Raw genomic sequence first — 57,671 nt, 5'->3', positions numbered from 1 at the left:
GCGGCGGTACAGTTCTTCGTGGGCCAGGACACTGGCGTGGGCGACGCCGTCGAACACCAGGTGTTCGTAGACCTCATCGCTGACCAAGTAGATGTCACGGTCGCGAATCAGCGTCGCCAATTGATCGAGTTCGGCGCGGCTGATCAGGGCGCCGCTGGGGTTGTGCGGCGAGTTGAGGATGATCATGCGCGTGCGCGGGCTCAGGGCTTCGCCGAGCTTCTCGAAGTCGATGGCGAAGTCATCCAGGCCCAATGGCACGTGTATGCAGCGCCCACCGGCCAATAGAACGGAAGGCTCGTAGCTGTCATAGCTAGGGTCGAAAACGATCACTTCGTCACCGCTGTGGACCACCGCTGCGATGGCACAGAAAATCGCCTGGGTCGCGCCAGGGGTCACGGTGACCTCTTGATCGGCATCGACGTTGGCGCCGTAGCTGCGGGCGATCTTCGCCGCGATCTGCTGGCGCAGCGCCGGCAGGCCGGTCATAGGTGAGTACTGGTTATGGCCTTGAGCAATATGCCGGCCAACCGCATCGCGCAGGGCCTGCGGGCCATCGAAATCGGGAAAGCCCTGGGACAGGTTCAGCGCGCCCGTCTGCGCGGCGAGCTGGGACATCTGGGTGAAAATCGTGATGCCGACGTTCGGCAACTTGCTGGTGATCATGGAGGGGTCCCTGCTCTGCACCCGGCTCTGGTGCGGCGCGGGAGAGCTCGAGGATAGCCCAATCGCCGGGCATGAAAAAGGGTGCCACAAAGGGCACCCTTTTCTTGTCGCCGAATCGCAGGAAAACTCTGTGGCGAGGGAGCTTGCTCCCGCTGGGCTGCCCGTAGGAGCTGCCGAAGGCTGCGATCTTTTGATCTTTCGCTTGGGACTCAAGTGTCTGGGGAAAGATCGCAGCCTCGTTGCACTCGACAGCTCCTACATAGCTCCTACAGGGCGCAACCCAGCGGGAGCAAGCTCCCTCGCCACAAAAGCTCCTCTGGACAGCAGGTCCGATCAACGCTTGTCGCGGCGCTTCTTGTCGGCCTTCTTGTGGTGCGACATCAAGCGGCGCTTCTTGTTGACCTGGCGGTCGGTGAGCGTGTTCTTGTTGCCTTCGTACGGGTTTTCGCCGCCCTTGAACTCGATGCGGATCGGCGTGCCGACCAGCTTCAGGACGCGACGGTAGGTGTTTTCCAGGTAACGGACGTACGACTTGGGCACCTTCTCGATCTGGTTACCGTGGATCACGATAATCGGCGGGTTGGCACCACCCAAGTGGGCATAGCGCAGCTTGATCCGACGGTTGTTGACCATCGGTGGCGCGTGCTCGCCTACCGCATCTTCGAGGATCTGGGTCAGGCGGTTGGTCGGCCAGCGGGTGACCGCCGACTTGAACGAGTTCTGCACCGAAGCGTAGAGGTTGCCCACGCCCGTGCCGTGCAGGGCCGAGATGAAGTGGATGTCGGCGAAGTCGACGAAGAACAGCCGGCGCTGCAATTCGACCTTGACGAAATCCCGCTCGCTCGGCGTCATGCCGTCCCACTTGTTGATCGCGATGACCAGCGCACGCCCGGCTTCCAGGGCGAAGCCCAGCAGGTTCAGGTCGTGATCGACCACGCCTTCGCGGGCGTCCATCACGAAGATCACCACGTTGGCGTCTTTGATCGCCTGCAAGGTCTTGACCACGGAGAACTTTTCAACTTCTTCGTGGATCTTGCCGCGCTTGCGCACACCGGCGGTGTCGATCAGCGTGTACTTCTCTTCGTTACGCTCGAAGGGAATGTAGATGCTGTCACGGGTGGTGCCAGGCTGGTCGTAGACGATGACCCGGTCTTCACCGAGCATGCGGTTGACCAGCGTCGACTTGCCCACGTTGGGACGGCCGATGATCGCGATCTTGATCCCGTCTTTTTCGCTCGGGCCCGGAATGCGCTTGGCTTCCTCGCCCTCGGCAACGATCTCTTCCTCGCCCTCTTCCGGCTCTTCCGCGTCGTCCTTGGGGAAACTCTCCAGGGCGATTTCCAGCATCTGGGTGATGCCACGACCGTGGGCGCCGGCGATCGGGATCGCCTGGCCCATGCCCAACGGTGCGAACTCGGCGCGGGCCATGTCCGGGTCGATGTTGTCGACCTTGTTGGCGACCACGTAGGAACGCTTGTTACGCTTGCGCAAATGCTCGGCGATCATCTGGTCGGCGGCGGTAAAACCAGCCTTGGCGTCTACCAGGAACAGCACCACATCGGCTTCTTCAATGGCGAGCAGCGACTGCTCGGCCATTTTTTCGTCCATGCCGTGTTCATCACCGGAGATGCCGCCGGTGTCGACCAGAATATAGGTACGCCCTTGCCACTTGGCCTCACCGTATTGGCGATCACGGGTCAGACCGGACAAGTCGCCGACAATGGCGTCGCGAGTCCTGGTCAGGCGGTTGAACAAGGTGGACTTGCCGACGTTCGGTCGGCCCACCAGGGCGATTACGGGAACCATGCGGCTCTCCACTTCGTTATTTCAGAAAATACAAAAGCCGCTGCGAGGCAGCGGCTGGTGCTCGGAGGCAGTCCTGTGGGAGCGGGCTTGCTCGCGAAAGCGGTGTGTCAGTTAACAAATTTTCTTCTGATACACCGTATTCGCGAGCAAGCCCGCTCCCACAAAGGACGGGCCGCTTGAGATCTAGCCCCAAGCATAGTCTTACTTGATGGTCAGGGCTTCCAGTTTGCCGCTGTTGCCATACACATAAATCATGTTGCCCACCACCAGCGGACGGGCACGCAGGCCGTCGCTGTCGATGCGCTCACGGCCGACGAAACGACCGTCCACCTGGCTGAGCAGGTGCAGGTAACCCTCCAGGTCACCCACTGCGACGTAGCTGGAGAACACTTCCGGGGCCGACAGTTGACGACGGGCCAGGGAGTCGTTGCTCCACAAGGCGGTGGTGGAACGCTCGTCAACGCCTTCGACGGTGCCCGAGGACAGGCTCACGTAGACGCTGCCAAAGCCCTGGGCGACACCGGCGTAGCTGGACGCATCGCGCTGCCACAACGGACGACCGCTTTCCAGGTCCAGTGCCGCAACACGGCCCTGGTAGCTGGCGACGTACAACGTACCGCCGGACAGCAGCAAGCCGCCGTCGATGTCGACCACACGCTCCAGTTCCGAACGACCTTGCGGGATCGCTACGCGCTGCTCCCAGACCGGCACGCCGTTGGAAACATCCAGGGCCACCACTTTACCGGTCGACAAGCCAGCCACCGCCAGGCGGTTGGTGACGATCGGCGCGCTGGTGCCGCGCAGGGTCAGTACCGCCGGGGTGCTGTCATACAACCAGCGCTGGTTGCCGGTAGCCGCATCCAGGCCGATCAGGCGGTCGTCCTGGGTCTGGATCACCACCACGTCACCGTTGGTCGCTGGCGGTGCGAGCACTTCGCTGGTCACGCGGGCGCGCCATTTCTCTTCACCGCTGCTCGCGTCCAGGGCGACGATCTCGCCCTTGAGCGTGCCGATCATGACCAGGCCGTAACCCACGCCAACGGCGCCGGAAACGGGCAGTTCAAGATCTTTCTCCCATTTGACGTCGCCATTGCTGCGGTCCATGGCCATGACCACGCCCGTGACGTCGCCGGCATAGATGGTGTCGCCATCGATGGCCGGCACCAGCATGTTGTAGGTTTCACCCTGGCCATCGCCGATGGAGCGGCTCCACTGCTTCTGCAGCACGACTTCTTCTTTGAAGTCGGTCAGTTCGGCTGGCGGCAGTTCTTTCTTGCTGTTGCTGCTGCAACCCGCGGCCAGAATGGCCAGGGCCAGCAATGCTGCATGTTTCCACTGGATCACGTCACGCATCCCCTTTGGCCAGGTCGTCCAGCTTGATTTGCAGGCCACCGACTGCGGCTTCATCCGACAGCGCAGCCTTGGCTTTTTGGTAGGCCGCATGGGCCTCATCGGCACGGCCCAGCTGTACCAGCAGGTCGCCCTTGAGTTCTTCGCGGGTCGCCAGGAACGCCTTGTCGGCATCGCCGTCGAGCAGCTTCAAGGCGTCTTCGGCCTTGTTCTGTGCCGCCAGCACCTGCGCCAGGCGCTGACGCGCCACTTCGCCCAGGGTCGGGTTGGCCGGTTTGTCGACGATACCTTTGAGCTCGGTGGCCGCGTCGTCCAACTTGCCGCTGTCCACCGCTACCTTGGCCACGAACAGGCGACCGTACTGCGCGTAGGCAGTGCCGCCGAATTCCTTGTCCAGCTTGCCGGCCAGGTCCGCCACACGGGCCGCGTCAGGCTTGCCGTCCGGGGTCAGGGTGGTTTCCAGCAATTGCTGGTAGAGCACCGAGGCGCCTTGCGACTGGTTGCTCTGGTATTTCTGGTAGGCCTGCCAGCCGAACACGATGACCAGCGCCAACAGGCCGCCAGTGACCAGCGGCTTGCCGTTGCGCGTCCACCAGTCCTTCAAATCCGCCAGCTGTTCATCTTCGGTACTCGACACCCCAATACTCCTTAATCGCTAAATCGGCTGTTTGACAGCTTCAACCCTGCACGACGCAGGTGGCCAGGTGTGCAGCAAGCGCATCCCAGGCAATGCTTTGTTGTTCGCCCTGGCCACGCAGGGGTTTGAAACCTACCACTTGTTGGGCCAGTTCGTCGTCACCGAGGATCAGTGCATACAGCGCACCGCTCTTGTCGGCCTTCTTGAATTGGCTCTTGAAGCTGCCGGCGCCGGCGTTGATCTGCAAGCGCAGGTTGGGCAACTGGTCGCGGATCCGCTCGCTCAACGACAAGGCGGCCAGTTCGGCGGCCTCGCCAAAGGCGCACAGGTAGACGTCGACCTGACGGGACAGTTCTTCGGGCACCTTGTCCAAGGCTTCCAGCATCAGCACCAGGCGCTCGATGCCCATGGCAAAGCCCACGCCCGGGGTCGGCTTGCCGCCCATCTGCTCCACCAGCCCGTCGTAGCGGCCGCCGGCACATACGGTGCCTTGGGCGCCGAGTTTGTCGGTGACCCACTCGAAGACCGTCTTGCTGTAGTAATCCAGGCCGCGAACCAACTTGGGGTTGATCACGTAGGGAATGCCCACGGCGTCCAGGCGCGCCTTCAGCCCTTCGAAGTGCGCACGGGATTCGTCGTCGAGGTAGTCGGCCATTTTCGGCGCGTCGACCAGGACCGCCTGGGTGTCGGCATTCTTGGTGTCGAGCACACGCAGTGGATTGGTCTTCAGACGGCGCTGGCTGTCTTCGTCGAGCTTGTCCAGGTGCGCGGAAAGAAACTCCACCAACGCTTCACGGTAGCGGCCACGGGACTCACTGGTGCCCAGGCTGTTGAGCTCGAGCTTGACCGCATCACGCAGCCCCAGCTCGCCCCACAGGCGCCAGGTCATGACGATCAGCTCGGCATCGATGTCCGGACCTTCGAGGTTGAACACTTCCAGGCCAATCTGGTGGAACTGGCGATAACGGCCTTTCTGCGGACGCTCGTGACGGAACATCGGGCCGACGTACCAGAGCTTCTGCACCTGGCCGCCGCCGGTGATGCCATGTTCGAGCACCGCACGCACGCACGCCGCCGTGCCTTCGGGGCGCAGGGTCAGGGAATCGCCGTTGCGGTCGTCGAAGGTGTACATCTCTTTTTCGACGATGTCGGTCACTTCACCGATGGAGCGCTTGAACAGCTCGGTGAACTCGACGATTGGCATGCGGATCTGCCGGTAACCGTAGTTATCCAGCAGGCGTGCCACGGTGCCCTCGAAATAGCGCCACAGGGGCGTCTGCTCGGGCAGGATGTCGTTCATGCCACGAATGGCTTGCAGAGACTTGCTCACAGGTAATCCTTAAATTCGTTCGACTCAACCACGCGCAATCACTGCAGCGTCGGCTTCGACCTTTTCGGCCGCTTTCTGGCGAATCAGCCGTTCCAGCTCATCCACCAGATTGTCATTCGTCAGTTTCTGCGACGGCTTGCCGTCGATGTAAATCAGGTTCGGTGTACCGCCAGTCAGGCCGATATGGGCCTCCTTGGCTTCGCCCGGCCCGTTGACCACGCAACCGATCACCGCGACATCCAGCGGCACCAGCAGGTCTTCGAGGCGCCCTTCCAGTTCGTTCATGGTCTTGACCACATCGAAGTTCTGCCGCGAGCAGCTCGGGCAGGCGATGAAGTTGATGCCACGGGAACGCAGGTGCAGGGACTTGAGAATGTCGTAGCCGACTTTCACTTCCTCGACCGGGTCAGCCGCCAACGAGATGCGGATGGTATCGCCAATCCCTTCGGCGAGCAGCATACCGAGGCCGACGGCGGATTTCACCGTGCCCGAACGCAACCCACCGGCTTCGGTGATGCCCAGGTGCAGCGGCTGGACGATTTCCTTGGCCAGCAGGCGGTAGGCTTCGACGGCCATGAACACGTCGGACGCCTTCACGCTGACCTTGAAGTCCTGGAAGTTCAGGCGCTCAAGGTGCTCGACGTGGCGCAGGGCGGATTCCACCAGCGCCGCCGGGGTCGGTTCGCCGTATTTCTTTTGCAGGTCTTTTTCCAGGGAACCGGCGTTCACACCGATGCGGATCGGGATGCCCCGGTCGCGGGCGGCATCCACCACGGCGCGCACACGGTCTTCGCGACCAATGTTGCCCGGGTTGATGCGCAGGCAATCGACGCCCAATTCGGCCACGCGCAGGGCGATGCGGTAGTCGAAGTGAATGTCGGCGACCAAAGGCACCTTGACCAGTTGCTTGATCTTGCCGAACGCCTCGGCGGCGTCCATGTCCGGCACGGAAACCCGCACGATGTCGACACCGGCGGCTTCCAGGCGGTTGATCTGCGCGACCGTGGCGGCCACGTCATTGGTGTCGCTGTTGGTCATGCTCTGCACAGCGATAGGCGCATCGCCGCCCACGGGCACGTTACCGACCCAGATCTTTCGGGATTCGCGACGCTTGATTGGAGATTCGCCGTGCATGACTTATTGACCCAACTTCAGGCGAGCGGTCTCGCCACTGGTGAACGGAGCGATGTCGACCGGCTGGCCGTTGTAGCTGACCTGCGCGCCACGGGCATAACCCAGGCGTACGGCAAACGGCGGCTTGCCGTTGACGGCGGTGCTGTCGCCCTTGCGCTTGAGGCCGCTGAACAGCACCTTGCCGTTGCCGTCGGTGATCTGCGTCCAGCAGTCGGCGACAAACTGGATCTGCACCTGGCCTTCACCCGCGACTGGCGCCGGGGTCGGAGCCGCTGGAGCTGCCGGGGCGACTGGAGCGGTAGGCGCGGCGTGGGTCGCAGGCGCAGCCGCGGTCGGTGCTGGCGTACTCGGCGCGGCCGGGGCCGTGGCAATCGGTGCGCTGCCGGTGTTCGGGGCAGCCGGTGCAGTCGGCGTGGTCGGAGCTGGAACAGCCGGCTCGGCACCGGCCTGGGCATCGGCGTCGTCCTGGCTTTGTGGCAGCGCCAGGGCGGTTTCGCCTTCGGCCTGGCCTTCGACGACAGCCTGGTCTTCCGGCTCGTCCAGCGGGTGGATCTGGGTGGTGCCGTCAGCGCCCTCGACCTCGACGTGCTCGGGGTTCATGGCGACGGGCTCCTTGTTGCGCAAGGACGCCTGGTCCTGCCACCAGACAAAACCGCCACCGATCACCGCGATCAGCAGCAACAGGCTGACGATTCGCAAAATGGTGTGGGAAACGCGAACCGGCTCCTCGATGCGCCCCAGGCTGTGCACGTTGCTGCCCTGGGCATCGGAACCGGTGTATTGATCGAATTGCTGGACCAGCACGGTCTGGTCCATGCCGAGCAACTTGGCATAGGCGCGGATGTAGCCCCGGGCGAAGGTGTGCCCAGGCAGCTTGTCGAACGCGCCCGCTTCCAGATTGCCCAGGGAAGCCACGGTAAGATTGAGCTTGAGGGCCACTTCGGCCAGCGACCAACCATTGCTTTCGCGGGCTTGACGCAGGGTCTCACCGGGATTTACGCGAGTCGCTGCTACAACTTCGGGATGCGCCGCTTTCATCATTGCTCCGACAGGTATTGCTGATATTCCGGCGTACCGGGATAGAGTCTTTTGAGTTGCAAGCCGTAACTCGCAGCTTTGTCGCGATCTTCAAACACATGTGCCAGCCGAACGCCGAGCAATAGACTACGTGCATTTTGCTCGCTCAGCAGGCTAAAACGCTCGTAGTAGTCACGGGCGGGCACATAATGCCTGTCTTCGTAAGACAACTCAGCCATTTCCAGCAGCGCCCGCGGTTGCTGGCGGTTGAGCCGCAGCGCCTTTTCGAGCTGCTGGCGGGCCAGGTCACGCTGGCCCAACTGCGCGGCCGTCATGCCGAGGTTCTCGAAAACCCGCGAACGCTCGGGGTAAAGGGTATCGGCGGCAGCCTGCTCGAAGCGCTCGTAGGCTTCCTTGTAGCGTTTCTGCTCGAAAAGAAAGCTGCCGTAGTTGTTCAGGATCCGTGCATCCTGAGGCCGGCCGGACAGCGCCTTGCGAAAATGCTGGTCGGCCAGTTCCGACTCCATCTCGGCCTGGAACACCAGGGCCAGTGCCGCATTGGCATCCGGGTCGGAATCGTCCAGCTCCAGGGCCTTCTTGAGCGGCACCTTGGCCCGTTCGGTCATGCCCTGCTGCAGGTAGCCGATGCCCAGTTGCACATAGGCCACACGTGCCTCGTCACGCCCTTTGCTGGTCTTCATCGGGTTGTAGTCACCCGACAGGACACAACCGGAACACAGGCCGGCCAACAGCAAAACGAGCGCGAAGCGCAGGGACATAGAGTTCCTCTCTTAGTGACTGTTCGCAGCGTTTTGCACTGCATCGTCCGCGGCGTTCAACTCACGCACGGCAATGTAGCGTTCGCTGCGACGGGTGCGATCCAGCACCTGTCCTACCAATTGGCCACAAGCGGCGTCGATGTCTTCGCCGCGGGTGGTGCGCACGGTGACGTTGAAGCCAGCGTGGTGAAGCTGATCCTGGAAGCGACGAATCGCGTTGTTGCTCGGACGCTCGTAACCGGAATGCGGGAACGGGTTGAACGGGATCAGGTTGATCTTGCACGGGATGTTCTTGAGCAGCTCGATCATCTCGACCGCGTGCTCGACCTTGTCGTTCACATCCTTGAGCAGCGTGTACTCGATGGTCAGCACGCGTTTTTCGCCCAGGGACGACATATAGCGCTGGCACGACTCGAGCAGCATCTTAAGCGGATACTTCTTGTTGATCGGCACCAATTGGTTACGCAATGCGTCATTGGGTGCGTGCAGCGACAACGCCAGGGAGACGTCGATGTGCTTGGCCAGCTCATCGATCATCGGCACCACGCCAGAGGTGGACAGGGTCACGCGGCGCTTGGAGATGCCGTAGCCCAGGTCGTCCATCATCAGGTGCATGGCGGAAACGACGTTGTCGAAGTTCAGCAGCGGCTCACCCATGCCCATCATCACCACGTTGGTGATGGCACGGTCGACGGTCGCCGGGACGCTGCCAAAGGATTTGTTGGCAATCCACACCTGGCCGATCACTTCGGCGGCGGTGAGGTTGCTATTGAAGCCTTGCTTGCCGGTGGAGCAGAAACTGCAATCCAGGGCACAGCCTGCCTGGGACGAAACGCACAAGGTGCCGCGCTTGCCCTGGGGAATGTAGACGGTCTCGACGCAGCTGCCGGACGCCACGCGCACCACCCACTTGCGGGTGCCGTCGCTGGAAATGTCCTGGCTGACCACTTCGGGGCCGCGAATCTCGGCAACAGCCTTGAGCTTTTCGCGCAGGGCCTTGCCGACATTCGTCATGGCGTCGAAGTCGTCGACGCCAAAGTGGTGAATCCATTTCATCACCTGGCCGGCACGGAAACGCTTCTCCCCGATCGAGTCGAAGAATTTCTCCATTTCCGGCTGGGTCAGGCCCAACAGGTTGGTTTTGCCGTTCGATGTAGTCATGGATTCACCTTCACTCAAAAGCCTGGGCTTAGCGAGTGGTTACTTCAGTAGCGGAGAAAAAGTAAGCGATTTCGCGAGCAGCAGCGGCTTCGGAGTCCGAACCGTGGACGGCGTTGGCGTCGATGGACTCGGCGAAGTCAGCACGGATGGTGCCGGCAGCAGCTTCTTTAGGGTTGGTGGCGCCCATCAGCTCACGGTTGCGAGCGATGGCGTTTTCGCCTTCCAGCACCTGAACGACAACCGGACCGGAAGTCATGAAGGCAACCAGCTCACCGAAGAAACCGCGCTCGCTGTGCTCGGCGTAGAAGCCTTCGGCTTCGGCTTTGGACAGTTGCTTCATTTTCGAAGCTACAACGCGCAGGCCAGCGTCTTCGAAACGGGTAACGATCTTGCCGATCACGTTTTTAGCAACGGCGTCAGGCTTGATGATGGAGAAAGTACGTTGAACAGCCATGGTGTAACTCCAGAAACGGTAATTTGCGAAAAATTAAACCCGCGAATTATACGCGGGTTCTTGGGTATTGCCTAACTGCGTACGGTGCAGACTCAGTCCGCTTCTTCGATCCAGGCGGCTTGAATGGCTTCGAGCACCTTCTCACCACCACGGGCCGGATCATCACTGAACTCCGGCAATTCCAGCACCCATCTGTGCAGATCGACGAAGTTCACGTAACGGGGGTCTACATCTGGCTTGGATTCAACCAGCTGGATTGCGATTTCCAGTACATCAACCCATTTCAGACTCATTGTAACTCCCTGAATCAGTGCGGCGCTTCGGCGGCGTGGTTAAGCGAGTATCTCGGAATTTCGACGGTCAGGTCCTCGGTGCCGACAATCGCCTGGCAGGCCAGGCGCGATTGCGCTTCCAGGCCCCAGGCCCGGTCGAGGAAGTCTTCTTCCAGCTCGTCCGCCTCTTCCAGCGAGTCGAATCCTTCACGAACGATGCAATGGCAGGTCGTGCACGCACAGACACCGCCACAGGCACTTTCCATCTCGATGTGATGCTCATGAGCCAGTTCAAGAATGGACGTCCCGGGCTCAGCCTCCACGACCATACCCTCCGGGCAGAACTTCTCGTGGGGCAAAAAAATCACCTGCGGCATCAGTTATTCCTCGATTTCATTCAGGTTGCGCCCCGCCAGGGCGGCTTTCACCGTCGAGTCCAGGCGGCGGGCAGCAAAGGCATCGGTGACTTGCGACAGACGCTTGGTCTGCTGCTCGATGGCATAACCATCGGTGCCTTTGATCAATTCGGACAGTTCCTGCATCTGCAGCTCGATGACCATGCGCTCTTCTGGATCGAGCAAGCGGTCGCCGTCAGCTTCCAAGGCACCTTGCACGGCTTCGATCAGGCGCTGGGCGTCGACCTGTTGCTCGCGCAGCACACGCGCCACCTTGTCGTCGCTGGCGTGCTGGAAGGAATCCTTGAGCATCTTGGCGATTTCGCCGTCGGTCAGGCCATAGGACGGCTTGACCTGGATGCTCGCCTCCACGCCCGAAGCCAGTTCGCGGGCGGAGACGTTGAGCAAACCGTCGGCATCGACCTGGAAGGTCACGCGGATCTTCGCCGCACCGGCCACCATCGGCGGGATGCCGCGTAATTCGAAGCGGGCCAGGGAACGGCAGTCGCTGATCAGTTCACGCTCGCCTTGCAGCACGTGGACCATCATGGCCGACTGGCCGTCTTTATAGGTGGTGAAGTCCTGGGCGCGGGCAACCGGGATGGTGGTGTTGCGTGGAATCACCTTCTCCATCAGGCCGCCCATGGTTTCCAGCCCCAGGGACAACGGAATCACGTCGAGCAGCAACAGTTCGCCGCCGTCGCGCTTGTTGCCGGCCAGGGTATCGGCCTGGATCGCGGCACCGATGGCGACCACCTGGTCCGGGTCGATTTCGGTCAGCGGCTGGCGGCCAAAGGCCTCGGCAACGGCTTCGCGAACCCGAGGCACGCGGGTCGAACCACCAACCATGACCACGGCTTTCACATCTTCAAGCTCGACACCGGAATCGCGCACGGCACGGCGGCAGGCCTTGAGGCTGCGGGCGACCATGGGTTCGATCAGGGCATCGAAGGCCTCGCGAGTCAGCGCGGCCTTCCAGTCGCCATAAGCGACTTCAACGGTGGCGGCGTCGGTCAAGGCTTCCTTGGCGGCGCAGGCGGTTTGCAGCAGGTGGCGTTGCGCACCCGGATCGAGATCGGCGGACAAGCCGGCTTGCTCGATGATCCAGCCGGCGATGGCGTGGTCGAAGTCATCGCCGCCCAAGGCGCTGTCGCCACCGGTGGCCAGGACTTCGAAAACACCGCCGGTCAGGCGCAGGATCGAAATATCGAATGTACCGCCGCCCAGGTCGTAGATCGCGACCAGGCCTTCGGCATGCTGGTCCAGGCCATACGCCACGGCAGCGGCAGTCGGCTCGTTGAGCAGGCGCAGGACGTTAAGGCCGGCCAGCTTGGCGGCGTCCTTGGTGGCTTGGCGCTGGGCGTCGTCGAAATAGGCCGGGACGGTGATGACCGCGCCCACCAGCTCACCGCCCAACGCCGCTTCGGCGCGCTGGCGCAGGACCTTGAGGATGTCGGCGGAAACCTCGACCGGGCTTTTCGGGCCCTGCACGGTTTCGATGAACGGCATGTGGGATTCGCCGCCGACGAAGCGGTACGGCAGCTGGTCGCCCAATTGCTTGACGTCGGACAGACCACGACCCATCAAGCGCTTGACCGAGACTATGGTGTTCAGCGGGTCGGTGGCGGCGGCCAGCTTGGCCGACTCGCCCACTTCGACGCGGTCGGCGTGATAACGCACGGCGGACGGCAGGATCACCTGCCCCTGCTCATCGGCCAGCGGCTCGGAAAGACCGCTGCGCAAGGCAGCGACCAGGGAATTGGTAGTACCCAAGTCGATCCCGACAGCCAGGCGACGCTGGTGCGGTTGTGGACTTTGGCCGGGTTCGGCGATCTGCAGTAGGGCCATCGTAATCAGGACTTATCTGTAATCAGGCGTGCGACCGGAGCGGCACTGGGTTAATCGTCGAGGCGCTCTTCTAGCTGGCGCACTTCGTAGGTGAGCTTGTCGAGGAACTGCATGCGCCGCATCAGGCGTTCGGCCTGTTCGCGTTGCGCGGCATCGTTCCAGCAGGCTGCGAAGCTTTCGTTCAGTGTTTGCTGGGCGTCTTTCAAGCGCCGCTTGAATACCGCGACACCGGCCAGGTCGGCGCTGTCCTGCAGGTCCTCGAGCTCTTCGCGCCACTGCATCTGCTGCAAAAGAAACTCGGGATCGTGGACCGTGACCTCCAACGGCAACTCATGGCCGCTGATGGCGAGCAGGTAACGCGCGCGCTTGGCCGGGTGCTTGAGCGTCTGGTAAGCCTCGTTGAGGTTCGCCGACTGCTCGAGCGCCCGCCGCTGCTCCGCCTCGGAGGCATCGGCAAAGCGGTCGGGATGGACGCCACGGGCCAATTCAAGATAACGCGCGGACAACTGCTCGAGATCCAGCTGGAATGCAGGCTGCATCTGGAACAACGCAAAATGACAAGGAGTACCCACAAGCCGCCTCAGATGTTGAAGCTTTCGCCGCAGCCACATTCACCGCGCACGTTGGGGTTGTTGAACTTGAAGCCTTCGTTCAACCCTTCCTTGACGAAATCCAGTTCGGTGCCGTCCAGGTACGTCAGGCTTTTCGGGTCGATGATCACTTTCTGACCATGACTTTCGAACACCTGATCGTCTTCGCCCACTTCGTCGACGAATTCCAGTACATAGGCGAGACCAGAACAGCCCGTGGTGCGTACACCCAGGCGGATACCCTCACCCTTGCCGCGCCCCGCAAGTGAGCGCTGGATATGGTTAGCTGCCGCTTCTGTCATCTGGATAGCCATGGAAAACTCCTTACCGTACGCGGATCAGATCAAGCCTTTCTTCTGCTTGTAATCGCGAACGGCGGCCTTGATGGCGTCTTCGGCGAGTACCGAGCAGTGGATCTTCACTGGCGGCAGGGCCAGTTCTTCGGCCAGCTGGGTGTTCTTGATGGTTTCGGCTTCATCAAGGGTCTTGCCCTTCATCCACTCGGTGGCCAGGGAGCTGGACGCGATGGCCGAACCGCAGCCGTAGGTCTTGAACTTGGCATCTTCGATGATGCCTTGCTCGTTGACCTTGATCTGCAGGCGCATGACGTCGCCGCACGCCGGAGCGCCGACCATGCCGGTGCCGACATCAGGATCCTGCGCGTCCATCTTGCCGACGTTGCGCGGGTTCTCGTAGTGGTCGATGACCTTTTCGCTATATGCCATTTGCTTCAATCCTCATCAGTGAGTCGCTCTGGTGGCGACTTCTTCAGTGCGCCGCCCACTCGATTTTCGAAATGTCGACGCCGTCTTTGTACATGTCCCACAGCGGCGACAGAGCGCGCAGCTTGGTAACGGCCTCGCAGACTTTCTGCGCGGCGTAATCGATTTCTTCTTCGGTGGTGAAACGGCCGAAGGTAAAGCGAATGGAGCTGTGGGCCAGTTCGTCGTTGCGGCCCAGGGCGCGCAGTACGTACGAAGGCTCCAGGGACGCCGAGGTGCACGCCGAACCGGACGACACGGCCAGATCCTTGAGCGCCATGATCAGCGACTCGCCTTCAACGTAGTTGAAGCTCAGGTTCAGGTTGTGCGGTACGCGGGCGGTCAGGCTGCCGTTGACGTAGAGTTCTTCGAGGTGCTCGACCTGCTTGAAGAAGCGGTCGCTCAGGGCCTTGATGCGTACGTTCTCGGCCGCCATGTCTTCCTTGGCGACGCGGAAGGCTTCGCCCATGCCGACGATCTGGTGGGTCGCCAGGGTACCGGAACGCATGCCACGCTCGTGACCGCCGCCGTGCATGGTCGCTTCGAGGCGAACACGCGGCTTGCGGCTAACGTACAGCGCGCCGATGCCTTTAGGGCCGTAGGTCTTGTGGGCCGAGAACGACATCAGGTCGACTTTCAGCTTGGACAGGTCGATGTCGACCTTGCCAGTGGACTGCGCGCCGTCGACGTGGAACAGGACGCCCTTGGAGCGGGTCAGTTCGCCGATGGCCGCGATGTCGTTGACGGTGCCGATTTCGTTGTTCACGTGCATGATCGAAACCAGGATGGTGTCGTCGCGCAGGGCGGCTTCGACCATGGCCGGGGTGATGATGCCGTCTTCACCGGGCTCGATGTAGGTAACTTCGAAGCCTTCACGCTCCAGTTGGCGCATGGTGTCCAGGACAGCCTTGTGCTCGATCTTGGAGGTGATCAGGTGCTTGCCCTTGGTGTGGTAGAAATGCGCGACACCCTTGATTGCCAGGTTGTCGGATTCGGTGGCACCGGAGGTCCAGACGATTTCACGCGGATCGGCGTTGACCAGGTCGGCGACCTGGCGACGGGCGTTTTCGACCGACTCTTCGGCCTTCCAGCCAAACACGTGGGAACGGGACGCCGGGTTACCGAAGTTTCCGTCGACCAGCAGGCATTCACTCATTTTTTGCGCAACACGCGGATCAACCGGGGTGGTCGCAGAGTAATCAAGGTAAATCGGCAATTTCATGGACTTTCTCCTAAATCAGGCTGGCTGGCGTTCCGCGTGCTCTGCGGCAGTCATTCGACGGCGGACGCTTCAATCTTGTCCAGGTGCGGCGCCTTGCTGTTGCAACGGCGCTGGTCCTGACGCTGGGCTACTTCTTGCACCTCACGGCGAGTTACAAGGTCAGCCAAGCTGATACCGCTCAGAAATTCGTGAATCTGCAGGCTGAGGTCGCACCACAAGTGGTGGGTCAGGCAAGTATCGCCGCCATGGCAGTCGCCTAGGCCCTGGCATTTGGTCGCATCGACCGATTCGTTCACCGCATCGATCACCTGGGCGACCTGGATGCCTTGCATGTCCCGCGACAGCTGGTAGCCGCCGCCGGGGCCGCGAACGCTGGACACCAGGTTGCTGCGGCGCAGCTTGGCGAACAGCTGTTCAAGGTAAGACAGGGAAATGCCCTGGCGCTCGGAGATATCGGCCAGGGACACCGGCCCGTGCTGCGCATGCAATGCCAGATCGAGCATTGCGGTCACGGCGTATCGGCCTTTTGTAGTCAGTCGCATGGACAATTACCACGGAGTTCGGAATGGGGGCGAGTATGCAATTCCCGAGTATTTAAGTCAAGTATAAGACCTAGTGCTTTACTCAGGTTTACCCGCGAAAGAGCGCGCGCATGATAGCAAAGGCTGGCCAGTGGCGACCAGTGATACCGCGTTATCGTTCATCGCGGGCAAGCCTTGCTCCCACAGCCTTGCTCCCACAGCCTTGCGCTTAAAGGAGCCCCCCCCCTGTGGGAGCAAGGCTTGCCCGCGATGCAGACACCTCGGTCAGCCGGCCTGGCTCTCATCCTTATCCTTCACACACGCAAAGTCTTCCTCGCGCAGTTCAGGCAGGTCCTTGGCACAGTAATTACTGCCCAGGTCCTTCAGGGCGCCGCACATCCCCTCCAGGCGCCCATCGACGGCCTGCAGGTGATCGAGCAACTGGTTGATGGCCCGGGCGACCGGGTCGGGCATGTCTTCGCCGACACCGTAGGCGTCGAAGCCGATCTTCTCGGCCATGGCCTTGCGGCGAGCATCCTGCTCCTCATCGGACTTGACGATGATCCGCCCCGGAATCCCCACCACGGTCGCACCCGGCGGCACGGCCTTGGTCACCACGGCGTTGGAGCCGACTTTCGCCCCCGCCCCCACCGTGAACGGCCCGAGCACCTTGGCGCCGGCACCGACCACCACGCCGTCTTCCAGGGTTGGGTGACGCTTGCCTTTGTTCCAGCTGGTGCCGCCGAGGGTCACGCCCTGGTACAAGGTCACGTCGTCGCCGATCTCGGCGGTTTCACCGATGACGATGCCCATGCCGTGGTCGATGAAGAACCGACGGCCGACCTTGGCGCCCGGGTGGATCTCGATCCCGGTCAGCCAGCGGCCGAAGTTCGAGACCAGCCGCGCCAGCCACTTCCAGCCCATGTTCCACAAGGCGCCGGACAGGCGATGGATCCAGATGGCGTGCATGCCCGGGTAGCAGGTCAGCACTTCAAAGGCATTGCGCGCCGCCGGGTCACGATGGAAAACACTTTGGATATCTTCACGCAAACGTTCGAACATTTTATTTCTTCCGCTTAATCAGCTCGCCACGGGCCGCCTTCTGGGTTTCCGTGAGGATGCCGCGCAATATATTCATCTCCGCCCGGCTGACCGAGCTTCGTCCGTACAACCGACGCAGGCGCGCCATCAAGTGCCGCGGCTTTTCCGGGTCGAGGAACTCGATGTCCACCAGGGTCTGCTCCAGGTGCTCATAGAATCGTTCCAGCTCGTCCATGGTCGCCAGTGTCTCACTGCGCGGCGACGTGACCTCGGTTTTTTCGACTTTGCTGGGCTTGCCTTCGGCCGCCAGCCAAGCCATGCGCACTTCATAACTCAACACCTGCACCGCCGCCCCCAGGTTCAAGGAACTGAACTCGGGGTCGGAAGGGATATGCACGTGAAAGTGACATCGCTGCAGCTCGTCATTGGTCAGGCCGGAGTCTTCACGGCCGAACACCAGGGCGATTTCAAAACCTTGCGCGGCTTCCTCGACCACTTTGGTGCCGCATTCCCGGGGGTCGAGCAGCGGCCAGGGGATACGCCGGTCGCGGGCGCTGGTACCGAGCACCAGGTTGCAACCCACCAGGGCATCTTCGAGGGTGGCGACGACTTGCGCGTTGGCCAGGATGTCACCGGCACCGGAGGCACGGGCGTCGGCTTCGTGATGAGGAAACAAGCGCGGCTCGACCAGCACCAGGCGCGACAGGCCCATGTTCTTCATGGCCCGCGCAGCTCCGCCGATGTTACCCGGATGGCTGGTATTGACCAGGACGACACGAATGTTCTGCAACAAGGGGGGCGCTCTCGAACACGATAAAGGGAGCAAATCTTACAGAAGCACCTACCGTTAAGCTATGAAAGCGAACACCAACCTTCTCCTGAGAAAACTTTCTGATAGAATGCGCGGCTTTCTTTAACAACCTTAGGTGACACATCCATGCAGCCCATGCTGAATATCGCGCTGCGCGCCGCCCGCAGCGCCAGTGAACTGATCTTCCGCTCCATCGAGCGCCTGGATACCATCAAGGTCGATGAAAAAGACGCCAAGGACTACGTGTCCGAGGTCGATCGCGCCGCCGAGCAAAAGATCGTCGACGCCCTGCGCAAGGCTTACCCGAACCACTCCATCCTCGGTGAAGAGACCGGCATGCACGCCGGTACTGGCATCGAAGGCGAAGAGTACCTGTGGATCATCGATCCGCTGGACGGCACCACCAACTTCTTGCGCGGCATTCCTCATTTCGCTGTCAGCATCGCCTGCAAATACCGTGGCCGCCTGGAACACGCTGTCGTGCTGGACCCGGTTCGCCAGGAAGAATTCACCGCCAGCCGCGGCCGTGGCGCCCAACTGAACGGTCGTCGCCTGCGCGTCAGCGGCCGCACCAGCCTGGACGGCGCCCTGCTGGGTACCGGCTTCCCGTTCCGTGATGACCAGATGGACAACCTGGACAACTACCTGGGCATGTTCCGCGCCCTGGTCGGCCAGACCGCCGGCATCCGCCGCGCCGGTGCTGCGAGCCTGGACCTGGCTTATGTGGCTGCGGGTCGTTTCGATGCGTTCTGGGAGTCGGGCCTGTCCGAGTGGGACATGGCAGCGGGCGCCCTGCTGATCCAGGAAGCAGGTGGTTTGGTGAGCGACTTCACCGGCGGCCACGACTTCCTCGAAAAAGGCCACATCGTTGCCGGCAACACCAAATGCTTCAAGGCTGTGCTGACTGCTATCCAGCCGCATCTGCCGGCTTCGTTGAAGCGTTAAGCGACACAGCTACAGGAAAAGCACCTTTCGGGGTGCTTTTTTATGCCTGGATTTTGCACACCCGAACCACTGTGGGAGCAAAGCTTGCCGCGATACAGTGGCACACTCAACAGAGAGGCCACCTGACCCACCGCTATCGCGAGCAAGCTTTGCTCCCACAGTCATCCCACAGGATATTTGAGGAATGGGCCACAAAATGCGGGCGAAAAAAAAGCACCCCGAAGGGTGCTTTTTTCATAGCGGTTGGATCACTGGGCTGGTTCGTTCTGGCCCAGGATCAGTTGGCCTTCCTTGCTCACCGGGATCTGGTTGCCCGGGTCGCGGTCCATGCGGACTTTGCCTTCTTTGCCGTCGAGCATGTAGCGAACGTCGTAGCCTACCACCTTGTCGCTGATGTCATTGACCGTGTTGCAGCGCGTCTGGGTGGTGGTGTAGGTATCGCGCTCCTGCATGCCTTCCTGAATCTTGTTACCGGCATAACCACCACCGGCCGCACCCGCCACGGTGGCGATTTTCTTGCCCGTGCCGCCGCCGATCTGGTTACCCAGCAGGCCACCAGCTACGGCGCCCAGCACGGTGCCGGCGATCTGGTGTTGGTCCTGGACTGGCTTCTGCCGAGTCACGGTGACGTCCTTGCACACTTCACGCGGGGTCTTGATTTGGGTCTTGACCGGTTCCACGGCCAGTACTTGCGCATACTCAGGGCCACTCTTTACCAAGCTGTAGGTGGCGACCGCGCCACCGGCTGTTACACCGACAGCACCCAATACCGCACCAACCAGCATCGATTTGTTCACTTGAACCTCCTGACCATCACAAGCGGATTAATCCGCGCTTCTCCCAGCCTTGGAGCACAAAAAAAGGCGCGAGTTCAACTCGCGCCTTTTCAGCGGTGACGGGCGGGGCGACGAGCCTTATGGGCGGTCGTCCACTTCCGTTTCAGTGGCCGCGGGAGGAATCAGGTCCTCGGAGTTCAGGTTCAGCCAGATCAGCACCACGTTAGCGATGTAGATCGACGAGTAGGTACCCGCCATCACACCGATGAACAGCGCGATGGAGAAACCGAACAGGTTGTCGCCACCAAAAAACAGCAGCGCAGCAATCGCCAGCAAGGTAGAGATCGACGTCGCCATGGTCCGCAGCAGCGTCTGGGTGGTCGAGATGTTGATGTTCTCGACCAACGATGCCTTGCGCAGCACACGGAAGTTTTCACGCACCCGGTCGAACACCACGATAGTGTCGTTGAGGGAGTAACCGATGATCGCCAACACCGCCGCCAGCACCGTCAAGTCGAAGGTGATCTGGAAGAACGACAGGATACCCACGGTCACGATCACGTCGTGGATCAGCGAGGCAATCGCACCCACCGCGAACTTCCACTGGAAGCGGAAAGCCAGGTAGAGCATCACGCCGCCCAACGCCAACAGCATGCCGAGGCCGCCCTGGTCGCGCAGTTCTTCACCCACTTGCGGGCCGACGAACTCGACGCGCTTGACCTGCGCCGGGTTGTCGCCGCCGGCCTTCTGCAAGGCTTCCGCTACCTGGTGGCCCAGTTGCGGGTCTTCACCCGGCATGCGTACCAGCAGGTCGGTGGTCGCACCGAAGCTCTGCACGATGGCATCGCTGTAGCCCGAGGTCGCTAGCTGCTCACGCACCTTGGTGACATCGGCCGGACGCTCGTAGGTCAGCTCGATGAGCGTACCGCCGGTGAAGTCCAGGCCGTAGTTCAATCCCTTGGTGGCCCAGCTGAACAACGCCAGGACTGTGAGAAACAATGTGACGCCGAACGCAATGTTGCGAACGCCCATGAAGTTGATTGTACGTAACATGGCAGCCCCTTAAATCCACAACTTCTTGAAGTCACGACCGCCAAAGATCAGGTTGACCATTGCGCGGGTCACCATGATGGCTGTGAACATCGAGGTAAAGATCCCGAGGGACATGGTCACTGCGAAACCCTTGACCGGGCCGGTGCCCATGGCAAAGAGAATCCCGCCGACCAGCAACGTGGTCAGGTTGGAGTCGAGAATCGCGGTGAATGCCCGGCCGAAGCCTTCGTTGATTGCCCGCTGGATCGTCATGCCCGCGGCGATCTCTTCACGTATCCGCGAGAAGATCAGCACGTTGGCGTCCACCGCCATGCCCATGGTCAAGACGATACCGGCGATACCCGGCAGGGTCAGCGTAGCACCCAACAGCGACATCAGGGCCAGCAGCAGCACCATGTTCACCGCCAGCGCGACGGTGGCGATGATGCCGAAGAAACGGTAGATGGCGATGATGAACAGCGAGACGAACAGCATGCCCCACAGCGATGCATCGATACCCTTGGTAATGTTGTCGGCACCCAGGCTCGGGCCGATGGTGCGTTCTTCAGCGAAGTACATCGGCGCGGCCAGGCCACCGGCACGCAGCAGCAAGGCCAGTTCCGAGGATTCACCCTGGCCGTTGAGGCCGGTGATGCGGAACTGGCTGCCCAGTGGCGACTGGATGGTCGCCAGGCTGATGATTTTTTTCTCTTCCTTGAAGGTCTGCACCGCGACGTCTTTCTCGACACCGTCGACCACTTGCTTGGTGTAGGTGGTGGTCGGTTTCTGCTCGATGAAGATCACCGCCATGCTGCGACCGACGTTGCTGCGCGTGGCGCGGCTCATCAGTTCGCCACCGTGGCCGTCGAGGCGGATGTTCACCTGCGGACGACCCTGCTCGTCGAAGCCCGCCTGGGCGTCGGTCACCTGGTCACCGGTGATGATCAGGCCACGCTCGATCTGCGCCGCCGGACGACCGCCTTCACGGAACTCGAAGCTCTCGGTCGTGGCCTTGGACGCGCCTGGTTCAGCACCGAGGCGGAATTCCAGGTTGGCTGTTTTACCGAGGATACGCTTGGCTTCGGCGGTGTCTTGCACGCCCGGCAGCTCAACCACGATGCGGTTGGCGCCCTGGCGCTGCACGATCGGCTCGGCCACACCCAGTTCGTTGACGCGGTTACGTACCGTGGTCAAGTTCTGCTTGATGGAGTATTCGCGGATTTCCGCCAGCTTGGCCGGGGTCATCGCCAGACGCAGCACCGCCTGACCATTGAGGTCGGCCGGCACAATGTCGAAATCGTTGAAGTTCTTGCGGATCAGCGCACGGGCCTGCTCGCGGGTATCTTCATCGCTGAAGCCCAGCTGAATGGCACCGTTGAGTTGCGGCAGGCTGCGATAGCGCAGGCGCTCTTTACGCAGCAGGCTCTTGACGTCGCCTTCGTAGACTTTCATCCGCGCGTCGAGGGCTTTTTCCATGTCCACTTCCAGCAGGAAGTGCACACCACCGGACAAGTCCAGGCCCAGCTTCATCGGATGCGCGCCAAGCTTGCGCAGCCATTGCGGGGTGGTCTGGGCCAGGTTCAGGGCTACAACGTAATCGTCGCCCAACGCCTTGCGCACCACGTCCTTGGCTGGCAACTGGTCTTCCGACTTGACCAGGCGCAGCAGGCCGCCCTTGCCGTTTTCGGCGATGGACGCAGCCTTGACCTCGATATTGGACGCCTTGAGCGCAGCGCTCGCACGGTCCAGATCGGCCTGGGTGACCTGCAGCGCAGTGCTTGCGCCACTGACCTGAATGGCCGGGTCATCCGGGTATAGATTGGGAGCGGAATAAATCAGACCGACCGCCAGCACCGCCAGGATCAGTACATATTTCCACAGAGGGTATTTGTTCAGCATCACGCCGCCCGCTTATGACGCGGGGCGCCTTGCGCGCCCCGTCGATTGAATAGAAGTTGTTACTTAGATCGCTTTCAGTGTGCCTTTTGGCAACGTGGCCGCGATAGCGCCCTTCTGGAACTTCATTTCAACAGTGTCGGACACTTCCAGTACCACGAAGTCGTCGGCCACTTTGGTGATCTTGCCAGCGATACCGCCGGTGGTGACCACTTCATCGCCCTTTTGCAGGCTGCTCAGCAGGTTCTTCTGCTCTTTGGCGCGCTTGGCCTGTGGACGCCAGATCATCAGGTAGAAGATGACCAGGAAGCCGACCAGGAAAATCCACTCGAAACCACCGCCCATAGGGCCGGCAGCAGCAGGTGCAGCCGCGTCAGCCATGGCATTAGAGATAAAAAAGCTCATTTAGCACTCCAGTTGCAAGTATTGAATCTAGGGATCGGAAAACTCAGTCCAAAGGCGGTACAGGCAACCCGCGCTTGGCATAGAAGGCCTCGACAAAGGCGGCCAATGTACCCTGTTGGATAGCCTCGCGCAAACCAGCCATAAGCACCTGATAATGGCGCAAATTGTGGATGGTATTGAGCATACTGCCGAGCATTTCGCCGCACTTGTCCAAATGATGCAGATAAGCGCGGGAGAAGTTCTGGCAGGTATAGCAATCGCACGTCGGATCCAGCGGCGAATCATCATGGCGATGGAACGCGTTACGGATCTTCAGCACGCCCGTGTCGATGAACAGATGCCCATTGCGGGCATTACGGGTTGGCATCACGCAATCGAACATGTCCACCCCGCGGCGCACACCCTCAACCAGATCTTCCGGTTTGCCAACGCCCATAAGGTAACGAGGTTTGTCAGCAGGCATTTCCCCTGGCAGGTAATCGAGCACCTTGATCATCTCGTGCTTGGGCTCGCCCACCGACAGCCCGCCAATCGCCAGGCCGTCGAAGCCGATCTTGTCCAGGCCTTCGAGGGAGCGCATGCGCAGGTCGCGGTGCATGCCGCCCTGGACGATACCGAACAACGCCGCGGTGTTTTCGCCATGGGCGTTCTTGGAACGCTGGGCCCAGCGCAACGACAGCTCCATGGACACCCGCGCCACGTCTTCATCGGCCGGGTACGGCGTGCATTCGTCGAAGATCATCACGATGTCCGAGCCCAGGTCGCGCTGCACCTGCATCGACTCTTCCGGGCCCATGAACACCTTGGAACCGTCTACAGGAGAGGCGAAGGTCACGCCCTCCTCCTTGATCTTGCGCATCGCGCCCAGGCTGAACACCTGGAAACCACCGGAGTCGGTCAGGATCGGACCTTTCCACTGCATGAAATCGTGCAGGTCGCCGTGGGCCTTGATCACTTCCATGCCCGGGCGCAGCCACAGGTGGAAGGTGTTGCCCAGGATGATCTCCGCGCCAATCGCCTCGATGTCCCGTGGCAGCATGCCCTTGACCGTGCCGTAGGTGCCCACCGGCATGAACGCCGGGGTTTCCACGGTTCCGCGGGGGAAGGTCAGACGACCGCGACGAGCCTTGCCATCGGTGGCGAGCAACTCGAAGGACATGCGACAGGTGCGACTCATACTGTTTCCTCGGGTCCGCGTGGCGCGGGGTTACGGGTGATGAACATCGCATCACCGTAGCTGAAAAAGCGGTATCCATGCTCGACGGCGGCCTTGTAGGCGGCCATGGCTTCGGGATAACCGGCGAACGCCGAAACCAGCATCAACAGCGTGGATTCGGGCAAATGAAAGTTGGTGACCAGGGCATCGACCACATGGAACGGCCGGCCCGGGTAGATAAAGATATCGGTGTCGCCACTGAACGGCTTGAGCACGCCATCGCGAGCCGCGCTTTCCAGGGACCGCACACTGGTGGTCCCCACTGCCACCACCCGACCACCGCGGGCGCGACAGGCCGCCACGGCATCGACCACTTCCTGGCTCACTTCCAGCCATTCGTTGTGCATGTGGTGGTCTTCGATGCGCTCGACCCGCACCGGCTGGAACGTGCCAGCGCCCACGTGCAGCGTCACGAACGCGGTCTCCACGCCCTTGGCGGCAATCGCCTCCAGCAACGGCTGATCGAAATGCAACCCCGCCGTCGGCGCCGCCACCGCCCCCAGGCGCTCGGCGTACACGGTCTGATAACGCTCGCGGTCCGAACCTTCGTCCGGGCGGTCTATATAAGGAGGCAACGGCATGTGCCCGACACGGTCGAGCAGCGGCAACACCTCTTCGGCAAACTCCAGCTCGAACAACGCATCATGCCGCGCCACCATCACCGCCTCGCCGCCACCGTCGATCAAAATCGACGAACCCGGCTTGGGCGACTTGCTGGAGCGCACATGGGCCAGCACACGATGACTGTCCAGCACCCGCTCCACCAGAATCTCCAGCTTGCCGCCGGAGGCCTTCTGGCCAAACAACCGCGCCGGAATCACCCGGGTATTGTTGAACACCATCAAATCGCCCGGGCGCAAATGCTCAAGCAAATCAGTGAATTGACGGTGAGCCATGGCACCGCTGACCCCGTCCAGGGTCAACAGTCGACTGGCGCGACGCTCGGCCAGAGGGTGGCGAGCGATCAGCGAATCCGGGAGTTCGAAGGTAAAGTCAGCAACACGCATGATGGGGTTCGTCTAGCAGGGCCGGAAAGTCTAGCGGAAATATCAAAAATTCACCATGAAACGTGATTGACCAACGGTAGGCACCTCTCTATACTTCGCCGCCATTGAGCCCTGATGGCGGAATTGGTAGACGCGGCGGATTCAAAATCCGTTTTCGAAAGGAGTGGGAGTTCGAGTCTCCCTCGGGGCACCATCTTAAAGAAAGACCTTGAAATTCAAGGTCTTTTTTTTCGTCTGCAGGAAAGTCACTCGATCCATTTGTGGCGAGGGGATTTATCCCCGCTGGGTCGCGAAGCGGCCCCAACCACCAAACCTGTGGCAAGGAAGAATCTGTGGCCAGTAAGAAACCCGTGGCGAGGGAGCTTGCTCCCGCTTGAGCGCAAAGCGCTCACAAAAATATCACAGCCCCCACCGATGCTCCGCCTTGCAACGCCCAGTTGATCCACCGCCCCTCCTCACCCGCTGACAAAGGATTCACCCCATGGAATTGCTGCTGGAAACGGTCGCTCTTTACTCGCTGAAGCTGGCTTATGAGACGGAGGGGCATAGTCCGATTTTGCGGGATGATCCGTTGATGGGCGGGTGTGATCGGGAGGTTTTTGGGTTGTTGGTGCGGCGGGAGGATTTGGTTGGGATTCATGCGACGCTACAGCAGTGTTTGGGGCGGGCGCTGGACGCAGTTGGGGGCGAGGAGACCGTCCTGGGGCTGGAGTTGCAACGGTTGGCAGAGGATTTCAGGGCTGCGCCAATGATGGAGGAGCTTAAGGCCCCGCTCGTGGCGCTTCGGGATTATTTAAAAGAGATCCAATGACCGATCAAGTTGAGCAAGAGCGAATAACACCTAACACTTAAGTCGATATACCCCATAAAACATCATGATTAAAGGAATTAAGCATGAGCACATCCAAGACCACAGCAGTATCCGACAGCGAATCAAAACTTAAAAATTATGCACTTAACGTTCTAAATGAAGGCAAATGGTGGTTAGTACCTGCGGCCACGCTATTTTCAATACTCCTACTTTGCAAATATTTGTGGGTTATCGGCCACCCCGAGCTACTACTTGAATCCATCGGAAGCATACCCAATCTTTTAGTCTGGCTAATTTTTGTAGTGTTTGGACTACTAATCATATTGCTTTTAACAGTCATCCCTTCGCTTAGCTTTTCACTTTGCATGAGCATAGTCACATCCAGCCGCGAGAATGAAATAATTCTGGCCAGGCGTTTTGTGCCCATTGTTTTATTAGGTTTCGCCCTGCTGGCAGGAATGCTGTTGGCCTCTGCATTCGACATCATCTTCGAACCGTGGAAAGTTTTCCTATTAGTCGTCACTTTATCAACAGCGCTAGCAGCATGGGTACTTGTGGGCAATCAAGACAAAAGAATTCGGTTTGTAAGTCTTGGATTCGGACCAATCAAGCCATGGAGACGTTTTTTTGCCGCCGCCGCAAAAGTTTTGGCTGCTGGAGTTTTCCTGGGCTTTACTGCAATGACAGGAGTTTTTCCAGCACAGCTCGCGCTTGGGGCTTGGCGAGGAGCCGAGTCTGGTTTGGAGGCGACGGTGGTTATCGGATATTGCTTGGCCTTCATGTTAATTTCAATGTTCCCGGTTATGGCCTTTTATACACTACAGGGAACTACGACAAATCGATTGTTTAAAGCCACCGGGGCACTAGGATTGGTATTTATCCTAACCACCTTCTTATTGCCACCGGTCCTCGACCTTTGGGCGTTCGCCGCTGGAAACCTAATGAGGCTTCGGGACAGCCGCCCTCTACCGTATTTGGTAGATAAAGCTGATTATCCATTCGCAACCTTCGATTCAAAGCTGTGGGAGACATCGCCTATCGCTAATGACGAAAAGTTCTATACGATTCAAGCCTTCAAGCAATACCGCTTTGGCGACATCCTATTATTATGCCCGGCCCGATATGCCAATCTGTCTCTGAAACGCTTACCAACATACTATGATGAGTGCCTGACTACGGCCGCTTCCAAAGTCAAACCAGCTTCGCCACGAATGAAAGCCATTACCTCACCCCGTCCTCTGGACGACGAAAGAAGCTGTGCATCCGTACGGTCACCTACACGCCCGCCACTGAAAACTAACGAAAGCAGAACGTGCCTGTTTCAACACCCCCTCTAAGAACGAGACAAGCAGCCAACGCTCAGCTGTAAGGAAGTGACGCCTCAATCGGACCTACGGAGTTAGGTAGAACGTCACTTCACTTTCAAGCACGTCCACCAGCTCAGGATCCATGAAGCGATAGTCATCGGAAATATCCAGAACATGCAGCTGCTTGTGCTCAAGCAGCCGAGCGTACCCTGCCCGTAGACGATGCTCGTGCTTGCGCTCCATCACAAAAATGACATCGGCCCAACGGATATCCGCTGGGCCGCCTCGGATAGACTCACCCATAATCTGGCCGTTTTTCCCGCTCTCCTCCACGTAACCACGGAATGGCAAAAAAATTGAAGGACTCAGATTGATGTCAATTTCAATAGGGGATTTTTTCTACCCTTACGTAAAGTTTCTCCACGGCGCTGCCTACAACCTACACCAGATCCTTGAAGGCCTTGGCGTCGTATCATCGACCTTCACCGGGCGCAACGACGCCGGGCAAATCATCGGAACTTACTGGTCACCCGATGAAGCCATGGTGATCACGCTGGGCTACCTGATGATGCTGTCCCTGCTGCTGATTCCCTTGCTGGCAGCAACGGCCTTTACCGTGAGCAAGAAGCGAGGCGTGTTCATCTTCTTCGCGCTCCTGTTCCTACCCGGTGTGTTGAACTGCCTGGGCCTTTTCCCAACCATCAATTACCTGCCCATCCGCTACACCATCAATGGCGTTGGAAAGCTGGGCAGCGAAGTCGGGCTGATTCCCCTGTTGATGCTTTGCGCCCTCACCGGATGGGCTGTCATGGTCCTTGTTTATGACAACCTCAACCTCACCGAACGCTTCCGACAGCTGTACGATCACTTCTGGTTTCCGCTGGCATTGGTCGCAGCGGTGTTCTTCGTGGCGGACAACGGCGCCAATGAAGACGCCGCACTGCTGAAGGAGGCGACAGCGAGCATCCAGGACGCCAGCGCGTTCCTGTTGAGCCAGATCAGGCGCTACGATGATTACTGTAAGGCCAATGGCTTGGGTAGCCTGAAGTCGTGCCAGTGGAGCAGCGATTCACAGTGGACCTTTACTCACATCAAGGAAGGTGAAGCCAGCTACTTCATAGGTTACGCACCGGACGACTCCAAAGGGTTCTACGCCGCGAATAGAAGAACCCTAAGCGATGAGGACGTGATCGCCATTCGCACAGAGATCAACGACTACAACCAACGGTTGTGCCCCGTGAAGCACTTTTCCAATGGCATGTCGCGCTCATCGCCACTCTCCAGCACCTGCGATTACGTCCCCCGTGGCTACTGCTCGGTCAATCCTGACGGTCCGCCGGGACTCGTAGACAAAAACATCAGCAGCCACACCGTAGCCTTGGCCAGCGAATGCATCATTCCCTGGCTCGCCGGTGCCAAGCCTTCCCTGAAGCAGTTGTCGGCGCTAGTCAGCCAACATGACAAAGCCAAGAATCAGCGTTGGCTGTATTTCCTTGCTGTCGCTGTGGCGGTCGGAGCAAAAGTGGCGTTGGCGACTACCAAGTTGTGTTTGGTTGATGCACGGCCTGTGGCTGATAGGCGTCGTGTTCTTAGGGCCGCACGGTATCAGCTGGGCCAGTGCCTCCGTGTGCTGAAGCGCCTGCTGGTTGGTTTTGGTCAATTTGCATGGTTTGCTGCGAGCCGTGTATCCATGCTGCTAAAACGGGAATAGCACGACGGGATCAACCGTCTACCCGGTGATCGTTTCGCCTAGCCATTGAGGAAAGGAGCGGCTCGTGAAGATTGTCCTAAATGCTCAAATACACAGGTACGACGGTACCTCTCGCTCAAGCATGTCCACCAGCTCAGGGTCCATGAAGCGATAGTCATCAGGAATATCCAGAACATGCAGCTGCTTGTGCTCAAGCAGCCGAGCGTACTCTGCCCGTAGACGATGCTCATGCTTGCGCTCCATCACAAAGATGACATCGGCCCAACGGATATCCGTTGGGCCGATAGGTTTGCGTGCGTTCGGGCTGGTGCCTGCCGAACGCATGCTGAAACCTGCACGTCGACGCCAAATCGCCTCCCCGGAAGGACTGCGCCATTGGTTACGACTGCAAACGAACAGGAAATTAGTCACTCTTGATCCAACAGTTGGCGGGTGGTGCGGATGGGATAGCTCATACCGAGCTGACGCGCCCGGTGCAGCTTGTCGGCACGGGTGTACATCAGCTTCCAATCCTTTCCTGGTTTGGAGTCCTGCGGGCTAATCGCTTCGTACCCATTGTTGCTTGCGGGATTGCGCGCGCCTCCTACGGGTTCTATCCATGGTTGTTTCCTCTGAGTACCGGGTTAACAGCCGCAGTAATAGGGGGGGGTGAGATGTTAGGCGTGAATTGGGGGGCGGCTAGTGTGGGCGGGGTTGGATAGCTGTGGTTAGAGGGTCCGTAATGACTGTCGTTTCAGAACAAAGGTAAGGATAAGTTGTCGATCTATTGCAAAAGAAAATAAATCCGTCCCCTCTCCGCAATGGGATTCATAGGAATGATTGGTCGGTGTTTGGATTTGGCGTTGTGGGTAGTGATACGGTGATGGGGCGCGAACTATATCGTTTGGCGACAGAATTCGGTGCTACGCAGACAATGAAACAGCTTGACACCCTCACTTATCCTGCTGGATGGCTACCTGAAAGGTATTCAATAAACAACTAGCAGCTCTATAATAAATACAATTACCATATTGGTGACCCGCATCTCAGTGAGCTTACAAACACAACACGATAACTTAGACCCTAGCTGATTAAAACGCAATCAAGCTCCCCTTTTTCGAAGGAATTCAACCCACCAAGAGAGCAGCAATATTTTCCGAAGTCGGAATATTCGCAATCAATGGCAACTCTTGAAAATCTCCATACCCCTCCATTTTTATCCATGCCCCAACCCAATCAAAACATAACTCCTGCAAAAACTTAGAATCCTTCTCTAGAAATTCCACAATGGTATGCGAAGCCGGATTTCTAACACAATCCACCAATTTCTGTTGCAATGGTCGAATTACCTCCTTTTTTGTAAAAGCATCGCAACCTTTTATATCATTAGACGAAAGTAATGCTGGAACAACAACCAATAACGAAGCAAGTGTCATTTTTTGACTTGACGCCGGGGTTGAAAACTTATTAACCCCACCAAAAAAACCATCATAATCTGCAGTTGGAAATAACTCCGGCGGCTTACGGTAATCAATATTGCAAAAACCAGATGCTATTGCCTGTAATATAGCTTCTGGAATATTAACCAAATGAAGAATCCGCTCCGATGGAGACTCCAGCAAAGAAACCTCTTTAACAAATGAAAAAATCATAAACAAAACCGCAACTCTAACATCACCATTTGACGCCAAAGAAGTTAGAGCATCAACTTGCAAACGATTTATTGCCCCCGCCCCAAAATCAACAATAAGCCCAGCACAATCCGACACCATTTTTACCCAACTTATGATAGCCGGAGACATATGCGCATCTATATTCACAAGACTGTCTGACAGTTTGCGAACCAAAACCCAGTCTATACCAAGCAAGCCGAGACCGGGCCGAGAATAAAGAGATGAACGAAGCAAAACCAAGTTCTTAAAAGCAGTGAGCCTTAAATCTTCGTCATCCAAACACCCTGCAATATCCCCAGCCTTTATGTATTCACCATTGGCAAGCGCGTCGAGACAAAAACCATACTGAGACCATTTGGGTTGATCTCGCCTTAAAATTTTTCTGGCCAAAATCTGGGAACTACACACTATATTTCCATCCGCGGACCTCTTTATCAAAAATGGCGAAAGAGGGTTGCTAGTCAGAAATGCCACTTGCTGTTTCAATAGCCTTCCAACTGCCAGAGTGGAAAGCAATAACTCCTGACTTTCATCACCGGCAGCGAATGATCGTTCTAAAAATCTATCAAGCGTGTCACTAACTCGATCAATACATCGCTCAATAATTTGAGCATCGGGAGAGTATGAGAGATCAACTAGGGTGCTATAAACAACATCGGGCCCGCCCCCACGACTATAAAGCCAATTTGCACGGGAATTAGATATTCCTCGATCTGTTGCGTACATAACAAAATCCTCTCTAGAGAGAGGAGAAATAAATGCTAAATCGTGATTATCACCATAAACCGAGTTTAGAAAAGGCTGTCCTTCTTTCATCATTCTTCGAATCATAGTATACGTTAGAGGAGATATAGAAAGAGTCGTGAGCTGACCAGCATGTTCAAGAGAACGCATCCCAGACAGGACTGAAGTCATACCAGGGTCACGAATTAAGGCAAAAGCGTGGAATCGTTCAATAATTATAATAGGATAATAGCCTGCACCAAGCAGTGCCTCGACCGCCAATTGAATTATATCCGTTGGGTAATCTTCAGGATCAGTCTCAACTTCAATTTTTAACGGACGACAAAGACGTTTAGCAAATGTACTAGCGAAATGCGCGCAGGATTGCATGCTATCAGAAGTCAAACTAATACAAACTGGAACGTGCTTATCATACGCTAAGGGCAGCCTGAAGTTAGCTATAGTCCATTGTCGAACCAGATGCGATGCCTCCGTTTCATCACAACCCTGTGGAACCAAGAGCAACATCGACCTTGCAGGCTGCGCCGACCAAATTATATTCGCTCGCTCAGAAAACCATCTGCAGTCCCTTCTCATAGTGCGACTCCTTGAAGCCTAACATTATATTCCTGCCAATATTTTTTTGCTCTAAAGCCTTCAGCAAATAGCGGCACTTGAAATCTAACTGTTGAAGACGACTCCATTCGTAAAATTTTCAGATCCACTAGTGATCTCAACCGCCGAGTCCATGCTGAGCGTTCGTCTAAAGCCGCTAACGCATGATCAATTACAAATGGAACAGTTGCATCTTCGGCCACAAGCGAACTTGCGTTAGCAATTCGATACAACAACATCCATAGAAGATCACGTTCTCGAGCACTTTCGAGGGCAAGCATGCTATCTATCGGTTCCAGAATTTCATATGACTTAAATGGAAGTTCAGTTTTCTTTTCGCCGACAAGAGCAGCTATCGCAACTCTGACATCCCTCTTAGTAGCTGCACCTGCCCTCACTAAGTGAGCAACAGTTGCGCCAACCTGCCAAAGAAACTGGGGCATGCCTGCACACAGCGAAAACGCATATTCAATCGCGGGCAAGTCGAACTGCACAAATGTATTGACGCGTAAAGGAGCGATTAATGCTGCGCCTTCCTTAGCATCTTTCAGGCCGGCGAGTTCAATAATTTGACTGCTGCCAAAAAAGGCATTTTTATACTCCCTCGCAAAAATATTTATGTGGTTACTACCGGACAACAATATCCCAATAGCCCCAGTTGTTTGCGAGACCTCACGAAGACTTTGGAGTAGCTGCTCCAGCTCTAATTTTTTATTTCCCCCAGCTTGATAGGGCGCGACTAGTGCTTCTGCCTCATCAATTAGAAGAATAAAGCGTTCTGCTGGTGCCCCTACCCACTCGAGTATCTTTTCACTTAAGGCAATAAGCGAGCCCGACAAACTTTCTTCATCAAAACACTCTTGAATAGCTTTTCTTGCTGTTTTCCAGTCTCCATCAAACTTTTGACGAATGCGTGTGCATAATGCGTGGTTCTGGTCCGTCGTGGATAAATTAGGTCGGACGATACCATGCGAAATCGCTCGAAAAATAGTTGCCGAAACAGAGCGATCATGTGCAACAAATTCGACTCTCCTCTCAGCTAGAGACAGATAAAAACTGATAGCTGTGGAATTGCCGGGCTGACGCAATCGGTTATGGAACGCAAATAAAAGCGATGTTTTACCAATGCGCCGCATTCCCGTTAGCAATACAGGACTGGGTCTACGAGCGGAAACAAGGACTTGATTCAAACATTCCAGCTCGTCATGCCTACCAATAAAGGCATCCTCTACGGCGGGGGTATTACTAACTCCCGGATATATATCCAACAACGTATCAGTATTGAGATTTGTAGTCCCCTGACTTTTTGAATCGAACGAGCGAACTCTACAAATGATATCTTCAACGACGACTTCATCGGTTAGTGTTTTTGCTCGAATTCTGACTCTTAGGCTATCACGTGGATTACTCCCTTTGGAAAACCAAGAGGAACCAAACTTCACTTTCAGTGTGAATTCAGTCGGAAAATATAATGGCCGGCCTGACAATTCGGTACGCAATATATCTTCTTCAAAGAAAACGTCATCCCCATCAAACAGCGCTGCTTCAAGCCTGACCGGTACCAATCCATTGGGAGTTACCACTATTGGTATTTCAAACACCGCTCCTTTTGACGAATCCCTTAAACATAAGTCCCCTTCCCCCTCAACAAATAGACTTGGTTTGACAACTTGCGCCGCCGCCGGGAGTTCTTTAACAAAAGTTCTAAAGGGCACACTCTTAGCGGCAGTTACAATTTGATCTGCAACAGATTGGGCCACAGGAATCAAATCGGACCTATTTGATGCGACCAGTCGTAACTCAAACAACTGTGATAAGCGAGCAGAAATCCCTGGATCGTATTTAGCTGCCAGTCGGCTTAATGCCTCAGATGCCCCGCGCTCATAAAGAAACGTAAGAAGCGGAGTTCGGTAGAGATGCGGGTCATTGATCTTAGTCGCTGCATCCCAAAGCCTCTCAGCCACCTGCACACTTAAGCATCCCGTTAGAAAAGCTTCTAAAACTTTTTCAACACGATAGCTAACACCGCCGACCAACATTTTTCTAAATGGGGATGAACGACCTAGTATTTCAGTCCACCCGCCATTCGCAGTAGGCGAACGAGCCATTTGCTCGCCACTATCCGCAGCAATTGCACCCGTAAGAACTCTATAGGCAAGATCAACCCGCTTAGACTCTGAAAGTAGGGAAGTAAACTCATTAAGTGTAGATAGCCAATTTGCAGCCAAGGGCAGTTTGTCTACAATCAGAGCATTTGGCATTTCGGAAGAGTCCGCAAGAGCAATAAATACTTCGCCCATACCAAATAGACTTGACGACTCCCCACCTTCATTACTATTGATTTCTTCACACAACTTGCTTGCCGCTTCCCACAGTTCATTTCTTATACTTGCCGCGATCTCCACCACAATATCGGAATTATAAGAAGCACTCTCAATAGAGCTATGCTGAACACTAAAGTTTTTTGAGGGGCCTTCAATAACTATTGAACTATTATCAGAAGCAAAACCGGCTAATTCCCCCATCAGTTCGCCACTTTCAACAAGCTGCGCTAAACATAGTGCCGGCCGCGCTGAGTTTACGATAATCGCGGACACTTCAAAAACTCGATCCATGGCAGAACTCAAGCTATCCGCATCTTCTAGCTGATGAATAGACCTAGAGCGCTCAATTACAAAATCCAAGAACCATTCGCAAATAACATATGATGCTTGCTGCTCGGCTAGAATATACATAGGTGCTGATTTAGCCCACGACGCGAGTACAGACGAGGGTTCTCGTATGAAGTCTGAGAAATCAGCGGCTGTATCAGCTGGCAGCCAACGTTCCGGATCACAATTTCCTTCTACAAACGCTGAAATCACTTTTGACAAGCCTTCTGAGGCATTATCTATTGTATCGAAAGCTTTCTCCACCACAGTTAAATGTATGCGCTCGGAGACGTGTGCAGCTAATAGATTTAACCACAACTTCTCAAGTTGCAAATTCCCTGGCAATGGCTCGTCGAATGTTACACCTACCATTCCAAAGAACTTCAAAAGATTGCCTCGTCTTTCTAAGCCAACCTTTGAATCAGGTGAGCTTTCTTTGCTTAGCTCCATAGCAAGCAACTCTAACAGCTCTAAGTGTTCCGCAGCCGAATCCAAGTCAAAAGCTTCTAATGAAGAGCAGAATAATTTGTATTCCTCAATACCTTCAAGGATATTTTTATCGAACTCATTTTTAAGAGCACTTACTCTTCTATTCATCGCGTCAACTTTCGGCGTTACGGCACTTAATACAAAACCCCTTACATCATCATCGCCCAGCTCAATTGCAAACTTAATAGCACCTTGAAACTCTAAGGACTCAAGCAACTTACTAGCGATTTGCAATCCACTAGGCTCACCACAGCTCCCATGCCAGCAAAGTGATGAAATGCCTACATCCCAAACTGAAATCGGAGATTCAAAATAGAATTCAGGTAACTCTATAAAATCCGTAGCCCACGAAGTATTTTCAGATGTCCATGGGCTGTCGTTTATCGCATCACCCTTGCCACGAAGAGTGGGAACATTGTTACCTATTACAGTATTACTTATAACCTCTAAAAATTGCCCCTCCAACCATTCTAGGGACCCAACCTCATCTGAACACCTTAGTTGACGAACTAACCTCTTCAGTTTTGCACTGACACTTTTTAGTCTAGCATCCGGCTGATGTTGTACTTCAGAGATAAAGTCCTTCAGCAAGCGCTCCATATGCGCCACATATCTAGTAAGTTGCTCTCGGTGACGTTGTTCCAACTTATCATCAGCACGCTCCTCTTGGAGTTCAAAAAAGAGAGAATCCGAAAAAACACCATTTTCAATATCTTCAAGCAACGCTAGCACCAGTTTTGGCACTGGCTCGTCATTTTTGAAAGTAAGTTTAATTAGCTTATCTCTAGCTTTTTCTTTAAGCCTACGAAAATTACCACGCATGGTTACTGGTGTATTTGCAAACTCAACTAGAGAAGCGGACGCTCTCTTATCTGAGGACCCTTGCCGTAGGAGGCGAGAGACATCCGTGCCTGTTAGTAAGAGGCTTGAGTTGATTGATATTAATTCTGCAATATCGATCACATTGCGACCAACCAATTCAATATCGCTCAAACCAGATGACGGGTCGAGTATTTGAGCTACTGGCTCAAATAAGAATATATCTCTAAACCGTTCTACTGCAATGACTCTACGAAATGCGATACTTTCATGAACAATTGCTGAATTGGGATCAACGAAATTTAGAAGCGCCCTTCTTTTTTCTACTGTTTCCGCAGCTAAGACAACATCAATCACGGACGACGGGATAATATTTTCTTTATCGAGAGCCGCCCTAAGAAGAACCGCGCTTTCTACAAGCCAACAGGATCTATCATTTATATTTATAAGAGCTCCTAACTCCACCCCGCTTAGGCCGCTCATATATCGCCCGATGTCCTGCGGGGCCATTTTCTTTATAAAATCATAACACTCTTCTCTATAGACAGCCCGAGCCGATCTATCGCCAACCTCAGCGCTTGCCAATTCAATTAGTTTTTCAATCTCCGCTAACCCTGGAGTCCCGGTGAAGGAACTCTTCCAAACCTCGACTTTATTAAAAGATGGATTCAGATCCGCTATTGAATTATTAGCGCGACAAACGGATAAAAACCCGGAAACTAGCTCTTCATCTGTACCCGTAGAATGTTTATACCAAACAGCCTCAATGTTTAATCTTTTGAAAAGCGACGTCCACCGCTGCGCTTCTAATTCGCGTATTTCAGAGCGATACCTTAAGATAGATTTAGATAGGTCCCGGGCCTCTTGAATTGCGAACAATAGAGGCTTCCACCTTTCCTCTGAAAGAACAATCAGATCAGTTAGACTTTCAAACTCAAACTCCGCAACTTGCTCATTTGATCTAGAGAATTCAGAAATACGAGAGTCAAATTCCTCTACAACTCGCAGTGACTCAGAGTCCACCTCCCAATCAAGTATACTCTTTGAAGCGCTTCGAAAAAGCTTAGGAAACTCAACATTCGGCAGAACATCATCATAACTGCTGGAATTTGATTCAGCGGCGTTAAACTTTCGCAGCAATCCAAGCCGACTACAGCCTAACGACTCTGCGGTTTCTACCAAAAGTATCTTCTCGTCTAATGATTTAGACAAAGAAGCGTATAGCAGGACCATTCTGGCAAATTCGACACTATCAACTTCGACTGGGCATAAATTTTTTTTCAATCCGCTTTCAAGAAGCGAACCAGTCAGATACCGCTCTCTTTCATGAATAGTTTTCGGCTGTGCACATTCCAAAAACCAATCAAATACAGCTTTTAACTCTGGATCCGACTGATAACTAATAGCGACCAATTGTCCAAAGGAGCTATCAGGTTCTAAGACACTGTTCTTCTTTCGACTCTTCCCAAACCTATTTACGTTATCCTCACGATGAAAAGATATTTCTTTGGCTTTTATACGTGACGTATGATTGAAAGCAAATGCCTCGACCATCGCCCTATCACGCTCGACTTGTTCCCGATTCACGCTTTTCAAAGACAGTGGAGCATAACGTTTCAAGTGAGCCTTTATAGCCTGCCGCACTGTTACAACAGGGCAATTAAAATGCTTAGGCCACAAATTAAAAATTACATCATACAAATGTTCTGAAGAGAATATCTCTGAAGGAAAAAGCCCATCAGAGAAAAATGGCCAAATACCAGCATACAAACCATTAACACTTAAACAATCGAACTCAACAGCTGAAATATTGTTCATGCTAATCTTTCCATAAATAACTATAGCTGCAGTTTCGATCGGAGCTTACTTGACTCTAGCGCTGCCCAGTATACATCGCCACTCTTTCACAATATTATTTAACTTAGTGAAAACCTACACTTCCGCGCTTACATCCTTTTCATCAAGCCTCTCATTTTCAATAAACAACCCCGTATACTTATCCAACAAAACGGAGCAAAAAAAAGTTCTATGCCCTCCGCTTTTGCGACGAAATTCGCCATGAATCTATTTATTGGCAAAAAAAGGACTTTTTCACCTGTTAGGAGTTAGGTGGCGCCTGAATGTAAATCACTTGTTTATCTCGACCAACCAGCAAACCGACGATGAGACAGATCACACCCAGGAAAAAGCCAACGAATCCCAAAAAACCGCTCACCAAGGTGCCACCAATCGCGGCCCCTGCGGTTTCCGCGCCTGAATGAGCGCCACTAATGTTGGTCGCGATATGGCTTCCGGTAAAAACAATACCAGCCAAGGGGAGCATGAACGCAGCGACGCCCGAGGTGACCAAAAGTCGGCGCCATGCCTTGCCAGCAGAGGGAGCGGAGACAGCTATTACTAATGCAATGATCCACGTTACGAAGAAAAAAATCGCGCCAGTACCTCCAGCGGCTCTCGTGGATGCCGCCCCGGCAATGGCTACAACACTCGAAACAAGAATGGCTAATATCAATCCCGCGATCAACCCTGCAAGAATCTTCATCCTGAACTCCTGTCTGCACCGCACCATTTATACTCGACTCAGGTATAGCAGCAAAACGCCACTGCTGCTCTGCAAAAATTTGTCACACCTCATCTAGCAGAAGAAAAGATCGCATGAATGAAGAATTCGGACCTTTGGGGCCTTGGGCTTGCTGTAGCGCTCAACCTCCCTCGGGCAAAAAAAAGGCCTTGCTGGGCAAGACCTTTTTTTCCAATCCAGGCAGCACGTAATACTGTTGCCCTACCTCACCTCAACAATATCCAACGCCCGATTCGCCAACAGCTCACTCACCTCAATCACCTGCAAAATCCCCAACGCAACCCGCCGCCTCGAACCATCCAAATCAAACGCCAAATCACTAATCATCGCATTCGCCGAAGCCAGATTCTCACTGAGATTCGCAAGCAAACACTCAGAATCAACCCCCGGATCAATCCGTAAAATGGAGTCGGACTTGTCAGACGTTTCGCCCTTAGGCTTGGGCTTCAGGTAGTAATCCAACGCCCGAGTGGCAGCGTCGTCGATTTTCTTGTTGCGGGCGGACTGGGCACGGGATGTAGGTTCATCTGCCGCAGGAGGGTTCGGAGTAACTTTTACCATCGTCTTGCTTCCTGTAGTAGGAGCCATCACCCGCTCGCTGCTAAACGATGGGAGGCAGCTGTACGCAGGTTAGCAGACCGGGGAAACAAGAAACCGGCGCGTCCGGGGACGCCCTGCGCACAGCCACCATCAAGTGCAGGATGGGGAATCCTGACTGGATGACGCCTTGCACAACCTGTTTCACCGCGAGCTGCTAAACCCGATCACTGACCATCAGTGACAGGTCCAAAACTACCGACGCAACCCCAGGCGCACAAGCCGGCGGATTCTGGCGTAGTTGTAGGCAAAGGCGCAAGGCGCTGTGGCTTGGCGAGGCTTCGTCGCCGTTGTCTGTCGGTCTGTACTGACAGATGCCATTCGACTGGGCCGAGCAGATGTCCGATGCCGTTCAATTGAGGTCGTCGGAAGATCTGTGGCGGGGCGGTCATTGGAGGGGGCTGCTGCGCAGCCCAGCGGGAGCAAGCTCCCTCGCCACGGTGGTTTGCTTCCTGAATGCGTTGTGAGTGGGAACCGCTAAGCGCCCTCGCCCTTCTCCCCAGACTCATCGCTGTGCACCACCACCAGCAACTGCGCCTGAACATCCCCCACCGAACGCAGGCGATGGGGTTTCTGCGCATTGAAATGCAGGGCATCGCCGCGGTTCAGCAGCACGCGCTCGTTCATGAAGTCCACTTCCACCTGGCCCTCGTGCACGAACAGAAACTCCTCTCCGGTGTGTTCCTTGAACGCGTGATGGGCGGTGAATTCGGCGGCCGGGTAGAGGATGAAGGGCAGCAGGCTGCGCTCGGACACTTGGTGGGCCAATACCGCGTATTCGGAACTGCCGCTGCTTGCCGCGAGGGATTGGCGGTCTTCGCTGCGCACCAGGCTGTAGCTGTCGAGGGAGACGTTTTCTTCGGAGAACAGCTCCTCGACTTTCACGCTCAGGGCCTTGGCGAGCTTGAGCGCCGTGGCGATGGAGGGCGTGCTCAAGCCCCGCTCCACCTTGGACAGGTAGCTCTTGGTCATCCCGGTTTTTTCGGCCAGGACGTCCAGTGTCATGCCGAGTTTTTTCCTGAGCAATTTCAAGCGAATGGACATAGGTAACCAACATTTCCAGAGAAACGGACAATCTGCGATTGCAAATGACACTTTGTGTCATATAGTCTATTTAGTGTCATTAGCACCTTCCTTTCACAGCTTCCATGACGCGGATCAAGAACGGTCAAAGAACGAATCAGGAGAACGGATATGAGCAAGACACTGGCGACGCCCAAGGACCAGTTGGTCCAGCATGCTGTTAATCAGATGCAGAAAACACTGCCGGATAATACGTGGACTGTACGACAAAAGCTGGCCCTGACCTGCCGCATCCTGTTTGAGAACGGTCACGACTCGGGGCTGGCGGGGCAGATTACCGCGCGTGGGCCGCAACCGGGCACCTATTACACCCAGCAATTGGGCCTGGGCTTCGATGAGATCACCGCCGGCAACCTGTTGCTGGTCAATGAAGACCTCGAGGTGTTGGAGGGCCATGGCATGCCCAACCCGGCCAACCGCTTTCACACTTGGGTCTACCGCGCCCGGCCGGATGTGAATTGCATCATTCACACCCACCCGACCCACATCGCCGCGCTGTCGATGCTGGAAGTGCCGCTGCAGATTTCCCACATGGACCTCTGCCCGCTGTACGACGACTGCGCCTTCCTGGAGGGCTGGCCGGGAGTGCCGGTGGGCAACGAGGAAGGCGAGTTGATCGCCGGTGCCTTGGGTGACAAGCGCGCGATCCTGCTTTCCCACCACGGCCAGTTGTCCACCGGTGCCACCGTGGAAGAAGCCTGCAACATCGCCCAACTGATCGAACGCGCCGCGAAGCTGCAATTGCTGGCCATGGCCGCCGGCGAGGTGAAACCGATCCTGCCTCACCTGGGCCGCGAAGCCCACGACTGGATCGCCCGCCCCAAGCGCCACGCGGCCGCCTTCAACTACTTCGTCCGGCAGACCCTGCGCCAACACGCCGATTGCTTGAACTGAACCCACCAGGAGCGAAGCCATGTCTACCCCCAACATCCACGGCATCATCGGCTACACCATCACGCCCTTCTCCACCGACGGCCAGGGCTTGGACCTGGACGCACTGGGCCGGTCCATCGACCGTCTGATCGACAGCGGCGTGCATGCCATCGCGCCCCTGGGCAGCACCGGTGAAGGTGCCTACCTGAGCGACGCCGAGTGGGACCAGGTCAGCGAGTTCAGCATCGCCCGCGTCGCCGGCCGGGTGCCGACCGTGGTCAGCGTGTCTGACCTGACCACCGCCAAGGCGGTGCGCCGCGCACGTTTTGCCCAGGCGAAGGGCGCCGATGTGGTGATGGTGTTGCCGGCCTCTTACTGGAAACTGAGCGAGGCGGAAATCCTCGCGCACTACCAGGCCATCGGCGCCAGCATCGACCTGCCCATCATGCTCTACAACAACCCCGCCACCAGCGGCATCGACATGTCGGTGGAGTTGATCCTGCGGATTTTCAACGCGGTGGATAACGTCACCATGGTCAAGGAAAGCACTGGCGACATTCAGCGCATGCACAAGCTGCAGTTGCTGGGCGAAGGCCAGGTGCCGTTCTACAACGGTTGCAACCCACTGGCGCTGGAGGCCTTCGCGGCCGGGGCCAAGGGCTGGTGCACCGCTGCGCCGAACCTGATCCCGCAGCTCAACCTCGACCTGTATGCGGCCGTACTGGCCAACGACCTGAGCCTGGCCCGGGCGTTGTTCTATCGTCAATTGCCGTTGCTGGATTTCATCCTCAAGGGCGGTTTGCCCGCCACCATCAAGGCCGGTTTGCGCAGTCTTGGCCTGGAGGTTGGCGATCCGCGCCTGCCGGTTTTCCCATTGGATGAGGCGCGTAACCAGCAACTGCAAGTTATGTTGAAGCGACTGCTCTGATTCAGAGTTCTAATCTTGCGACGGACAGGTAGCGCCCTAACCTGTCCGCTCGCTCCCTTGGGGGTCACTTGAGATGAAGACCTATCAACCGTTGAACTGCGACTTGCATGATTACCTGGAGATCGCCTGCCTGTATGGCTACACGCTGGACATCGAACTGACAGACGGCCAACGCCTGACCGCCCGTGCGATCACCACGCGCACCGCCACCACGCGGGAGGAGTTTCTTGATGTGGAAACTGCGGAAGGTCGCCGAGAGATTCGCCTTGATCAGTTGCTGGCGATTACGCCGCAGGATGACAACGCCAGGTTTGGTCGGGTTGTGCTGGCGTAGCGGGGTCTGCCGGGCGGGGAGGTTTTGGGGCTGCTGCGCAGCCCAGCGGGAGCAAGCTCCCTCGCCACGGGAAAACTGCCTGCCGTCCCCTTTCGATAAGTGCCGGGGTGCTTTGGTCGTCAGGACGGGGGATAGGCCTCGTTGAACGCCCCGGCAAAATCTTCCGCTTTCGAAAAGAGCAGCATCTCCACGTCACCGATCTCCACATCCAGTTTTCGGGAGACGTTCACCAGCAACTGGATGTAAGTCGAGTAGACATCGGTCGTCGCAATTCGAATCCAGCGCTGTTCACGCGCCTGGGTTTTCAAGCGGGGCCAACAGGCGTTGAGGTGGGTGTTTCGACCCGCCAAGTGCGGAAACCACCAGCGTTGCTCATCGCTGTGAAGCACCTGTAGAACGTTCAGGGAAAATGCAACCCGCGCATCGAAGATGGCGTGTTCGGTTGGATTCGAGAATGCCGCCACCTTCGACCATGAGGCGATGCCGTTGTGCTTGTCCGGCACCCGCCCCTGTGACACGGTCTGGACGTAGCCTTGCATCGTTGCGAGCTTATTTCCCCCAATACCTCCCCACACGCGCACCGCGTAGTCTGCGAGGGCCATTCGTTGTTCGGGCGACGTGGTCCATTCCTGGGCAACATGTCGCTTCAGGGCGCGCGCTTTTTCGTACCAGTTCGAGCCATCGATCTCCCATTTGAATGAATGGTGGACGAGAGCGGTATCGAACGTCCAGGTATAGGTATGGGGAAGTGATGGCAAGTGCTGTGTGGCGTAGGAAAGCAGCGCATTTTCGAGAGACTGCATGGACGAGACCACGTATTGGACGAGGTCGAGATATTAAATGACTCCCGGTCGAGCAGCGAATTTTCCTGCTTCGCGTGTAGAGAGAAGCCACGGCACTAAAGAGCAAGGGGGACAAAATGCTGGGAGTGGCAACGCGCCGAACGGGTTAGAGAGTGTTATCTTTTTTTGGTAGCACTCAGATGCAGGCTGATTACCGCCCAATGACTGACATCCCCCGCTGACGCTTCAGCTTATTCCGCCCCTCAACAGCCAGCCCTACCTGTATTGAGGAAACCGGAACAACCACTTCAAGAAACCTCCTACATCGCGCCCCTCTCTTCCCGCGTTAGCGTCTGCCCTGCATTTAGCGGACGAGACTCACTACGTGGCGACACGCGAAAAAGACATCCCCCAGGTTCGCAACCCGCCCGGCGGTGACGGGCATCACCTCACTTATCGGGACATGAGCGCCAGCGAACTGGCCGAGCGCGACGCCCTACAGCAGGCTTATGAAGCCATGCTTGCCCGCCAGGCAGCCTACGAACAAATGCGCTGGGCCACGGTGGATAGCAAGCCGTTATCCAGCATGACCGGAAGCGTGTTTGCCAAGAGCTGCAAGCTCCCCAACGGCATCATCGACTACAACAACCCCAACGGCTACGTCCCGGCGGATCTGGTCAAGCAGTACGGCGATCTCATGTGGCTCGGCGGCAGGAGCGCCGACCCATCCGGCACGATCCCCCTCAAGCGGATCGGCGCTGGCACAGTACCCGCTACCTTGGGCAGGCTCGCGCTGGGCGGTTCGGCAACTTCCACGGCTGCCGCCGCCGGCAGCACCGTCGGTGCAGCTCTGCTGACAGGTATCGTCGCCCTACTCTGGCCGTCCAATCTGGGCGACAGCGCGCTTTACAGCGAAGACCAGCTACGCGATCTCAAGCAAGCCCGTAGCCGCATGCGCCTGAGCATCGAGCAGCAAGCCGACGGCAGTCTCAAGGGGTATGGCTTCTACACCGGACAGAACCGCGATTGGGAAATGGTCGATGTTGTCCAATTCACCCCGCGGGCCGATCAATTCGTCGCCGACCTGGGTGATGGCATCGAGCTGATCTGGACCCCGGCCACCGACCCGTCCGACACCCTCGGCATCCCTGCCCTGGAAGCGGCGCCACAGGCACCTAACATCTGGATCTATCCCCCGACGCCGGTGGCCGACAGCATCATCGTCGACCCGATCTATCCGCCGGAGTACAGGGATTTCATTCTGGTGTTTCCGGCGGATTCGGGGGTTCGGCCGGTTTATGTTGTGGTGAGTTTGCCTGGGGACCATCGATATCACGATGCGCCCGATTTACTACCTGCATTTCCAGATGCCACTGTCGTGAAATCCAAGTCTTCTGTTCAGGGAGGAGGAAAACGCAGAGTTCGTTGGATGGATAAGAAAGGGAGAATTTACGAATGGGACTCAAAAAGCGCCGCGGTAGAAAAATATGACAAGCTAGGCAATCACCTTGGAGAGTTCGATCATATATCAGGCAAACAGACCAAGCCTGCTAAGCCTGGCAGAAAAACCCCCAGATAACTAGGAGAGTAGACAGATGCGATACTTATCAATAACAGGCTTCTATCCAGATGAAAGAAATGACGACTCTTTACAATTTCAAAGATCTATTAGAGATGAGATTTTAATGCAAGCACTAGCTCAATTAACCGAAGCAAAGCCTCTCGAAGAAATCGAGCCCGGCGAGCTGGAGCTTACGAAAAGCCAAATAAACGAGATTTCAAAACTGCTGAAAATCGAATTTCCGGATGGATTGGAGTACTTTATTGGAACAAGGGCAGACTGAATAGGACTCACGTCATTGTGCTGTAGAGCCATATACAAAAAAAGGTAAACATCTTGGGAGTACGATCCGATAACTGGCGAACAAACCAAACCTGCCGATCCGACAAGGAAAGTAGAACAATCAAGCCCACGGTTGAAATTTTCGACATAACGACTGAAGAGTTAATTCAGACAGTAGAAGTCCCCAACGCATATATGGACCAGTTGGCCGTGCTTATGGATTGGACAAAACCTGAAGATTTTTGCTTTGTCTACGACCTGTCACCACAGCAGATAAAGACGATAGAAGAGTGGACGCATACGACTATTCATGGCAACAACCGCATCATTCAAATCGTCTGTATTGAATAGGACTGAGGAGTATTTTGGCGGCTTCAACCAGCGCGTCTAACTCACTTCAGATCGGCCTGCCGCGTACAGAACCATCCGTGCATTAATCCCGCTTGAAAGAACTGCACAGGGGCGTCGAACCCGGCGGCCTTAATAAGGCCCGCGACCTGTTGCGCAGGCAGGATCGCAACATTCCTGGCGTAGGCAGTACGCGCTCGCTCCAGCCCTTCTGGCCGAAGACCATCGGAGGACATCAATGTCAGCCAACTGCGTAACAGCACCTCATAGGCAGGCGATTCGGTATCAGAGGCAAGGTCAGCGTTCGCCAATATTCCGTGAGGTTTAAGGCGGCGGGCAATCTCGTGAAAGAACGTAGTGCGGGCGCCTCCGTCTAACAAAAATTGGGATACCAGCAAGCAGGTAGCAGCGTCGTAGCTGGTCTCGGCGGCGAGCGTGTCAAGGTAGCCTTCGTGAAAATGGCAGCGTGCAAGAAAGCCATTTTGAACGGCCTTCTGACGACAGACGTCAAGCATAGCGCCCGAGGGGTCGACAGCAGTGAAATGCCAGCCGGGGAAGCGCTCTGCCAGATGGGCAAGTTCCGCCCCCGTACCAACGCCTATGCAGAGTATCCGGGCATTTTCCGGCAGACCGGTGAACTGAGACTCGAGCAACAAATAGAGGGCGGCGCGAATCGGCGCCATCCCTTCCCATTGCTTGTCGTAGCTGACAGCTTGCTGGTCGAACACTATCTTGAGTTCTTCATTGCGCATAGGACACCTTGAGTCGTGATAGACACATCGCGTTAACCGCGGCATTGCTTTCAGTATCCCTGACCTGTCAAGCCCTACACATTTGCGGCCGCTATGCCATGGATCAGCACTGACCAGGAACCCAGCCGAACATTGATATCACGAAGGTTGCGAGAGATTGTACGCGGCCGCTTTGGCCGTAGGATCCGATCGTGCTCTGGATGTCAGCTGTAACTCTCGACCCAAGTCAGAAGACCAGACCACTGATGATGCCATTAGCGGAAGCCACGCTTTCGACAGGGTTAGCCGTGGCTTCCGGCGAGGGATCGCGGGGCGAAGCGCACCCTCAACTCTCTTTTCCAAACAACCGATCGGCAATCCGGCGACCTCGTTCCAGCCCTTCAGCCGTCAACCAGATCGATTTGTTCCTGTTTACCGGATTGCTGATGAGGCCTTGTTCATGCAATCGGTTCATGACTTCGAAGTCGAAACCTTTCCACGCGTTTCCTTCATCGGAGCTGAAGGCTGCCAACAAGGCAAGCACCGCTTCCTCTATCAAAGTGTCGTCGTAATTCATGGTCGCTACTCCACTCGTGCTTAGCTGGTGACGCCGAATCAACATCAGCGTCTCCTAACCCCTATCTGGTCAAAGATTAAGTAGAGAGTTTAGCTATATGGCGCGGGTGTGTTGGTCCATGACGGCACGGGTTCATAAGATCCAACTGAGAGTGCCTAGGTCGGCACCACCTCACCCGCTTGCTCCAGCGCCAATGGTTCACGCCATATACCGGCCCCGGCTAAAAAACAGTGCCGCTCCGATGCCAATTGCACTGGTCGAGACGATACCCAGGTCAAAACCGGAGATGAAAGATGGCAGCGCAAAAATACTCGCAAACCCCAGAGCGACCAGGGCAATGCCTAGCCATTTCCTGAGGCCGTAGGATTTCATATAGAAAAACAACAACAGGAACACTGTGTACGCCAGGGCGTATAGGCCATATTCGTTCATAGTCCTAGCCGCCCTGAGTCTTGATGATCATGGAGGATCCTGAGTGTTGCGGACCTATGCCACCGCTGACCTGCGCATCCAGACTGACGATGACATCACCGGCGTGATAGGTCGGCAATTTGCCTAGAGTGAACTCGCGGACGACCCATCCCACAGGGATGACCGCGGCAGGCATGAACTTGCCTGCCGCTGCGGCGAACACACCGCTGGTGAGGTTGGCGATACTCATTCGTTGGGCGTTGAGTAAATCCCCCTGCTGCCGGGTCAAGGGTTTGGAGATCCCGACCATCATTTGGCAGGGTAAATCCTTGGCAAGCATTTTGTCGTAGAGTTCTACCACCCGGTTGCTCACTTCATAGTGGGCGGCTTTAGCTTCACCAAAATGCAGCTCCCTGAGGCTACCTCTTTCATCGGCTGACAGGGTGAAGCGCGAAACACTGAAGATAATTCCATGGCTGCTGGAAAATTGTCCGTTTTCAAACTTCAATGCTCGCATCCTTATCGAGTCTGGGAAGACGGGGAGTTTGTCTTAGCGGGTGGGCTTTTCGCAAATGGAAGTCGCCGGCCTGCCCCAGTGCTAACTGATGCAGCTGCCAGCCACCCGTTCTAGATCGCCGCCCCAGGTCGCATCGAAACCCCATTCCCAACTGCGCTGAGAGGTAGGCTCGCGAGTTGCCGTCGCCCAATGACTGACAGCCACGGCTGACGTTCCTACAACCCACGCAAAAAATCTTTCCACTCCATCCCTTCCCGCAAAGCCTCCATCCGCTCCAGCAAAGCCCCCCACAAATCCCTACCTCGATAATGCCTTCTTTCCACACCCCCTAGCGCTGCAACCGAGCACCGTGTGCCCCCATGAACCTACGCACCTTCATCCGTCGCTACTGCCTGGATTCCAGCCTCGCCACGAATGCCCTGGCCCGCCTGCACCGGGCGCTTTCCTCCCTGGTCCGCTACCTGGCGCAACAAGGCTTCGAGGACAAGACCTGGCCGGCCACCCGCGACGAAGGCGCCCTGGACCGTCGTCTCGACACCGTGCGCCCGGAACTGGCCGCAACGGTGTTCAGCCATGCTCGGGAAGGGGCCATCCTGGTTGACCCGTACGGTCGGGTCATCGCCGTGAACGAGGCCTTCACCCGCCTGACCGGTTACGGCCAAGACGAGGTGCAGGGCCGGGAGTTGAATTCCCATCGCATGGTGCGTCGGCTCGCGGCGTTTTATGCGCCGATGAAGAATGCGCTGGATTTCCACGGGCATTGGTCTGGTGAAATTCAAAGCAATCACAAGGATGGCCGGGAGATGACGTCGCGCATCAGCATCAGTGCCGTGCACGACCGGTATGGGAACGTTCAGCACTATGTGGCGTTGTTCAGCGACATGACGCAGATGAAGCAGCGCCTGCAGTTACTGGAGCGTGACGCTCGGTATGACGCGCTCACGCAACTGCCCAATCGGTTGCTGTTGACCGAACGGATGCGCCAGGCCCTGGGCAAGGCGGCTGTTTATCAGCAGAAAGTGGCCATCGCGTTTATCGACCTCGATGGGTTCAAGGCGCTCAACGACAGCTATGGGCATGACTGGGGTGATCGGGTGTTGCAGATTGTCGCGACACGGATCAATGCCACGTTGCGTGAAGGCGATACGTTGGCGCGGCTCGGTGGCGATGAGTTCGTGGCGGGGCTGGTGGATTTGCAGGCGGTGGAGGACAGCGAGCCGTTGCTCAAGCGGATGCTGGCGGCGGCCAATGCGCCGATCGTGATCGGTGCGCAAACGGTGGAGATTGCCGCCAGTATCGGCGTGGCGTTTTTTCCGGAACATGGGCAGGAGGTCGATGGGCTGATCAGCAAGGCGGACAAGGCGATGTACCTGTCGAAAAAGGCCGGCGGCAATCGTCTGGCGTTTTGTCCGACGCGGTTTATTTCGCTCAATAGCGAAGCCTGACGGTGGTGCCAAGGGTTCGTTCGCTGCCGGTCATGACACCATAGTCACCGGCGCCGAGCAGTGAATAGACGGCGGTGATGTAGTTGCGGTCGAAGACGTTGCGCACCCAGCCTTCCACTTCCCAGGCGCGGTCCTGACTGCGCAGGCCCAGGCGCAGGTTGGTGAGGCCGTAGCTGGGTTGATAGCTGCCTTCGCCGCCTTCGAGGGTGCCGGAGTAGCCGGTGCGGAAGCTGTAGTCGATGCCGCTGAAGGCTTCCAGCCCATAGGGCAGCGGATGGGTGTGGTCGAGGCCGCTGCTGAGGTTCCATTCCGGCGCGTTGTAGAGGCGGTCGCCGCTGAGGTCACAGGTCCATTGGCCCGAGGCCGGCGGGCACGGGGCGTTGGGGAAGCTGCGGTAGCGCGCATCGCTCCAGGCCAGGCCCAGGCGTCCGGTGAGTCGGGGGGTGAGTTGCCAGGCGGAATCCAGCTCGATGCCGCGCAGGCGAACCTTGCCGACGTTGATCAGGTTGTCCCGCAGCGGCGGGGCGAACATGGACGTCGGCGGGCTGTAGGTGAGCGCCTGGTAGTCGTCAACATCGGTCTGGTAGGCGGCGAGGTCGAGCAATGCGCGCTCATCCCAGAAACGCGTCTTCATGCCCAGTTCCAGGGACGTGGCCCGCTCCGGCTCGAAGGTGGGTGCGGTGAACGGGCCGACCACGTCGAAGTTGATGCCCCCGGCCTTGTAGCCCCGCGACCAACTGACGTAGCCCATCACTCCATCGCTGAAGCGGTAGCTGGCGCTGAGGAGGCTGGAGACGTTGTTTTCTTTTATCGAATCCTCGCGGTAATAAGCACCACCGAGGGCGATGTCGCGCAGCAACTGTCCACCGGCCTGGAACACCGGCGGCAAACCTGTCAGCGGGGCGAGGTTGCTGACGTCGCGGGAGACCCAGCCGTCCTTGCGCTCCTGGCTGTAGCGCAGGCCGCCGGTGAGCTCCAGCGGGTCGATCGGGCGCCAGGAGAGCTGGCCGAAAATGGCTCGGCTGTCGCCCTTCTGTTCGCCGTCATAGCGTTGCCGGGCGCCGTCCAGCAGCATCGCCGGCACTTGTTTCGGATCGGTGAAGGTGATGCCGTAGAGCTTTTGCAACTGCTCCAGTTGATCGCCGACAAACCAGGGCGCGGCGTCCTTGCCGAACTCGGCGTCGATCTCCCGGTCGAGCTGTTGGCGCAGGTAATAGAGCCCGGCCACATAGTCGACGGAAGAACCGACCGTGCCGGACAGGCGCCATTCCTGGCTGAACTGCCGGTGGCCCAGCTCGGTTTCGGACTGGGCCACGGACAGCGCGGTGCTGTCGCTGTCGCGGGTGGCGCGGTAGTCCCAGTCGCGGTAGGCGGTGATGCTGGTCAAGCGCATTGCCTCGTCCAGGTCCCAGTTCAACTCCAGTGACACACCGTTCTGCAAGGTTTGCGGATGACCCGGCGCGTCGATGCGTGTCTCGCGCTTGTAAGGGTCGGGCTCCGACAATGGGTAGCCGAGGAACTGGGCGCGCTTGCGGGTCTGCTGGCTGTAGTGATTGACCAGCAGGACGTTGCCGGCTTCGTTTTGCTCGGCATAGTCGGCGATCAGGCGGGCGCTGAAGTCCGGGGTCGGTGTCCACAGCAACTGGCCGCGCAGGCCATGGCTGTCGGCGTCGCCAAGGCGGGCGCCGTCTTGCAGGTTTTCCACGGAGCCATCGGTGGAACTGTCGAAAACATTGAGTCGGCCGGCGAGCACGTCGTCCTGCAACGGCCCGGAAACCGTCCCGCGATATTCCCGCAGGCCGCGCTCGCCGTAGCTGGCTTCGAGGTTGGCTTCGGGCTGAAACGTTGGTTGGCGAGTGATGATGTTCAGCGCGCCCGCGGTGGTGTTCTTGCCGAACAAGGTGCCTTGCGGCCCACGCAGCACTTCGATGCGCTCGATGTCCATCAACTCGGTGAAGGCCATGCCCTGGCGCGCCTGGTAAACGCCATCGACGTAGGTGCCGACGCTGCCTTCCAGGCCATCGTTGTAGGCGGTCGCGCCGAAGCCACGCAGGCCGAAGCCGGCGTAACGGGCGTCGTGGCCGGAGACCACCAGGCCGGGCACCCGCTGTTGGATGTCTTGCAGCCGGTGCAGGCCGGCCTCGTCCAGTTGCTCGCCGTAGAGGACGTTGATCGGGATCGGCACCTGTTGCGGGTCTTCCTCGCGACGGCGAGCGGTGACGGTGGTGGCGTCGAGCGTGAGGGCGCTGGGCGCCGCTTGTTCGGCCTGGACCGACGCCCAGGGCAACATCGAAAGGCTGCCGAGCAAGAGCAGCCGATGACCGAAAACCGGCATGCTAAAACTCCCGAGCCGTCGCGCGCCGCACCGTGTCCGGGCCAGCCAATGCCTTGACCCACGCCAGCAATTCGCGGCTGTCGGCGGGCTTGAGCAGGACCGCGTCGAAGGCCAGGTCCGCTGGATAATCCTGCGGCCTGCGCGGCGGCACCGCCGAATAGAGCATCACCGGCAGATGGCGCCAGCGTTCGCGCACTTGGCGCAGCAGTTCCCAGCCGTCCATGCCGGGCATCATCTGGTCGCTGATCAGCAGGTCGATTGGCTGCTGCGCCAGGCAGGCCAAGGCGTCTTCGCCGTTCGCCGCCATGCTCACGTCAAAACCGTAGCCGGCCAGCAAGTCGTAGAGCCATTCGCTGTTCTGCTCGACGTCGTCCACCAGCAGAACGTGTTTGCCCTGGCCGTCGAGCGGCGTGGCGTTGTTGTCGACGAGGCCGTTCTCCAGGTCGTGTTCTTGGGCGCAGTTCAGTTGCAGGCGAAAGCTGAAGTGGCTGCCCTGCCCGGTGGCTTGGGGTTCGAGGCGGCTGTCCATGCGTTCCAGCAGTTGCGTGACGATGGACAGGCCCAGCCCGCTGCCTTCGTAGCGCTGGGCATTGCGACCGCGGCGGAACGGTTGCAGCAGTTGTTCGAACTCTTGCGGGTCGATGCCGATGCCGGTGTCGGTCACGCTGAAACGCAGCTCCACGGTGTCGACGGTGGCCCCTGGAGCCGCGCTCACTTCGAAGCGGATCCGGCCGTTGCGGGTGAATTTCGCCGCGTTCGCCAGAAGGTTCATGAGCACCTGCCGAAGGCGTTTGAAGTCGGCTTCCACCAGTGGCGGCAGGTCATCCGCCAGCACAGCTTCGAAGGTGTTGCCCTGGCGTGCGGCGAGAAAGCCCGCTTCGTCTGCGACCTCTTTGAGGAAGCCGTAGAGGTAGCCCGGCGCGAGGGTCAGTTGCATCTGCTCCAGCTCGCCACGGGAGAACTCGAGCATCTCGTCGATCAGCTCCAGTTGCTGGCGGGCATTGCGCTCGATCGTGGCTTGATAGTCGCGGTTCGGTCCGGCGTGCAGCAGACGCGCATAGTCGATGATGCGCACCAGCGGCGAGCGCAAGTCGTGGCTGATCCGCGCCATCAACGCGCTGCGGGCCGCCAGGGAGTCGCGCAACTGCGACGTGCGCAGGGCCACGGTGCTTTCCAGGCGTTCGTGCTCGGCCTGGCGTTGTTGTTCGAGGGTGGCCAGGGCGTTTTTTTCGCGGTTGCGGCTGCGGGCCACTTCCATGATCAACGTGCACACCAGCAACGCCACGCCCGGGAGGGTGGACGATAAGCTGTATTTGCTCTGGGGCGACTGCCAGGGCAATTGTTCCTGGGGGAAAAGCATCCGCATCAGCAATTGCGCAAGCAAGAGCCCCGACACCAGCCAGGCCAGCCAGCTGTAGCTCAGTCGTCTGCGCCAGGCCATGAACAGCGTGACGAGCAGCACCCCGTAGAAACTCAGGAGGGATATCTGGACGATCTGCGCGCCCTGGACCGGATCGACTTTCAACCACCAGAGTCGCCCGAGCACACACCCCGACAGCGGCAGCCAATAGCTCCAGCCAATGACTTTGGGCAGGACGGACACTTGCAACAGCACACGGAAATAGGCGAGGAACAGGACGAACGAGATGGCGCTGGCGCAGGTCAGCAACTCCCGGGTCCAGCCCAGCGCGGAGGGCCAGTAGATCAGGTAGCCGTTGAGGATGCAGGTCAGCAGGATGTAGCTCAGGACCGCGCCCGCATTCACGCTCAGCAACCGGGAGCGCAGGATCCAGCCGACGATGAAGCCGAATGGCACGACCAGCAGGACAATGCCGAGGGTGAGTCCGTCGCTCAGGTAGGTCTGTTGCTGACTGCGCAGCAGCGCCGGCTCGGACCACAGCTCCGGCTCCAGCAACATTTGGAAGTTGCTGGTCACGCGGACGAACACCGTGACGCGCTCCCCCGCCGCCAACGACACCGGGAACGCCGGCTGACGTGCCGCCGGCTGGGGCCATTCGGCCAAGGGATAGGCGGCTCCGGCGTGGGCGTCATGTCCCGACTGGTAGACACGGATGTCTTCCAGGCGTGGTGCCCCGATCACCAGCAGGCGCGAACACGACACAGCGCTTGAGTTGGTGAGCTGCACTGTCAACCAGAAGGCGGAGCGGCTATAGCCTTGGGTCGGCCAGCCTGGGGTAGCGGCGTTGAAACGCGTTTCGGGCAGTCGGGCGACCTCTTCCAGGCTCAAGCTGGCTTGGGTGTCTTCAAAAATCTGTATCGCGGGCATCAGGTCCAGGTGGTCCACCCGGCAGATATCCACAGGCGCGGCGTGCAGCAAGCCTGTGGATAACAACGCTGTCGCCAGCAATAACAACTGTAGGAGGCGCATCAGGCACGCCCGGCCGACTCGGTTTCGGTGATGCCCAGGGCTTGCTGGCGAAACTGGCTGGGCGTCATGCCGATTCGCTGGCGGAAGGCCGTGGTGAAATTGCAGGCGTTGCGAAAACCCACCAATTCGGCAACGTCCTGCACGCTCATGGTGCTTTCGGAGAGCAAATCCTGGCCGCGCCGCAATCGGGCGTCGCGAATGTAGGCGAACACAGTCAGCCCCAGGTGCTCGCGAAAGATCCGCGAGAGGCGCTTCTCGTGAGTGCCGACTTTTTGCGCCAACTGGACCAGGGAAGGCATGTCATCGAGGTGTTTTTCGATCAATCGCATCGCGGCGCGCAGGACGATCTCATCGCCCTCTGGCTCCGGGTCGGCCGGGCTGGCTTGAGCGGTGGGCGGCGCGCGCCAGGTCAATTGCAGGTGGATCTTGATACGCGCCAGCACTTCCTCCGGCGCGCAGGATTTGGGGATGTAATCCACCCCGCCGACGGTCAGCCCTTCCAGACGTTCGATGGAGCTGTTGGCCGACGACAGGAACAGAATCGGCGTGTGCCGGGTCGCCGGTGCCTCGCGCAACAGCCTGCATAGACTGAAACCGTTCATGTGCGGCATGTGCACGTCCAGCACAATCAGGTCCGGGCGCAAGGCCAGGGCCCGCTGATAACCCTGGTGGGCATCGCTGGCCAGGGAAATGCGCCAGGGTTGCGCCTTGAGCAGGACAAGCGTTGCGCGAATATCCTCCGGGACGTCGTCGATCAGCAGGATATGCGGCTCGGACCACGCCGCCGAGCTTGCCTCCATAGCCGTCCGCCTTTCGTATCGTCCGTCGTCCATTCGCTACGTTCTCTTATCGTGCGTTTGCCAATTAATTGCCGGAAAGCAACGGTATTGCAAAGCCAATCGATGGATCGGTAAAAATCGTTATACCGATAGCGGCAGCTCTGGCGAAGACTTGAAGGTGCCGAGAATACCTGTGGGAGCGAGCTTGCTCGCGATAGCGGTATACCAGCCGCCATCGATGTGCCTGACCTGACCCTATCGCGAGCAAGCTCGCTCCCACAGTGGACTGTGCCCATCGATTTGGGGCTGCTGCGCAGCCCAGCGGGAGCAAGCTCCCTCGCCACAGGTTTATTGGATTGCTCAAGGTCGGCGGTGTGCGGCTAAGATGGCGCGCAGAGAAACCACAAGGAAGACAGGCGTGATGCAATCGCAATTCGATCCGTTGGTTCATATCGATTGGAAAACACCGGGCAGCGACTTGCTCGGGCTGTTGCAGCATTACTATCCCGACATCGGTGTGTTTGCCGGCCCGGGGTTCGAGGCGCTGTTGGATGAGCTGTCCAACGAGATGCCCGAGGTCTGTTTCGAGGCGCTGGTGCCGCTGTTGGCGGGTCAAGGTTATGACTTGTGGAACCTGGACGCCGGTGGCGATGATTATCGGCCGGTGATTGTTCCGGTCGATCAGCGCGAGGCCTTTGCCCGGCACTGGCAGGGCCAGCGCGGCGAGCCGAGGTTCACGGCGAGTTTGATCGAGCCGCCCAAGCCTGCCGCCGTCGAGCGAAAACCGGCCAAACCCAAGCGCAGCAAGGTGAAGTGGCTGCAGGAAGTCCATGACTATCCCGGCGCCACCTATGTGCATGAATACAACTACCGCAACGGTTGGGCCGCCATCACCGAGCAGGACGAAGACCAGTGGTTGTGTTTTCTGATCGATTACAACCAATGGCCGCCCGCCGAGCAGGACATGCTCGAACACCGGGCCGATGGCGTGGACGGCGCGGACCTTCAACTCATCGATGCCGATGCCCGGCGCAGCCTGTGGAAACGTCGGGTCATACGCGGCGATTACAGTGCGGACGAGCGCTACCAATACGAAACTCGTCAAGGCGATGCGATCGCGGCGTTCGGGCCTGTCGGGGTGCAGTGGCCGGAGTTTGAACAGCCCTGCGTGGTGGTGGGCTCGGAGATATTCGAACGTCAGCGCATCTACGAACCCGAGCATTTGACGCGGATCTGGCGGATCACGGCAGACAGCAGCGAGGTGATTTTCGAGTACGCGGATGAACTGACGATCCTGCCCATCGGCCCTCGCCGTTTGCTGTTCATGCAACACAACGGGGCGAAGTGCTGGGTCTGGAATCAAGACCCTCCGCACCAAGCCATCGTCGCCCGAGCAATGCCTGCCGAGGGCTATAAACTCAGGGCGTCAACGGCTTACCTGGGGGGTGACGAGATCCTGCTGTTCAGCGAAGGCGCGCGGCAGAACCTTGAGCATTCGGGTTATCAGGAAACGGTGTTGTTGGCGTGGCGCTTCAACTTCGTGACCGGCGCTACGACGAAGGCGCTGTTGGACGGTTTCGGCAGTGAACTGCGCCAGGACACACGTTTGCTCGTCACCCAGCCTAAGCAGGTCATTACGTTGCGCACCTTTCATGGGCAGCTTCATGTTGCCCGGGGGCATGGGAATTGGTGGGTGTGGAATTACCGCGCCAATACGTTCGGGTCGCAGACGCTGGCGTGGTTCTGGAATCAGGACAGTAACGAGGTGGTGAAGCTGTCGACCAAGGACATCCCGCGGATCAAGCCAGATGTTCGTTATGTACCGGCGCAGGATCGCTACCTGGCGTTCGAGACGGCGTTTGTCGCGCGGCTGCCGGAATTCAGCGAGATGGTTGAGGCCAAAGGGTGTGAGGGATTGGTTTTCGAGTGACGGATCTCTGCAGCCTTCAGAAAAACACAGCGGTTCTTCAAACGTACGCATTCATCGTGGCGAGGGAGCTTGCTCACGCTCGACTGCGCAGCAGGCGTAAAACCTGCTGACGCCGTTTTTCTGATGCGCCGTGGTGGAGGCCTTGGGGCTGCTGCGCAGCCCAGCGGGAGCAAGCTCCCTCGCCACGGGGTTAGCGGTGATGTTGAGGGCTCAAACCCGCAGCAACCCGCGAAACCCTCGCGCCGCGTAATACGACTGCACGCCATTGTGGTAGATGAACACCCGGCCATACCGATAATCGCCAAAAATCGCTCCATCGAGCGAGCGAAGCTCTGGAGGGGTTGCCAGCCAGCTGGACGTCTTGGCGTCGAACTCACCGAGGGTTTGCAGGGCTCGGTATTGGTCTTCCGTCAGTAGGGCGATGCCCATCTTTTCGGCCATTTCGATGGCACTGCCTTTGGGCTTGTTCTCCTTACGCGCTTCCAGCGCCGCGCGGTCGTAGCAAAGGCTCCGGCGCCCGCTCGGACTTTCTTTGGCGCAATCGCAGAAAATGACGAGGCCCGTCTCTTTGTCTTGGCCAATCACGTCTGGCTCACCGCCGGTGGCTTCCATGGCCTGGAGGGACTCCAGGGCATTGGGGTTGTTTTCGAGCCGGCTCTGGACGTCGGCCCAAGGGATGTCTGGGTGACGGTTGAGGTTTTGTTCGAAGCGGGTTTTCAGGGTTTGGATGAGGTGTTCTTGTTCTTTTTTCATGGCGTTGGCCCGCCGAACAGATCGCTCTGCCCTTTCCATCGAATCATAGAGTGTGCTTGGAGGACGTTAAACATGGGGGTGTTCCGAGAGGGCGATAATAGTGCCCATAAAAATAGACAAGCGCCAAGCCGGTCGCCATTTTTCAGCGCTGCGCCTTCGAGTCGAGCGACTCATGACAATTCTTGTGGGCGGTACTACGCTGTCATCGATGGACCGCCGCCGTTTCAGGAGATCACTCATGGGACAGAGTGTTGAAGAGGTCAAGACAGAGCTTGAACTACTGTTTTCCGACAAGTTTGCCGCCAGCCCCTATTTCAATACTTATTGCCAGATCGGCGGGTATTTATCGTCAGTCGATAACTGCCCGCGCCAGTTAAAGCAACTCAATGATGGGCACCTTGGCTGGCGTGAGACAAAACCGGTTTGGAGCCTCGCTGGATAGCCCCCAGACATTGCCGTTAGCCAAACTTGCCAAAGAGCTGTTCAGCAAACTGCTGAGTGATGTCCTGGGCCGCTGGGAGCACGACAACGGATTTGATGTCGATCATGCATGGGGGCTGGGCGCTCGCCGACCGGCGGACATTCTGA

At 57.5% G+C, this 57,671-nt stretch carries 53 protein-coding genes, 1 tRNA gene and 1 pseudogene (2 of these 55 cut by a window edge); 13 read left to right on the top strand and 42 right to left on the bottom strand.

All coding sequences use genetic code 11. The features are described from left to right. The 20 genes from IB266_RS13800 to trmJ all read right to left on the bottom strand — a co-directional run. On the bottom strand, positions 1-663 hold the 5' portion of the coding sequence (locus tag IB266_RS13800) for a pyridoxal phosphate-dependent aminotransferase (protein WP_103307927.1). It extends 486 nt beyond the left edge of the window; 663 of the gene's 1,149 nt are visible here — the first part of the coding sequence; it begins with the start codon at positions 661-663; its stop codon lies off the left edge, out of view. A gap of 333 nt (positions 664-996) precedes the next feature. Continuing rightward, on the bottom strand, positions 997-2,469 hold the full coding sequence (gene der, locus IB266_RS13795; protein WP_053118638.1) for a ribosome biogenesis GTPase Der: 1,473 nt from the start codon (positions 2,467-2,469) through the stop codon (positions 997-999). A gap of 201 nt (positions 2,470-2,670) precedes the next feature. Continuing rightward, positions 2,671-3,822: an outer membrane protein assembly factor BamB gene (gene bamB / locus IB266_RS13790; RefSeq protein WP_060739088.1), complete on the bottom strand. Its 1,152-nt coding sequence runs from the start codon at positions 3,820-3,822 to the stop codon at positions 2,671-2,673. Beyond that, positions 3,815-4,456: a YfgM family protein gene (locus IB266_RS13785; RefSeq protein ID WP_003198017.1), complete on the bottom strand. Its 642-nt coding sequence runs from the start codon at positions 4,454-4,456 to the stop codon at positions 3,815-3,817. Before IB266_RS13785 ends, bamB begins: the two co-directional genes overlap by 8 nt. A gap of 40 nt (positions 4,457-4,496) precedes the next feature. Continuing rightward, positions 4,497-5,786: a histidine--tRNA ligase gene (gene hisS, locus IB266_RS13780; RefSeq protein ID WP_025212010.1), complete on the bottom strand. Its 1,290-nt coding sequence runs from the start codon at positions 5,784-5,786 to the stop codon at positions 4,497-4,499. A gap of 24 nt (positions 5,787-5,810) precedes the next feature. Continuing rightward, positions 5,811-6,920, bottom strand: a complete 1,110-nt coding sequence (gene ispG / locus IB266_RS13775) for a flavodoxin-dependent (E)-4-hydroxy-3-methylbut-2-enyl-diphosphate synthase (RefSeq protein ID WP_003185136.1) — start codon at positions 6,918-6,920, stop codon at positions 5,811-5,813. Positions 6,921-6,923: 3 nt separating this feature from the next. Further along, positions 6,924-7,958 (bottom strand): helix-turn-helix domain-containing protein, encoded by a 1,035-nt coding sequence (locus tag IB266_RS13770; RefSeq protein WP_192261525.1) that lies wholly within the window; start codon positions 7,956-7,958, stop codon positions 6,924-6,926. Beyond that, positions 7,958-8,716 carry a type IV pilus biogenesis/stability protein PilW gene (gene pilW, locus IB266_RS13765; RefSeq protein WP_072408090.1) on the bottom strand — a complete coding sequence of 253 codons (759 nt, stop codon included), beginning with the start codon at positions 8,714-8,716 and terminating at the stop codon, positions 7,958-7,960. Before pilW ends, IB266_RS13770 begins: the two co-directional genes overlap by 1 nt. Positions 8,717-8,728: 12 nt before the next feature. Then, the gene (rlmN, locus tag IB266_RS13760; protein ID WP_053118626.1) at positions 8,729-9,877 is read right to left on the bottom strand and encodes a 23S rRNA (adenine(2503)-C(2))-methyltransferase RlmN; all 1,149 of its coding nucleotides are present in this window, start codon (positions 9,875-9,877) and stop codon (positions 8,729-8,731) included. Between the two features lie 28 nt (positions 9,878-9,905). Then, the gene (ndk, locus tag IB266_RS13755) at positions 9,906-10,331 is read right to left on the bottom strand and encodes a nucleoside-diphosphate kinase (protein WP_042727994.1); all 426 of its coding nucleotides are present in this window, start codon (positions 10,329-10,331) and stop codon (positions 9,906-9,908) included. 92 nt (positions 10,332-10,423) lie between these two features. Then, positions 10,424-10,624, bottom strand: a complete 201-nt coding sequence (gene iscX, locus IB266_RS13750; RefSeq protein WP_192261524.1) for a Fe-S cluster assembly protein IscX — start codon at positions 10,622-10,624, stop codon at positions 10,424-10,426. A 14-nt stretch (positions 10,625-10,638) separates the two neighbouring features. After that, on the bottom strand, positions 10,639-10,980 hold the full coding sequence (fdx, locus tag IB266_RS13745) for an ISC system 2Fe-2S type ferredoxin (protein ID WP_092442207.1): 342 nt from the start codon (positions 10,978-10,980) through the stop codon (positions 10,639-10,641). Between the two features lie 3 nt (positions 10,981-10,983). Then, positions 10,984-12,846 (bottom strand): Fe-S protein assembly chaperone HscA, encoded by a 1,863-nt coding sequence (gene hscA, locus IB266_RS13740; RefSeq protein WP_192261523.1) that lies wholly within the window; start codon positions 12,844-12,846, stop codon positions 10,984-10,986. 50 nt (positions 12,847-12,896) lie between these two features. Beyond that, positions 12,897-13,418 carry a co-chaperone HscB gene (gene hscB / locus IB266_RS13735; protein ID WP_060739093.1) on the bottom strand — a complete coding sequence of 174 codons (522 nt, stop codon included), beginning with the start codon at positions 13,416-13,418 and terminating at the stop codon, positions 12,897-12,899. Between the two features lie 8 nt (positions 13,419-13,426). Then, the gene (iscA, locus tag IB266_RS13730) at positions 13,427-13,750 is read right to left on the bottom strand and encodes an iron-sulfur cluster assembly protein IscA (RefSeq protein WP_003185155.1); all 324 of its coding nucleotides are present in this window, start codon (positions 13,748-13,750) and stop codon (positions 13,427-13,429) included. A gap of 24 nt (positions 13,751-13,774) precedes the next feature. Then, on the bottom strand, positions 13,775-14,161 hold the full coding sequence (iscU, locus tag IB266_RS13725) for a Fe-S cluster assembly scaffold IscU (protein WP_003185157.1): 387 nt from the start codon (positions 14,159-14,161) through the stop codon (positions 13,775-13,777). 43 nt (positions 14,162-14,204) lie between these two features. Further along, the gene (locus tag IB266_RS13720; RefSeq protein WP_060739094.1) at positions 14,205-15,419 is read right to left on the bottom strand and encodes an IscS subfamily cysteine desulfurase; all 1,215 of its coding nucleotides are present in this window, start codon (positions 15,417-15,419) and stop codon (positions 14,205-14,207) included. 50 nt (positions 15,420-15,469) lie between these two features. Further along, positions 15,470-15,961, bottom strand: a complete 492-nt coding sequence (gene iscR / locus IB266_RS13715; RefSeq protein ID WP_003185160.1) for a Fe-S cluster assembly transcriptional regulator IscR — start codon at positions 15,959-15,961, stop codon at positions 15,470-15,472. 264 nt (positions 15,962-16,225) lie between these two features. Further along, positions 16,226-17,002 carry a serine O-acetyltransferase gene (gene cysE / locus IB266_RS13710; protein ID WP_192261522.1) on the bottom strand — a complete coding sequence of 259 codons (777 nt, stop codon included), beginning with the start codon at positions 17,000-17,002 and terminating at the stop codon, positions 16,226-16,228. A 1-nt stretch (position 17,003) separates the two neighbouring features. Next, entirely contained in the window at positions 17,004-17,774 is a 771-nt protein-coding gene (gene trmJ, locus IB266_RS13705; protein WP_038856918.1) for a tRNA (cytosine(32)/uridine(32)-2'-O)-methyltransferase TrmJ, read from the bottom strand. Positions 17,775-17,918: 144 nt separating this feature from the next. Here trmJ and suhB point away from each other — a divergent pair, with 144 nt between their 5' ends. Further along, a complete protein-coding gene (gene suhB, locus IB266_RS13700) occupies positions 17,919-18,737 on the top strand; it encodes an inositol-phosphate phosphatase (RefSeq protein WP_003185165.1) in 819 nt (272 codons plus the stop codon). 248 nt (positions 18,738-18,985) lie between these two features. Here suhB and IB266_RS13695 read toward each other — a convergent pair whose 3' ends face one another. The 6 genes from IB266_RS13695 to queA all read right to left on the bottom strand — a co-directional run bounded on the left by IB266_RS13695 (position 18,986) and on the right by queA (position 25,069). Further along, positions 18,986-19,534 (bottom strand): glycine zipper 2TM domain-containing protein, encoded by a 549-nt coding sequence (locus IB266_RS13695; RefSeq protein WP_014336691.1) that lies wholly within the window; start codon positions 19,532-19,534, stop codon positions 18,986-18,988. Positions 19,535-19,651: 117 nt separating this feature from the next. Next, the gene (gene secF, locus IB266_RS13690; protein ID WP_060739096.1) at positions 19,652-20,566 is read right to left on the bottom strand and encodes a protein translocase subunit SecF; all 915 of its coding nucleotides are present in this window, start codon (positions 20,564-20,566) and stop codon (positions 19,652-19,654) included. A gap of 9 nt (positions 20,567-20,575) precedes the next feature. Then, positions 20,576-22,444 (bottom strand): protein translocase subunit SecD, encoded by a 1,869-nt coding sequence (gene secD / locus IB266_RS13685; RefSeq protein ID WP_060739097.1) that lies wholly within the window; start codon positions 22,442-22,444, stop codon positions 20,576-20,578. A gap of 63 nt (positions 22,445-22,507) precedes the next feature. Further along, entirely contained in the window at positions 22,508-22,846 is a 339-nt protein-coding gene (yajC, locus tag IB266_RS13680) for a preprotein translocase subunit YajC (protein ID WP_007916913.1), read from the bottom strand. A 43-nt stretch (positions 22,847-22,889) separates the two neighbouring features. Next, positions 22,890-24,005 (bottom strand): tRNA guanosine(34) transglycosylase Tgt, encoded by a 1,116-nt coding sequence (gene tgt, locus IB266_RS13675; RefSeq protein WP_161951757.1) that lies wholly within the window; start codon positions 24,003-24,005, stop codon positions 22,890-22,892. A gap of 14 nt (positions 24,006-24,019) precedes the next feature. After that, complete coding sequence (gene queA / locus IB266_RS13670) at positions 24,020-25,069, bottom strand: tRNA preQ1(34) S-adenosylmethionine ribosyltransferase-isomerase QueA (RefSeq protein WP_025211994.1); 1,050 nt, start codon at positions 25,067-25,069, stop codon at positions 24,020-24,022. Positions 25,070-25,177: 108 nt separating this feature from the next. On the opposite strand from queA, the gene IB266_RS13665 reads away from it, so the two are divergent. The 3 genes from IB266_RS13665 (at position 25,178) to IB266_RS13655 (ending at position 27,217) form a co-directional block, all read left to right on the top strand. Further along, positions 25,178-25,262, top strand: a tRNA-Leu gene (locus IB266_RS13665). A 288-nt stretch (positions 25,263-25,550) separates the two neighbouring features. Further along, complete coding sequence (locus IB266_RS13660; protein ID WP_123595455.1) at positions 25,551-25,880, top strand: hypothetical protein; 330 nt, start codon at positions 25,551-25,553, stop codon at positions 25,878-25,880. A gap of 83 nt (positions 25,881-25,963) precedes the next feature. Further along, complete coding sequence (locus IB266_RS13655) at positions 25,964-27,217, top strand: hypothetical protein (RefSeq protein ID WP_192261521.1); 1,254 nt, start codon at positions 25,964-25,966, stop codon at positions 27,215-27,217. Between the two features lie 54 nt (positions 27,218-27,271). On the opposite strand, the pseudogene IB266_RS13650 reads toward IB266_RS13655, so the two are convergent. Then, a pseudogene (locus IB266_RS13650) lies at positions 27,272-27,469 on the bottom strand (phosphotyrosine protein phosphatase); the annotation flags it as partial. Between the two features lie 91 nt (positions 27,470-27,560). On the opposite strand from IB266_RS13650, the gene IB266_RS13645 reads away from it, so the two are divergent. Beyond that, entirely contained in the window at positions 27,561-28,898 is a 1,338-nt protein-coding gene (locus tag IB266_RS13645; RefSeq protein ID WP_192261520.1) for a hypothetical protein, read from the top strand. Between the two features lie 84 nt (positions 28,899-28,982). Here IB266_RS13645 and IB266_RS13640 read toward each other — a convergent pair whose 3' ends face one another. From IB266_RS13640 to IB266_RS13610, 6 genes are all read right to left on the bottom strand, one after another. Continuing rightward, complete coding sequence (locus tag IB266_RS13640; protein ID WP_192261519.1) at positions 28,983-29,309, bottom strand: low molecular weight protein tyrosine phosphatase family protein; 327 nt, start codon at positions 29,307-29,309, stop codon at positions 28,983-28,985. A 695-nt stretch (positions 29,310-30,004) separates the two neighbouring features. Further along, the gene (locus tag IB266_RS13630; RefSeq protein ID WP_192261518.1) at positions 30,005-31,870 is read right to left on the bottom strand and encodes a hypothetical protein; all 1,866 of its coding nucleotides are present in this window, start codon (positions 31,868-31,870) and stop codon (positions 30,005-30,007) included. Next, positions 31,867-37,665 (bottom strand): ATP-binding protein, encoded by a 5,799-nt coding sequence (locus tag IB266_RS13625; RefSeq protein ID WP_192261517.1) that lies wholly within the window; start codon positions 37,663-37,665, stop codon positions 31,867-31,869. Before IB266_RS13625 ends, IB266_RS13630 begins: the two co-directional genes overlap by 4 nt. Before the next feature lie 280 nt (positions 37,666-37,945). Beyond that, positions 37,946-38,389: a hypothetical protein gene (locus IB266_RS13620; protein WP_192261516.1), complete on the bottom strand. Its 444-nt coding sequence runs from the start codon at positions 38,387-38,389 to the stop codon at positions 37,946-37,948. Between the two features lie 240 nt (positions 38,390-38,629). Beyond that, entirely contained in the window at positions 38,630-38,989 is a 360-nt protein-coding gene (locus IB266_RS13615; protein ID WP_192261515.1) for a DUF6124 family protein, read from the bottom strand. 513 nt (positions 38,990-39,502) lie between these two features. Next, the gene (locus IB266_RS13610) at positions 39,503-40,069 is read right to left on the bottom strand and encodes a helix-turn-helix domain-containing protein (protein WP_103311147.1); all 567 of its coding nucleotides are present in this window, start codon (positions 40,067-40,069) and stop codon (positions 39,503-39,505) included. A gap of 150 nt (positions 40,070-40,219) precedes the next feature. On the opposite strand from IB266_RS13610, the gene IB266_RS13605 reads away from it, so the two are divergent. The 3 genes from IB266_RS13605 to IB266_RS13595 all read left to right on the top strand — a co-directional run bounded on the left by IB266_RS13605 (position 40,220) and on the right by IB266_RS13595 (position 42,243). Continuing rightward, the gene (locus tag IB266_RS13605; protein WP_192261514.1) at positions 40,220-41,002 is read left to right on the top strand and encodes an aldolase; all 783 of its coding nucleotides are present in this window, start codon (positions 40,220-40,222) and stop codon (positions 41,000-41,002) included. A gap of 19 nt (positions 41,003-41,021) precedes the next feature. Continuing rightward, positions 41,022-41,909, top strand: coding sequence for a dihydrodipicolinate synthase family protein (locus tag IB266_RS13600; RefSeq protein WP_192261513.1), 888 nt, complete (start codon positions 41,022-41,024; stop codon positions 41,907-41,909). Positions 41,910-41,982: 73 nt separating this feature from the next. Continuing rightward, positions 41,983-42,243 carry a Rho-binding antiterminator gene (locus IB266_RS13595; RefSeq protein ID WP_192261512.1) on the top strand — a complete coding sequence of 87 codons (261 nt, stop codon included), beginning with the start codon at positions 41,983-41,985 and terminating at the stop codon, positions 42,241-42,243. Positions 42,244-42,362: 119 nt separating this feature from the next. Here IB266_RS13595 and IB266_RS13590 read toward each other — a convergent pair whose 3' ends face one another. After that, entirely contained in the window at positions 42,363-43,046 is a 684-nt protein-coding gene (locus IB266_RS13590; protein WP_192261511.1) for a hypothetical protein, read from the bottom strand. Between the two features lie 364 nt (positions 43,047-43,410). On the opposite strand from IB266_RS13590, the gene IB266_RS13585 reads away from it, so the two are divergent. Both IB266_RS13585 and IB266_RS13580 read left to right on the top strand, forming a co-directional pair. Further along, positions 43,411-44,604, top strand: coding sequence for an S-type pyocin domain-containing protein (locus IB266_RS13585; RefSeq protein WP_192261510.1), 1,194 nt, complete (start codon positions 43,411-43,413; stop codon positions 44,602-44,604). Positions 44,605-44,620: 16 nt separating this feature from the next. Beyond that, entirely contained in the window at positions 44,621-44,869 is a 249-nt protein-coding gene (locus IB266_RS13580) for a pyocin S6 family toxin immunity protein (RefSeq protein ID WP_158455806.1), read from the top strand. A gap of 391 nt (positions 44,870-45,260) precedes the next feature. On the opposite strand, the gene IB266_RS13575 is transcribed toward IB266_RS13580, so the two are convergent. From IB266_RS13575 to IB266_RS13560, 4 genes are all read right to left on the bottom strand, one after another. After that, positions 45,261-45,968, bottom strand: a complete 708-nt coding sequence (locus IB266_RS13575; RefSeq protein WP_192261509.1) for a class I SAM-dependent methyltransferase — start codon at positions 45,966-45,968, stop codon at positions 45,261-45,263. 325 nt (positions 45,969-46,293) lie between these two features. Continuing rightward, positions 46,294-46,524, bottom strand: coding sequence for a DUF6429 family protein (locus IB266_RS13570; protein WP_192261508.1), 231 nt, complete (start codon positions 46,522-46,524; stop codon positions 46,294-46,296). A gap of 198 nt (positions 46,525-46,722) precedes the next feature. Next, a complete protein-coding gene (locus tag IB266_RS13565) occupies positions 46,723-46,956 on the bottom strand; it encodes a hypothetical protein (protein ID WP_158455800.1) in 234 nt (77 codons plus the stop codon). 4 nt (positions 46,957-46,960) lie between these two features. Continuing rightward, positions 46,961-47,443 carry a hypothetical protein gene (locus tag IB266_RS13560; RefSeq protein ID WP_158455798.1) on the bottom strand — a complete coding sequence of 161 codons (483 nt, stop codon included), beginning with the start codon at positions 47,441-47,443 and terminating at the stop codon, positions 46,961-46,963. A gap of 368 nt (positions 47,444-47,811) precedes the next feature. Between IB266_RS13560 and IB266_RS13555 the strand changes: the two genes are divergently transcribed. Continuing rightward, entirely contained in the window at positions 47,812-48,897 is a 1,086-nt protein-coding gene (locus tag IB266_RS13555; protein WP_192261507.1) for a sensor domain-containing diguanylate cyclase, read from the top strand. Here the strand turns inward: IB266_RS13555 and IB266_RS13550 are convergent. The 3 genes from IB266_RS13550 to IB266_RS13540 are packed head-to-tail and all read right to left on the bottom strand — an operon-like array spanning position 48,881 to position 54,421. Next, positions 48,881-51,232 carry a TonB-dependent receptor gene (locus IB266_RS13550; protein ID WP_192261506.1) on the bottom strand — a complete coding sequence of 784 codons (2,352 nt, stop codon included), beginning with the start codon at positions 51,230-51,232 and terminating at the stop codon, positions 48,881-48,883. The genes IB266_RS13555 and IB266_RS13550 overlap by 17 nt on opposite strands. 1 nt (position 51,233) lies before the next feature. Further along, positions 51,234-53,621, bottom strand: a complete 2,388-nt coding sequence (locus IB266_RS13545) for a hybrid sensor histidine kinase/response regulator (protein WP_192261505.1) — start codon at positions 53,619-53,621, stop codon at positions 51,234-51,236. Beyond that, positions 53,621-54,421, bottom strand: a complete 801-nt coding sequence (locus tag IB266_RS13540) for a helix-turn-helix domain-containing protein (protein ID WP_192261504.1) — start codon at positions 54,419-54,421, stop codon at positions 53,621-53,623. Before IB266_RS13540 ends, IB266_RS13545 begins: the two co-directional genes overlap by 1 nt. A 400-nt stretch (positions 54,422-54,821) precedes the next feature. On the opposite strand from IB266_RS13540, the gene IB266_RS13535 reads away from it, so the two are divergent. Beyond that, the gene (locus tag IB266_RS13535; RefSeq protein ID WP_192261577.1) at positions 54,822-56,330 is read left to right on the top strand and encodes a hypothetical protein; all 1,509 of its coding nucleotides are present in this window, start codon (positions 54,822-54,824) and stop codon (positions 56,328-56,330) included. Between the two features lie 210 nt (positions 56,331-56,540). On the opposite strand, the gene IB266_RS13530 is transcribed toward IB266_RS13535, so the two are convergent. After that, complete coding sequence (locus IB266_RS13530) at positions 56,541-57,083, bottom strand: DUF4256 domain-containing protein (RefSeq protein ID WP_192261503.1); 543 nt, start codon at positions 57,081-57,083, stop codon at positions 56,541-56,543. A gap of 386 nt (positions 57,084-57,469) precedes the next feature. Here IB266_RS13530 and IB266_RS13525 point away from each other — a divergent pair, with 386 nt between their 5' ends. Further along, positions 57,470-57,671, top strand: partial view of a hypothetical protein gene (locus IB266_RS13525; RefSeq protein WP_192261502.1) — the 5' end (the start) only. It continues 281 nt past the right edge of the window; only the first 202 of its 483 coding nucleotides appear in the window; the start codon lies at positions 57,470-57,472; its stop codon lies off the right edge, out of view.

This window comes from Pseudomonas sp. Pdm06, assembly GCF_014851795.1.
In the GTDB taxonomy this organism is placed as follows: Bacteria; Pseudomonadota; Gammaproteobacteria; order Pseudomonadales; family Pseudomonadaceae; genus Aquipseudomonas; species Aquipseudomonas fluorescens_AA.
The sequence above is the reverse complement of the archived record's forward strand: the minus strand, read 5'-3'. Positions and strand labels throughout refer to the sequence as shown.

Excerpts from the sequence above, each read along its gene's own strand:
- IB266_RS13720 (WP_060739094.1), bottom strand. The coding sequence starts at position 15,419 with ATGAAATTGCCGATTTACCTTGATTACTCTGCGACCACCCCGGTTGAT.
- bamB (WP_060739088.1), bottom strand. The coding sequence starts at position 3,822 with ATGCGTGACGTGATCCAGTGGAAACATGCAGCATTGCTGGCCCTGGCC.
- iscX (WP_192261524.1), bottom strand. The coding sequence starts at position 10,624 with ATGAGTCTGAAATGGGTTGATGTACTGGAAATCGCAATCCAGCTGGTT.
- suhB (WP_003185165.1), top strand. The coding sequence starts at position 17,919 with ATGCAGCCCATGCTGAATATCGCGCTGCGCGCCGCCCGCAGCGCCAGT.
- IB266_RS13645 (WP_192261520.1), top strand. The coding sequence starts at position 27,561 with ATGTCAATTTCAATAGGGGATTTTTTCTACCCTTACGTAAAGTTTCTC.
- IB266_RS13550 (WP_192261506.1), bottom strand. The coding sequence starts at position 51,232 with ATGCCGGTTTTCGGTCATCGGCTGCTCTTGCTCGGCAGCCTTTCGATG.
- iscU (WP_003185157.1), bottom strand. The coding sequence starts at position 14,161 with ATGGCATATAGCGAAAAGGTCATCGACCACTACGAGAACCCGCGCAAC.
- IB266_RS13590 (WP_192261511.1), bottom strand. The coding sequence starts at position 43,046 with ATGCAGTCTCTCGAAAATGCGCTGCTTTCCTACGCCACACAGCACTTG.
- secF (WP_060739096.1), bottom strand. The coding sequence starts at position 20,566 with ATGTTACGTACAATCAACTTCATGGGCGTTCGCAACATTGCGTTCGGC.
- IB266_RS13625 (WP_192261517.1), bottom strand. The coding sequence starts at position 37,665 with ATGAACAATATTTCAGCTGTTGAGTTCGATTGTTTAAGTGTTAATGGT.
- fdx (WP_092442207.1), bottom strand. The coding sequence starts at position 10,980 with ATGCCGCAGGTGATTTTTTTGCCCCACGAGAAGTTCTGCCCGGAGGGT.
- hscA (WP_192261523.1), bottom strand. The coding sequence starts at position 12,846 with ATGGCCCTACTGCAGATCGCCGAACCCGGCCAAAGTCCACAACCGCAC.
- IB266_RS13595 (WP_192261512.1), top strand. The coding sequence starts at position 41,983 with ATGAAGACCTATCAACCGTTGAACTGCGACTTGCATGATTACCTGGAG.
- iscA (WP_003185155.1), bottom strand. The coding sequence starts at position 13,750 with ATGGCTATCCAGATGACAGAAGCGGCAGCTAACCATATCCAGCGCTCA.
- IB266_RS13610 (WP_103311147.1), bottom strand. The coding sequence starts at position 40,069 with ATGTCCATTCGCTTGAAATTGCTCAGGAAAAAACTCGGCATGACACTG.
- IB266_RS13530 (WP_192261503.1), bottom strand. The coding sequence starts at position 57,083 with ATGAAAAAAGAACAAGAACACCTCATCCAAACCCTGAAAACCCGCTTC.
- IB266_RS13630 (WP_192261518.1), bottom strand. The coding sequence starts at position 31,870 with ATGAGAAGGGACTGCAGATGGTTTTCTGAGCGAGCGAATATAATTTGG.
- iscR (WP_003185160.1), bottom strand. The coding sequence starts at position 15,961 with ATGCGACTGACTACAAAAGGCCGATACGCCGTGACCGCAATGCTCGAT.
- rlmN (WP_053118626.1), bottom strand. The coding sequence starts at position 9,877 with ATGACTACATCGAACGGCAAAACCAACCTGTTGGGCCTGACCCAGCCG.
- ndk (WP_042727994.1), bottom strand. The coding sequence starts at position 10,331 with ATGGCTGTTCAACGTACTTTCTCCATCATCAAGCCTGACGCCGTTGCT.
- IB266_RS13555 (WP_192261507.1), top strand. The coding sequence starts at position 47,812 with ATGAACCTACGCACCTTCATCCGTCGCTACTGCCTGGATTCCAGCCTC.
- pilW (WP_072408090.1), bottom strand. The coding sequence starts at position 8,716 with ATGTCCCTGCGCTTCGCGCTCGTTTTGCTGTTGGCCGGCCTGTGTTCC.
- IB266_RS13545 (WP_192261505.1), bottom strand. The coding sequence starts at position 53,621 with ATGCGCCTCCTACAGTTGTTATTGCTGGCGACAGCGTTGTTATCCACA.
- IB266_RS13575 (WP_192261509.1), bottom strand. The coding sequence starts at position 45,968 with ATGCGCAATGAAGAACTCAAGATAGTGTTCGACCAGCAAGCTGTCAGC.
- IB266_RS13615 (WP_192261515.1), bottom strand. The coding sequence starts at position 38,989 with ATGGTAAAAGTTACTCCGAACCCTCCTGCGGCAGATGAACCTACATCC.
- der (WP_053118638.1), bottom strand. The coding sequence starts at position 2,469 with ATGGTTCCCGTAATCGCCCTGGTGGGCCGACCGAACGTCGGCAAGTCC.
- queA (WP_025211994.1), bottom strand. The coding sequence starts at position 25,069 with ATGCGTGTTGCTGACTTTACCTTCGAACTCCCGGATTCGCTGATCGCT.
- IB266_RS13655 (WP_192261521.1), top strand. The coding sequence starts at position 25,964 with ATGAGCACATCCAAGACCACAGCAGTATCCGACAGCGAATCAAAACTT.
- tgt (WP_161951757.1), bottom strand. The coding sequence starts at position 24,005 with ATGTCCTTCGAGTTGCTCGCCACCGATGGCAAGGCTCGTCGCGGTCGT.
- IB266_RS13570 (WP_192261508.1), bottom strand. The coding sequence starts at position 46,524 with ATGAATTACGACGACACTTTGATAGAGGAAGCGGTGCTTGCCTTGTTG.
- cysE (WP_192261522.1), bottom strand. The coding sequence starts at position 17,002 with ATGTTCGAACGTTTGCGTGAAGATATCCAAAGTGTTTTCCATCGTGAC.
- IB266_RS13770 (WP_192261525.1), bottom strand. The coding sequence starts at position 7,958 with ATGAAAGCGGCGCATCCCGAAGTTGTAGCAGCGACTCGCGTAAATCCC.
- IB266_RS13620 (WP_192261516.1), bottom strand. The coding sequence starts at position 38,389 with ATGAAGATTCTTGCAGGGTTGATCGCGGGATTGATATTAGCCATTCTT.
- IB266_RS13535 (WP_192261577.1), top strand. The coding sequence starts at position 54,822 with ATGCAATCGCAATTCGATCCGTTGGTTCATATCGATTGGAAAACACCG.
- IB266_RS13580 (WP_158455806.1), top strand. The coding sequence starts at position 44,621 with ATGCGATACTTATCAATAACAGGCTTCTATCCAGATGAAAGAAATGAC.
- IB266_RS13565 (WP_158455800.1), bottom strand. The coding sequence starts at position 46,956 with ATGAACGAATATGGCCTATACGCCCTGGCGTACACAGTGTTCCTGTTG.
- yajC (WP_007916913.1), bottom strand. The coding sequence starts at position 22,846 with ATGAGCTTTTTTATCTCTAATGCCATGGCTGACGCGGCTGCACCTGCT.
- IB266_RS13660 (WP_123595455.1), top strand. The coding sequence starts at position 25,551 with ATGGAATTGCTGCTGGAAACGGTCGCTCTTTACTCGCTGAAGCTGGCT.
- secD (WP_060739097.1), bottom strand. The coding sequence starts at position 22,444 with ATGCTGAACAAATACCCTCTGTGGAAATATGTACTGATCCTGGCGGTG.
- ispG (WP_003185136.1), bottom strand. The coding sequence starts at position 6,920 with ATGCACGGCGAATCTCCAATCAAGCGTCGCGAATCCCGAAAGATCTGG.
- IB266_RS13540 (WP_192261504.1), bottom strand. The coding sequence starts at position 54,421 with ATGGAGGCAAGCTCGGCGGCGTGGTCCGAGCCGCATATCCTGCTGATC.
- IB266_RS13600 (WP_192261513.1), top strand. The coding sequence starts at position 41,022 with ATGTCTACCCCCAACATCCACGGCATCATCGGCTACACCATCACGCCC.
- IB266_RS13605 (WP_192261514.1), top strand. The coding sequence starts at position 40,220 with ATGAGCAAGACACTGGCGACGCCCAAGGACCAGTTGGTCCAGCATGCT.